We start from the raw sequence: 57,671 nt of genomic DNA on the forward strand, positions 1-57,671 counted from the left end.
AGAGCAGATCTGTTTTGCTCATCTCCGCCTGCCGCTGTGTCTGTCTTGCCTTATCCAATTCACTGAGCGATAATCTGCCTTTTGTATATAGCAGGTTGGCGTCCTCGGCACGCTGGACAGCGCCTTGTTCCTCATCCATTGCGTCCTGCAATTGATAATATAACGCGGTCAGCTTTGCCTTCTGATCGGCCCATCTATTCTCCAGCCTAGACCATATGGCATCTCTTTGACTAACAGCATTAGACCAAAGCACCGTATAGTAGTGCTTCAACTCCGTTCCAGGGTCTGTTAGGCTGGTCAGGTTATCCTTGGCAAGCTTTATCTTCGCATCCGCTTCTTGAATTTCATAATTGCGAGATAAGTCTACAGTCTGCTCGTAATCAGTTAGTTGGGGAGTTGCAATTGTAATATTCTCAATCTCAATTGAGGTATTCAGGTCCAGCTTTAACTCTCGTGCCAACTGCGCCAACTGTGTTTTATAGCCTCTAACCTGAGAATCCAGCTTGCTTTGCTGAATACGCTGTTGCCGTTGCACCTGATCCCATTCACTCTTGGATGTCCTTCCAGCACGAAACAAGATCTGGGCATCCGAAGCTAGTGTGCTGGAATGAGCATACAAATTTTGTTGATAGGCGATTTGGGATGATAGAGCCGCTAATTGAATATATTGCTGTCTAACGGCATAGATTACAAGTTGTTGTGTCTTCTTGAGAGCAAGTTCTGCCAGTTCGTTATCATAGACCAAACTTCTAAGTTGAGCCTCGTAGGTTTGCAATTGCTTGTCTTTCACCTGCTGATTGTAGCTGCTTTGCATTTGGGACTGGAGCCCGATCCACTGGTTAATCGAACTATTAATGGCAATTTGCAACCCAATTGCTTGAAGAATCTGTTGCTGTTCCTCTTCACCTAATTGATTGAATTCCGGGATTTGCTGTAAAAAATCAGTTGTGTTTACTGGAAGATGACCCGGATTCACAGAAACGCTGCTAGACTCCAGTTCCTTTTTCTCCGAAGCTATATAAGCAGTATTAGCACTGCTCTCCGTAACCTTACCCTTAGCCTGCTGGATATCATCAATGTTTGTAAGAGCTATTTGAACCGCTTCCTCCATCGAAAGCTTCCTTACAGAAGACGACGAAATTGTATCATCTGCATAAGCAAATGGCACCCAGAGTACCAACCATAATCCTAGATATATAAAGATTAATTGAGTTTTTTTCAAGAATTCCATCCATGAACCCTCTCTATTCCTTGAGGTTGATCTTCTCCAGTACAAAGTCGAGAATGCGTTTGGAGTCGGTAATAATATAAGCCTCGGCGCTCATTCCCAGGCGGATTTCACCCTGTTCTCCTCGGCGATCGACTAAACTCTTGCCCGATAACGCTGCCTCCACTAGATAATAGCTGCGGCCGTCCTGCTGAACAACAGAATCACTGGCGATCGAGGTAACGGTTCCGTTCAAAGACCCATAACTCTGCTTGGGAAATGCAGCAAAATTAAAGTGGACCTTGTCACCGAGCTTAATCTGTCCTGCAGCGGAATTAGGAACGGCCAAGCTCATTTTATACATGGACTCGTTAGCCGGAATGATTGCAAGCAAGGCTTCGCCCGTCTGGATTACATCCCCTACGTTGACTTCTTTAAGAATGTTTAGCGTGCCGTCAATAGGGGCAAAAAGAATGCGGTTACTTTTCTCCAGCTTAAGTTGCTGAATGTTGTTTTGCAACAACTTCGAGTTGGCCTGCTCCTCTTCGATTGAGCTGCCGATCTGAACAATCCGGTCAGCCTTCAATTTATTCAGGGCTGTCTGCTCCACAGATCGTCCAAGTTCTTTACTGTTCTCCAAATCCTCAAGTTCTTGGATCAGCTTGTCCTGCTGCAATCGGGTTCCTTCCGCCTCTGAGTACCGGGCAGACGCTTGCCGGATCAGCGTTTCCAGATCGGTATGCAACTCTTTCAGCTGATTGCTCGCATCGGATACATTAGCGGCAATACCAGAAAGAGTCTCTTCTCTGAACTGCTCAACCTGAGCGGCCGACGTACCGGCCTCTCTCCACGCATTTTCAAGCTCTACCTGCGATACAAGCCTGTCGCCGAGTTCCTGCAAGCTATGATAGTCCGCTTCCTTTTCCTCAGCTACTTTCTTTAACTGTCCATACTTGGTCTCGTAAGCCGCATATTGTTGACTGTGTTTGCTATCGGCGGAAGCAGGCATGCTTCGATTCTCAGCTACAGAATACTGAAGAAGCTTCTCCTGCTCAAGCTCGGTTTGAAGCAATCCGAGCTTGCGTTTTAAATCGACTTGCTGCTCTGTAAGCTTGGATTGATTGACCTCCAGATCGTTCTTTAGCAACGCCTGTGAACCCATATTGTCATGAATGGCCGAGGCGATCTCTTGTGATGATGCAGACTGGCTCTGCTGAAGCCGCTGATTTTCCAGTAAAAATTGCTCTACCTCATCATAATATACCACTTCGTCCGGCAGTGTCTTCGAAAACTCGTTATGAAGCGAGGCTACACTATTCCGGTACCGCTTTAGCAGCGATAGCCTGCGATTGCTTTTCTCCAGCAGCCCGGTTTGAGAAGCCAATTGCAGATCCAGATCCTTGGTATCCATCGCTATCAGCTCTGTACCTTTTTGTACGGTCATTCCTTCTCTGACTTTAACAGCGGTCACTTTCCCCATTGATGCGGTCTGCACAGTGCTGACCTTCTCGTTAGGCCGAACTATTGCAGCCGCCTTAGAAGTTATGTCAATTTCTCCATAATAGGACCAGATGGCTGCCGCACCCAGCAACACTAGCAAAAAGAGCAAAAATCCTGATATAAAGGGATGTGTCTTAGCTTCAAGCAGTTCGCGGCTGTCCGTCATTTCGCTTAATTCAGTTAACTTAACCTGCACCATTTATCGTTCACCCGGTCTTCCCGCATACGCAAATTGCTCCTCATCCTCAGGCAGTTGATCCTTCCAAAGACTGTAGTATTTCCCTCTTTGGTTCTGTAACTGCTGATGACTTCCGGATTCGATGACATGTCCCTTCTCCATGACGTAAATCCGGTCGCATCGCATAATTGTGCTCAGCCTGTGGGCGATAATAACCATACTCATATCTTCCAGACAGTTAATTGTGTCCGAGACGGCTCGTTCTGTGGTAGAATCCAGATTGCTCGTAGCCTCATCCAGAATTAAAATATCCGGCTTCCGCAGCAGCGCTCGGGCAATGGCCAGCCGCTGTCTCTGGCCTCCCGACAGATTAGCACCGTTCTCTTCCAGCATGGTTTGATACCGAAGCGGGAATTGATTAACAAAATCATGTGCCTGAGCCATTTGACATGCTGCTGCAATCTCCTCCAAGGTATAATCTACTACAGCTCCCAGACATAAGTTCTCACGGATAGTTCCGCTGAAGAAAAAGGTATCCTGAGAGATGTAAGAGATCCGGTCCCGCAGACTGTCTAAATGAATATCTTTAATATTATAGTTTCCAATAAGAATATCGCCATTCTCATGCGAATAGAACTGCATCAGCAGCTTGATGAGGGTGGTCTTGCCTGATCCGCTCTCGCCGACCAAGGCAATCTTCTCCCCTTGATTGATCGTCAAATGAATATTATCTAGAATCAGAGCACGGGTTCCATAACGAAAAGAGACTCCTCTAAATTCAATATCCCCTTTTAAAACCGCAGGCCGCATCTTTTGCTCCTCATTCGCCTGTTTTTCCGCCTCAAGGTCTAGAATCTCGCTCAATCGGTCGGCTGCTACCATCGCCGTTTGAAGAGTCGGTTGCAAATTGATTAAATTCTGAATGGGTTCCAGAAAGTAAGCCAGCAATGAATTGTAAGCGATCAATTGTCCAATGGAGAGATTACCCTTAATGACTTGAATGGCGCCCACCCAAAGAATTATAACGCCTCCAATTAACTGAACAGTCGCCTTGAGCGAACCCTGAATATTATTAAAAAGTCCCAGCCGGAAAACGGATTTCAACAAGCTGACAAATTTACGTTCTGTTTCAAATCCTGATTGCCCTTCGGCGCGGTATGCTTTTACTGTCTCAATGCCTTCAATTGATTCTACAATATAAGAGGTCAACTGCGAGTTGTTCTCCATCTGCTCACGGTTCAGCCGATCAAAAGGCTTATGAAACCCCCATACCAGCAGGAGATAAAACGGGATCATTAATAAAGTGACACCGAATAATAATCCGCTTTGGGTATAGAGAATGGCTCCGCCGGCAATTACCATGATTGTATCAATCATTACGGTGAGCGTTGCGCTGGAGATAGCATCCCGAACCTTGGATGCATCCATCAGCCTTGAAATAATCTCACCGGTTTTACGTGCACCGAAAAAACTCATCGGCAGCTTCAGGACATGATGATAGTAACCGAGGATCAAGGAAATATCGAGCTTTTGGCTCAGCGTTAGAAGAATATGGTTCCGGAAGGCACTCAAAATCACTTTAAATATGTAAAGTGCAATTACTCCAATAGAAACAATATGTAGGGTCTTGGTGAGGCTATATGGGAGAATTTCGTCGATAAGTAGCTGAAAGTAAAATGCTGATAGAATCCCCAGGATGGTAAAGAGCATAGAAGACAAAAATATACCGCCCAACATGCGCCGCTGCGGTATCAATAGACCGAAGAAGCGGGAAAACAATCCCTTTGTTTGATCTCCTCTTTTAAATTGGGGAGTCGGTACCATCAATATGAGAACGCCGGTCCACATTTGAAAAAACTCATCAGGCTTGAGTCTGACAATTCCTTTACTCGGGTCAGCTAGTATAATCTCTGTTCGGGTAACCTTGTGAATCACTACATAGTGTAGGAGTGTACTGTCAACTACCACATGAGCAATTGCTGGCAGAGGAAATTCACCAAAAAAAGATTCCTGACTTCCCTTAACGGCCTTAACAGTAAAACCAAGCTGCTCAGCAGCTTTAACTAAACCGTAGGCACTTGTTCCCTGATTATCGGTGCCCGCTGCTTCCCGCACTCTGGAAATCGGAATTTTTAAACCGTACTGCTTGCAAATAGTAGCCAGACAGGCTGCGCCGCAGTCCTTGATATCATGTTGTTTAATGCAGATCAGTTTTTTAAACAGATAAACCCCCGCCTAGAGCAATAATATGATTTTTATGTAACTGGACTGTGTGGTAGTGGAGCTTTCCCGCTATTTGGATGCGAAGCCTGAGTTTGTTGGCACTCCCTAGTTTAACTTTTATTTCACACTATTATTTTTAATGTTTTTCATTTCTATTGTATAAGCAACAACTTGAATTATAAACGCAACTGAAATTACAATAAGCAATATCCCAACTACAGGCAATTTATTATTTAAGTAGTTGATTCCTGATGTAATAATACATAGTATAGAAAAGAGCAGAGAAACTCTTAAAGTTTTAATTTTTTTCGCCATTATATTCATCACCTCCTAAAACTTAGGATTTTAATCACTCACAGACTAATTAATGTTAAAAAAAATTTGTGCAAGAAGGCATCTTTACCTTCTTGCACACAAACATATTAAAAAGTTTATTTCCAGTTTGACGAAATACTGGCAATACCTCCACCAACAGCTCCTATTCCAATTGATATCGCTGCTGCTCCTGCAAATTTGCTTGCCATTGTAGGTTCAGGGACGGCTAAAGCTGCTATTCCTCCAACTATTCCAGCTACACCACTAACTACCTCAGCTACGCCACCAATTATTCCCCAAACACCGCCTGCATTTATTTCGGACAATGCAGATTCATTTAGTTCAAAAAAACCATGGGAAATAGAGAGTTCCATTTTTTACTCCTCCTTATTCAAATTATTTTTTTGTACCATAATCTAACATATATGCACCTGATGATACCATAGCAGCTGATGCACTAATACCTGCTGCTACTCCTATCACAGGCGTACCCACAACGCTACCGCCAATCCCCGCAAGTACGCCCACAAGAGGAGCAGCTCCAATAGCGATGGCTCCCGCTGCCCCTACAAGGGCTTGCCAAACACCTCCGCCATCTACAAACATCAATTCATCATTTGTTAACTCAATAAAATTATTATTCTTAAGAATCAGTGCGCTTGTCATTATTAATCCTCCTTTACTATTTTTACTTCATTTATGTATTTCAACTGTAATCCTGATACATAGACTAGTACTATGAAGCAAAAAATTACAGCTAAAATCGTCATTTATACGATTGATGGATTTACTCCTACATAAACATCCACAATCATATCATCCATGGATTGCCCCGGGTTTAAGTCAACAACATTTACATTATAAGCTGCTGTTATCGGTTGCAGTCCCTTCTCACTAATATACTGATTTAATTCGTTATATGTATTCTGTAACGTATTGGGATTGCCTTCATGTCTAGCATAAACTGCATTTATGAGGTGAAAGACATCTTTAAATTTATATTTACCATACAAATTTGCAGGCTTATCTATTGGAACCAAAATCTCTGTATCTAATAGTGGCTGTTCATTTGATTGCTCAATTGCAAAGGTAGCAGTTACAATGGGACCATTTTTTTTAAAACTGTTTTGCTCAAGGAATTCACCAATACTCATCATTTCCTGTTGTATTTCTTGTTGAGTCATTTTCTTTCTCAAAGACAACACATTCTCAATTTTAAATTCTTTTCCTATTTCTAATATTTTCATATGCAAATTTATTCTCCCTTCAATGAAGAATCGAGTTTTGGCAAGTCATCCAACCTATCGTTTGCCAATAAATCATCAAATTTAAGCAATATATAAAATTTCTGTATAATTGTCGTTGAACGAACACCGCTGTGGAGACATCATAATTAGATCAAAGCCTATCAGCCTTCTACCTTCTTCACTCGAAACCACATATAACTCTTTTTTCAACTTATAGAAACATTTTACTAACCTCTAGGTTTTTTGTTAACTACCCCAAAGGGTAGGTTTCTAGAGTCATGTAATTGCCCGGGTGAACTATACTGCTAAACGACGTCAAGCCAGGTTAACTCTTATCAATTCCAGAAAACATTACTTTCTTCACAAACTCAACCTGATGGTTAACCCCTACCTTCTCATAAATATGTTTCACATGAAAACGGACCGTTTCCTGAGAGATAGTAAGCATTTGGGCAATCGCTGAACGGCTGTGGCCTTCCAGCCAGCAATAAGCAACTTCCTTTTCCTTATTTGTCAAATGAAAGTCCTCGAAATTCCGATTGATTCGTTTCTTTTGCGCAATGGGATTCATCCAATCCAAACGCTCCTCTATATTGCGTACGATCTTCTCCACCAACAGTACTGCAAAGATCACATCTTCTACTGAATCAAAGGACATATTTAAATAACCGAGAACTTTCCCCTCTGATTGAATAGGGGTACAGATGGAGGACCACGAGAAAAACAACTCGAGGCTATGCTCTTCCCCTTTTACTACTGTAGTACTTCCAGATTCCATCGCTATAGAAATAGCATTGATTCCTAAATCCTTCATAGCAAAATGTGTTCCAGGTGCTATATAATGCTCCTTCAACTGATTCAATTGTTTAGAAGAAGCAAATAATTGCAGGCACATCCCTTCATCATCTGCCAATAGAAACAAATGAGGCGGGGCAACAGAGGTACTTATGCTTTCTAGTTCCGTTTGCGTCACATGTACCAAATTGCCGTGCTTCGCTAGTTTGCGGCTCAGTTCCCGCCCTGCTGTTTTGGTTCTGGGGGACACTGGGCTACGCTTTGACTCTTGAAAGACACGATCCCACTGTGTCTGTTCCCGCTTTGAATACTCTTGAATTGATATCCAAGATCTAGGGACAATTGGACTTTCACGAAACAAATTCATGTTGAACACTTCCCTAATTATGAAATGTTTTCTTCACCCATTCTTTCAGATTTTCCATTCCAGATTTTCTATAATTTTCATCCTCTCCCTATTTGCTCAGCCACCTCAGGCGTTCTAAACTCTTCCAGAATGACCCCAAATTACTCTACCGTGAAAAACCTTTATTGGGATATGATGGAAGTTACTAAAAAGCGTTTTTTTCACATTTATCTGCTATATTACAGATTTTATATAAATTACTACAACTATAGGAAATGAAATTGGCTAACGGCGAAAATCCAACTTTTTGCAATCCGACGAAGATTGTGTTATACGCTGACTCTAATACAGTCAAGCAACCGAGTCCAAATCCCCTGCGATTTATGGAACTATCCACGACTGCACAAAAAAACATCCCGTCAGCTTCCGGGCATTTTTGCCTACAGATTTTAGGAGGGGATAGTCTGGTAAGCCAGGTAAGATCATCTCATTTTTTAATTGGTTTACCGTAATGTATCCAAGCACAAAGTTCAACTCGACCACAAAATATACATTTCCATGTAAAACAACGCCACCCCCGACACAAGGGGTGGCTTCTTATGTGCTCGGCACTTTGGGGTTGCTCATTATGCTTAGCCAACTCAAAGCGAGAGAACGCCGCAATGATGTAAGACATACCAGGCAAATGAGAGCCGTGCGTGAACATAATAGATTGGAAAAATCGAAGTTTAATTCGCATAAAAAACGTCCTAATCATGGAAAATTACTAAAGTGGAATAGCAAGGTTGGATGCCCCTCGATTACCTTAAAATAATACGACTGCATGATTATATTGAATAGACCCGAGTTTAGCCCTAAAGAATTGGGCATGCAAAAGACTGGAAGAAAGCAATAAAAGGTCAGAAGTTTAAACATTATCCTGAGTCACTAAAGGCGAGATTGTGGGGTTCCCATATCAGCAGATGTAATGACAATCCACTTGTATTAGATACATTTAAAAAGGCCTTTGAAACGCATAAAGACGTGACTGGACTGATCGTTCACAGCGATCAGGGATACCAGTACACGTCCCATGCATACCACGACATGCTGCCACAGATTGGAGCCCAAATCAGCATGTCACGCCGAGGCATTTATTATGACAACGCCTCAATCGAGAGCCTCTTCTCTCATCTGAAAGTCAAAGCACTCTTTTGTGGCTCCCCTTTCGTGGGAGTTTCCATGAAGAGTTCAATACATAGGATTCGTTGTATAGATGTGTCCAATTTATACTAATGGATGTGGTACATAAAGTTCTTCTAAACTGGTAATTTCTTCAGGTGTCAATTTAACTGACAACGCCGAAACGGCATCTTCGAGATGGCTGGTCTTGGTCGAACCGATAATTGGGGCGGTGATCTCTTCTTTTTGCAGCAACCATGCAAGAGCAACTTGTGCGCGTGGAATTCCTTGGTTAGCAGCGACTTCCGCAACTCTCTCTGCTACTTTACGATCAGCTTCTTCCGTTTTAATAAACAACGTTTTAGCTATCTGGTCATTCTCGGATCGTGAGGTCTGATCATTCCAATCCCTAGTTAACCGGCCTGCAGCCAAAGGCAGGTAAGGAGTGACGCCAACTCCCTCGTCTCTGCAAAGGGGGAGCATTTCTCTTTCTTCTTCCCGGTAGAGCAGGTTTAATCTATTCTCCATAGAGACGAACCGTGTCCAACCGTTGCGCTCTGCAACATGCTGAGCTTTCGCAAACTGCCATGCCAGCATGGAAGATGCTCCGAGGTATCTGACCTTGCCCGCCTTAACTAAATCGTGAAGAGCCTCCATCGTCTCTTCAATCGGCGTATTTGGATCCCACCGATGGATCTGGTACACATCGACGTAATCTGTTCCGAGTCGTCTTAGACTGTTATCAATTTCGGTCATGATGGCCCTGCGGGAAAGTCCCATAGCATTCGGACCTTTGCGCATCGGAACAAATACCTTTGTAGCTATGACGACTTCGTCACGATGAGCGAAGTCCTTTAAGGCACGCCCGAGGATTTCTTCGCTTGTTCCGTCGGAATACATGTTGGCGGTACTGAAAAAGTTGATGCCCAATTCGAGTGCCCTTTTAATAATCAGTCTGCTTGGCTCCTCATCCAGAGACCATGGAGTATTGCCGCGTTCAGGTACGCCGAAACTCATGGTTCCAAGGCTTAACTTCGAAACCTCTAACCCGCTGCGTCCAAGCTTCACATATTCCATTTAATAACACACTCCTTATATATTTGTAGGGGAAGGCGTTACGCCTTTAGGTTTCGTGGATCTCTCGGTGATACGTCGCTCGTGATTACATTACCAAGGTAGCTGACGTCTCTCGTTTAAAAATTTGCCTGTCGGACCGTCCTTATCGAGGAGCGCAAGGCGCACGGTCGAGTTGATGCATCAACCTAAACACAATACCACTCCCTTAAGTTGACATATCAACCTATAAATACATAGTAACACCTTGTGGTTGATGCGTCAACCGTGATATTATATTCGTATGGATATAAACGAACTTAACGAAGATGAAATGCGGATATGGAATATGTGGAAAGGCTCCTTTAAACGAATCTTCGGTCGGGTTGTAAAAGAAATGTCTGAACACACAGGACTCTCAGAAGGTGATTTTGGAGTATTAGACCGGCTAGTCCAATTTGGCAATGGTAAGCTTCGCCAACAGGAATTAGCTGACTCGATGGACTGGGATAAGAGCCGACTATCACATCATCTAACGCGGATGGAAAAACGAGGTCTAGTTCTAAGAAAACCTCTAGACACAGATCGCGGTGTTCAAGTCATCATTACTTCCACCGGAAGGTCAGCCTTAGACGAAGCCCTTCCCATAGTCTCAAAGGCAATACGCAAGCATTTTCTAGATCTATTAACCGATCAAGACATTGAGTCGATTACTACACTTGCGGAAAGAACAACAACATCCTGATTACTGTTTTTGATGTAAGGAACCGGCCCCTTCCGCCAAAATAGCAGAGGGGGCATTTTCTTTCTTATCGGGCAGAGGGAAGATTCTCCGCAGGCATCCTTGTTATATGTTCCCCTTCCCGATCCGCCACGTGCTTGAACCCCGTTCTGACTATAATCCAAGTTTTTATCACTAAGACCACCAACCCAAAATGAAAGAAACTTGCCCCTACTTATGATACGGTTCACCGTAACATCTATAGAACGAAATTGAAGGCCTCACTGTTCCTTCATCCCTTAACTCTTTCGCTGTTCACTCCGCACTCTCCCCGCCCTGCGCCAATCTCTCCAAAAATCTTCTTTTACGATACAGCATCCGCGCGGCCTCGGCTGCCTCTTCCAGGGACACAAGGTAGAGCTGGGTTCAGAGATATCGTTAATTAATCTACACTACTATTCGATTTCTTCGTGATAGTTAACCTATCATGTTAGGACTACCTAAGCATCTTAACTAGAAGTTCGATGTTTTGGACCTAGTCTATCGTCCTTAAATTCGAAGGTTAATTCGATCCTAAGATTTCTACAACTAACCAATGTAGATTCAACGATAAGGGGATTTCTGCTGAAAAGCAGTCGCCTCTCCAAAAGACTTTTCCTTACTTCTGACACGTTCACTGCGATGGTTGAAGCGGCAAGTTTTAGAGCCGCCCGGTACTGGGCGGCTCTTTCTTGTTCTTTTATGTTAAGCTGAACGATTAGCAAGGAAGACAGCGTCATCCCTTTGGCTACCTACACAATCTCTTTATTAAAATGTCCTCTTGTGTCTGTTTCCTGATTAAAGACAGCATTATTCATAGAGCCATTTAATTTGCCTGACGCCATATTAATGACTTTCACAACCTGCTCTTTGGATTCAACTGTGAAGTTTAATCTGAGCGCCTCGATTCCTTTGATGTTTTGTAGCTCATCTAAAAGATTAAGCGTCTTCCCATTAAGGAGAGTCGTTGTACAATCATTATGGGAAATGATAGGGAACGTTCCGTGCTCATCTTTTAACTCATAGCTCTTCGTTTTGCAAATTCTGCATTGATTCATTTTTTTCATCGGACAATATTTTGTAAACATCAAAGGAACCTTGCCATATACAATCATTTCCAGTGCAGGATAGCCGTCATTTTCTTCATAATAGGCATTCCTTAAATCTTCAATTTGGCTCTTATTCAATTCATAAGATAAAGTGACTCGTTTTGCACCTAATTTATATAATTCATAGCAACTAGTAGCATTAACAACATTTAGAGAATAGTCCGTAACAAACGGATTCGTTTCTCTGTAGTGATAAATTCCGCCATATCCTCCGATTAGTAGCTGCCCTTCTTTTTCCTTATAACGATTCTGATTTCTTCTAACAACATTTTCATAATAGATTTCCTTAATTCCACAGCTCACGCAAGCATCATACTGCTCCTTAGTCGTTACAGAGGCCGTAAAGTATGGTTTTTCAGGGGCAAAACTTATTTTTTCTTTTGCTTCCAAAGCCTTGGTTCTTTTCTTCTGGCTGTTAAGCTTTAAGTCATATAAGCCCAGTACAATATCTCTTCTTGCTGCATTTAACAGTTTAGCTGGAATAAAAGCATTGCATTCCTCAAAATCCACATGATTAAGTTCGAATATCGTATCATTTAATCTTGAAAATTGCTTGATTACCTGGTCTTTTGTTGTTGGATTATTAATGGCTTCGCCTAGTATTTCCTCGCTTTCATATGAATAATGACAGCCTAAGCCCTCCGCATCTATGACAAGCTTTGAATCTGGACGTGCATATACTCTAATATCGAGGTTAAACCGCTTAAATTCTTTTTCCAGTGATGATTCTAATTCTTTGTTATAGAAATAATCCTTCGTTTTATATACTAAATCTCCCGTAGACATCTTTTCTTTGATTTTGATATAGCAGACATCATCTGCTTTGTTGATTAATTCGCCCTCTTTATCGTACAGTTTTGCAACCGTTAAATTAACATCTTCATTGTTGTGACTGATTCGAATGGTATCGTTCTGATTTAAAGGACGTGTAAGTGTTATTTCATACCTATCTTTAACAATCTTGCTAATTGTTCCAATTTCATAACCAAAGTGATTAGGTCTTAAAATGTTTGTAATATTTCTCCTATCTTCGTGAAACAAATATCCTTTAGTAAATGTTCGATTGAATGTTTTTTTCAGATTTTCTTTATCTACTTCGGTTATTTTATGATCTAAGGCCATGCGATATTTGGATACAACATTAGCAACATACGTAGGCACTTTCATTCGGCCTTCTATTTTTAAAGAATCGATTTCTTTTAAATCCTCGATATAGTCGATTGTGTTTAAGTCCTTGGTAGATAGAATATGGTTTTTCCCTAAAGATGTACCTGTTGTCTTATCCATGAGTTCATACTCCTTACGGCATGACCCCACACATCTTCCGCGATTTGCGCTTCGATTACCCATTAATCCTGACATTAGACAGTTTCCCGAGTAAGATACACATAAAGCACCGTGAACGAAAATTTCTAAAGGTATCTCAGCTTTTCTTTTGATCTCTTTTACTTTTTCAATCTCAACCTCACGGGACAGAACAACTCTTTTGGCACCAAGTTCTTTTAATAATAAAGTTCCGTCTAAATCGTCTATTCCCATTTGAGTTGAACAATGTGCTTCCATATCAAGAAAGTTTTTAACGATATAATCGAACGCAGTCAGATCCTGGACGATAATGCCATCCACACCGATTTTATTTAATTCGTGGATCTGCTCTTTCATCTCTTCAACTTCGTTTTCAAAAACGATGGTATTCATTGTAACATAGAGTTTAACGTCCCTCAGGTGCGCATACGTAACCGCCTCTTGTAACGATTCTAAATCAAAATTAGATGAGTATGCACGCGCACCAAATTTTTGCATTCCTAAGTATATGGCATCACAACCATTAGAAATTGCAGCTTTTAAAGCTTCCATATTTCCTGCTGGAGCTAGTAATTCAGTCATTTCTTCCTCCTTATGATCCATAAATAACGGCAATGCTAGTTTGTCCAAAGGTGTTCTTAAAAGTACATCGTCAGGTCTGCATGTTGTTGAAGAACGGTTAAAGGTCGTTTTCACGCTTTTGTTATTGCTTTTCTTAACAGCAGGTTTCCGCTTGCCGTACTGCGTTCTCTCTTCTTCTTAGTCCCCTGCTTCATCCCAGTTAAGATGGGTAATACGATAATAACTACTATAAATCCGATAAATGACGACATGGCCGCTCCCGTTTAAATTAATAAGATTATTAGAAAATTAAATTTCAGACTATTACCATTAATCATAAAATAAGAACTATACTTAAGCTGCAGCAAAACGCACAAGCCAATGGCTTGTGCGCTTGTTTTAAATGACCTCATTTGCTCTGAGGGACGTATCTCATAATAATTCTTTAAGTACATTTTTCGCCACGCGTATCTTCTCATCATTAGCGTCACGAAGCATACCTACAATATCCTGAATATCGCTCTCAGCTCCGCGCTGTCTATAACGGCAAGTTTTAAGGCCATCCTATAGTGGATGGCCTTATCTTGATTTATTCAACTACTATAGTAGTTCAGCAAAAGTATAAGCCAAAAGAGTGCTTCAGACCTACATGAAAAATTATAACTTTCTTGCCCATATAATAGCGCGATTTGTAGCTTCACCAATCGGCTCCGGAATTGGTTCAGCCGTATAATTTTGATAGGTATGCTCTATGGTAAACCCTGCATCTGATAGCCAATCGTAAACTTGCATTTGCGTAGGAATGTGCTTATACCAGCACTTGGTTATATTGATTTGCTCACCACTATTTGTGGTAAGCTCCCAATGACCAGTTCCGGTACAAATTTGGGTTATGGGGTCATACACGCTCCCATAACTAACGGTTCGACCATTCGTGCCCAATTCGTCTGTCCCTTTGAAATAGCTGCTCTCTTTCAACCTATTGAACCGGGCCGTTGGATTATTATGCAGGTCAAAATCCATATAAAGATGTCCACCCGTGCGAAGCGCCGCAGCAGCATTTTTAATAAGAGTCTTTTGTGCCTCTTTGTAATCAATTTCGCTTTCAATATTAATCAAAATATTACCTGCCATGACTACGAGATCAAAAGCAACGCCCCATACGGAAATTGCTGCATCAGCTTGGTAACAGCGTATATTTGCTAAGCCCGACATCCGGCGATAACAGTTCAGGAGCATATGTTCATCGACATCAAAGCCTGTAACGAAATGATTCGCCTTTGCAAGAGGGACACAGATCCTACCACCGCCGCAGGCGACTTCAAGTATATTTTGTGGTTGGTTGCCTGTTTGCTCTGTAAGTACTCTTAATAGAAAATCGACGTCATGTGTTTGGTTTTCGAACTTTTCATACATACTGGCATACCAATGTTTTGCGATAAAATCACTTTTCACAGATTTACCTCCAATTTTAAGGAGGGTTAAAGTATAGTCACCCTCCAAGAAATTATGCGGGCGGACAATTCTGTTGTATTAATCATCTGGCATCATCCTTTCAACATTTAACAGATAGCGGGAAAACAACAAAAAGTAATAAAACCTGTGTTTCTCCATGACTATAACTGAAAAAAAATTCACTATCAATGTAAAAATTCTTTATATCTATCCTCCCCGCCCAACAAGCTCTAACAGGCTCCTGGCGTTTCACCCCAAAAATTTCGCCCTACTTGTGATACGGTTCCCCCCGATTGATCTTCACCGCGCGATACACCTGCTCCACCAGCACCAGGCGCATGAGCTGATGAGGCAGCGTCATACGCCCGAAGCTCATGCGTTGCTGCGCGCGGCGCATGACCTCGTCGGAGAGCCCATGGCTCCCTCCGATGACGAACACGACATGGCTTGTCCCGTAGGTGCCGAGCCGGTCAATTTCTGCGGCAAGCTCTTCCGAGCTCCACAGCTTGCCGTCGATCGCGAGCGCAATGACATGCGCCTCGCTCTTAATCTGTGCGAGGATGCGTTCGCCCTCGCGTCCCTTCACCTGCACCACCTCTGCTTCGCTTAGAGAATCGGGTGCTTTTTCATCTGCCACCTCAATGACCTGAAACTTCAGGTATGGTGTCAGCCGTTTTGCATACTCCGCGATGCCATCGATCAAGTACTTTTCCTTCAATTTTCCTACGCCAATAATTTGAATAAGCATAAGTGCCTCCTGTCATAATCCTCTATAGAAATAGCAAAAGGACGCGCACTGGGCGTCCCTTGTAGTTTTAGTAAGTCCTTCTGTTCTATCACATATTTGTTGGAAAAGAAACGACAATTAAAACGGCCTACTCTTGCGCATTCTCTAAATGGCCTATTTTTTATGCAATCCCTGGATCTCCTAATCCCCAGTATTCCTAGATTGCCTGAATCTAGAATTTCATGTATTCCCCGTCCTCAGCAGGTTCAATCCCCCCTACTTACTCTCCCCCTGCTCCTCCATCACAAAATCCGGTTGCTCCCCAGCTTCATAAGCACTCAATATAGAGTCCAGCAAGCCTGGGAAACGTGCATTAAGATCCTCAGTCCGCAGGGACAACATGCGCTGTGTTCCTTGAACTCGTGTAAAAACAACCCCTGACTCGCGCAAAGTACGGGCATGGTGAGACATGGTGGATTTTGCGATAGGGACGTTGAAGCCGTTGCAAGCCTGTTCTCCATTTAAGTGAATATCCGATACGATATGTAAGCGAATCGGATCGCTGAGTGCATACAATACGGAGGCAAGCTGAATGTCCTTGCGGTCCGGATGAAATAGTATTTTCACGGATGATTATCCCCTTTTGTCGTACGATGAATGCGAAAAAAATATTGGTGTTCCTAATTGCATTTTATATCAACGCATGCTATATTTCAATTGTTCGTAAGTAATCGAACTATTAAACAATAATAAAAGGAGCGCTTCGCACATGACTTCTGTAAATAACCTCTCCGCGAATGCGGATCATGAAGCCTCCGTTCCGGAAGCGCCTCTTCCACGAGAAGGCCTACTGACCCTGCTGTTCAGTGTCGCTGTGGTTCTCGTCATCATGAATACGGCTATGTTCAATCTGGCGCTGCCTGATGTGACCGAAGCATTTGGGATTACGGCTGCGTCCGCTTCTTGGATTGTCACTGGGTATTCCATTATGTTCTCGATTGCCTCAATCACGTACAGCCGGCTTTCTGATTTTCTGCCGATTCGCCGTCTGTTGGTTATAGGCTTGTTGACGCTGGGCCTCGCGGCTGTTGCCGGCTTTTTCAGCACCAACTTTATCTTCCTGCTTATCGTTCGCATTCTCCAGGCCTCGGGCGCGGGCGCGGTAATGTCCTTATCTCTTGTCCTGTTTACCCGCTATATCCCGCAAGCCCGCCGCGGCAAAGCAATGGCGACAATTATGTCAGCCGTCTCGCTGGGTCTAGGGCTTGGGCCGGTCGCGGGCGGAGCCATCGTCGAATATCTCGGTTGGATTTGGTTATTCTCTGTAACGGCAGCTATTCTGCTTCTAGTGCCGCTGTTCCTTATTCTGCTGCCCAAAGAAGTACCCACCCGTGGCTCCTTTGATGTGCTTGGCGGGCTGTTCTTGGGCGTCGGCACGACCGGGCTGCTGCTGTTCCTGACCAGCGGGCTGTGGATTGCCTTGATCGCCGGAATTGTCGCCATTGCTTTATTTGTTGGCCGTATCCGCAGCACACCTGATCCATTCGTGATGCCGGAGCTTTTCCGTAACCGCTCATATCTCGTGTTGGCTCTGATCGGAGTTGCCTCCTACCTGTGCAGCTTTGCCACGTTATTCCTGCTGCCGCAGATTCTGACTCACCGTTTCGGCTTCAGCGCAAGCCATGCCGGGCTTGTGATCTTTCCGGGTTCGCTGCTCGCCATCTTTGTCTCCCGCTCCGTGGGACGAATCATTGACCGTTATGGCAATGCGGGGATTTTACGTTTTGCACCATTGCTCGTATTGACCGCTACCATCCTATTCGCTTTCTTTGCTGGGCGGTCATGGATTGCCGTCATGTTCATCTATATGATTATGAGTCTGGCCTTCACGACACTGTCCAGTAGTGTATCCAATGAAATCTCTCGGATTCTGCCTTCTTCGCAAATCGGCTCTGGGATGGGCCTGTTCCAGCTGCTGCAATTCTTTAGCGGCGCCTTCAGCGTAGCTATGGCCGCAAGCGCTCTGGAATGGCAGCGCGGACTGCCGCTTTCTGCAGCCTACTCCAATATCTACTGGGGACTCTCTATTGCAGCATTGATCGCCATCATCTCAGCTATTCTCTACCGCCGAGGCAACCGAAGTAGCTTGCTGACCGACATAGTAGATGCAGCAGATGCATAAGACCTAATCGGCTAACACATATATTATTTCATGCAAAAAAACACCCTGCGGCCCATTTTCGGGACTGCAAGGTGTTTTTAATAAATTTTAACAGTCCTTTAGACCACTAAATATTCCGCATTCTTCTCACATTCCGCACATTTGGCCGGCGGGTCCCAGTCCGAGAACTCGGTCTCCTTCAAGTCCACAATATCAGGTGCATCCTCATACTCGTCCACAAATTTGTCGATGGCTAACTCTACATGTTCTTTACATACTACATACATTCAACCAAGCATCCCTTTCTGTGCCGCTGCGGCCTAATACTCCTTCTATTGTTCTACCATACTTCCCACGAAAATGGAACTCCTATCTATCCATTCCAGCAATCTGTTCATCCATTGTCTATATTCTTACCCTACCAAAAAAAAAGATTCCTCCCACCCCAAACGGGCAAAAGGAATCTCTTCACTAATATCTCTCTAATTTCTATAAATGTTATCTGCAAACTCTCCATCCTACCCTAGAAACTCCACTGGACGATCCAGCTCATACAATCTGCGGTAACGTGGTTCTTTTTCCATCAGCTCTGCATGGGTTCCACGCATTTCTACCGAGCCATTTTCCATAAAAATCACTTCATCCATCTGCTCCGCACCAACCAAATGATGCGTTACCCAGATCAGAGATTTACCGTCCATAGCTTCAAACATCGTCTGCAAAAGATCACGCTCCGTGCTTGGGTCCAACCCTACGGTCGGTTCGTCAAGAATGACGACAGGTGTATTTTGCAGCAAAATACGAGCTAACGCTATCCGCTGGCGCTCTCCACCGGAGAAACGTTGCCCTGCTTCACGGACAAAGGTATTGTATCCATCTGGTAACGAGGAGATCAGCGTATCCATTTTGGCTAATGCTCCAGCTTCTTTAATCGCTTGTTCGGAAGCCTTCGGATCACCCATGCGAATATTGTTCGCTACCGTAGTATCAAATAAGTGTGGGCTTTGATTTAGCACCGCTATAATAGACGGAATGTTATCGCCATAGGCAGCAGCCGCGATTCCATTAATCATAGCCGAACCTGCAGAAGGTTGGATAACCCCTTGAATAGCCTTTAACAACGTCGATTTCCCTGCCCCGCTACGGCCGATGATGGCAATTTTTTTGCCTTGTGGGATGTCGAGGCTGAGATCACGAACCGACCAATTATCCTCTGATCCATAGCGGTAACCCACATTTTCGAGCTTGATATGAGCACTTTTTATGGCCTGAGGTAGAACATCGACTACAGATGCCTGTTCGGAAACTATATTCTGCTCTTCTCCGACCACTCCAGACAACCGCTCCAGCGAGTTACGGTACTGCGGGATTTTCTCCACCGCTTCGGATACTGGCAAAAAAGCATCTGCTACAGGAAAAACAACCAAGACAAACGCCGCAATCAACGTACCTGCAATAGCACCATCCGCATACTCCCCGGCGGCCCAATATAACATCGAAAGTACACCAACCCCAACGACTGCTTGCCCGATGAACGCACGTAGACGCGCCCAGCTGCGCAGCGCTGCATCAGTTTTGGCCACTTTTTTCTCATCTGCTTCATAGGTCTCCACGAACTGGCTTTGCCGTCCACTAATGACCCAATCGCCCATACCGAGAACGGCGTCCGTCAGCTTTTGATAGAGGCGATTACGCTCTACCTTCACTTCACGTTGACGTTTCTGGGTGAACAACAAAGATATAAGCGGCAATACCACGACCAACACCAAAATATACAAAGCCATTAATAACGCAAAACCGATATCAAAGGTGCCCAACGCAATCACTGCAACCCCGTAGATCAATAAAGCAATAACACTTGGAAATACGGTTCTCAGATATACATTTTGCAAATATTCGATGTCATCAGCTAACATCCCGAGAATATCCCCAGTACGGAAACGCGACGACAGGAACAAGGCCTGTGGCTCCAAAATATTGTACAGGCGCACACGCATTTTAGAAAGAATCCGTAAAATGGTGTCATGCCCAATCAGCCGTTCCACGTAGTGAATGACTGCCCGGCTTGTTCCGAACGTACGTACACCAACAATCGGCACGTAGATCATCAGGATATTTTCGACTGGTGTAGACGCTTTTGAGATCAGAAATCCTGAAGTATACATCAATGAAGAGGCAGTAAAAATCGTCAACGCCCCAAGCACAATAATTAGCACAAAACGCCAAAAATACGACGATACATAGGGAGCAAACCATCCTTCACGTTTCAATGGATTCCCTCCAATTGCGACCCAATCAACTCATAATACGCACCCTTGCGGGCAAGTAACTCCTGATGGGTACCGATTTCTGCCACTTGGCCTTGCTTCATTACTACAATAATGTCCATATCGAGCATCCAGTGCAGGCGATGGGTAGCCAGAAAGACCAGCTTTCCTTCAAAAAGGGGCACCATCGTCTCCTTCAGCTCATATTCCGTTTCAATATCCAGATGCGCCGTTGGCTCGTCTAGAAGCATAATCGGACGGCTGCTAAGCAGTGCCCGGGCTAATGCCACCCGTTGCTCCTGGCCACCGCTGAACGAACGGCCGCCGCCACCAATCATCTCATCTAAGCCATGCGGAAGAGTATCCACCAAACCCGATAAACCAGTAGCTTTCACTGCCGCGGCAACAGCCTCCATAGAAGCCTCAGGGTAATAAAAACGTATATTATCAGCTAACGTACCGCTAAAAATATACGGACGCTGCGGGATATACGAGGTCTGTTTTCGCCAAGCCTCATCCGTTAATGCACTAACCGTAGTACCGTTAACCGTGATACTTCCTGAAGTAGGGTGTAAGAAGCCCCCTAATATATCCACTAAAGTAGATTTACCGGCCCCGCTCTCTCCGATAATCCCAATTTTGCTAGCTCCTTTAAATTGCAGGTTCAGCGCATTCAGCGAAGAAAGCCCTGCTTCCTCATACTTCACGCTAACGTCATTTAATGTGAGCACGCTATTCTCATGCCAAGTGAATATTTGTTCCAATGTTTTTGCTGCAGAACTGACAGATAGATCACCGTTAGGGACGATTACTTCAGCCTTCACCTCATCTTGATCTATAATGCTCTTCATTGCTTCAGCGGCTTCTTTCCCATCCAAAGTAGCATGGAAATCTGAACCTACCAATCTGACAGGCAGGAAATATTCCGGAGCCAAGATTAGAATCGTTAAGCCCGTAACCAATGTCATTTGTTCATTTACAAGCCGCAAACCAAGACTTACCGCTACAGAAGCTACTGACAGCATAGTGAAGAAATCCAGGGCGAACGATGACAAAAAGGCCACTCGCAGCGTACGCATGGTCGCCGAGCGATAACGATCGCTGACAGTAGCAATGCTGTCGCTATGACTACGACTGCGTCCTAGAAATTTTAATGTTTCTAGCCCACGTAATGAGTCTACGAAATGATTAGATAATGTACGATACGATTTCAATTGCCGATCCATTTGCTTACGGGCCGTCATCCCAATCAAAATCATAAAAACAATAATAATCGGCATAGTTACCGTAAGAATAATCCCGCTCGTAGTGTCCATCGTAAAGACGTAAATAAGCACCAAGATCGGTGTAACAGACATCCCTACCATTCTAGGAATGATCGCTTCCAGATACGTGCGGAATTTAGTTACGCCTTCCAGCACTAGTGTAACAAGATCCCCGGTTCCACGCCCGCCCACCATTCTAGGGCCAAGCTGGAAGAGCTTGTCCATCATTTCCCTCCGCATAGTGCTGCCCGTTGCTTCCGCGAAGCGGTAAGAGACACGGCTCATCAGCATAGCACAAGCATGGCGCACAAGAAATGCAAGAAGGAACAATAGCGCAGTGCCCCATTGTTCCTTCAGAGGTTCTCCCGCAAATAGCGCAGAGATGACTTCTGCCAGCGATTTAGCCAGCAGAAGTATGGACAAGCTTTGCACCAGGGTAAGGAAGCCTACAATCAGAAAGACTGGCTTAACTCCTTTATACCCAAGCAAGTTTTTATCCATTAGTATTCAAGATGCTCCTTCTCGTGAACCCGTTTATGAAAGACAAAGTAACTCCAAATTTGATATCCCAATACGAACGGAAGGATAGTCAGTGCCACAATCGTCATTACCTTCAAAGAGTAATGGCCCGAAGCCGCATTGGTGATCGTCAAATTAAAAGCTTGATCAATTGAACTAATCATAACACGCGGGAACAATCCTACAAAGATAGAAGTTACCGAAAGCGCCATTACCGCTCCTGTCATTCCAAAAGCGTAGCCATCCTTCTTCTTCGTCATGAAGTAACCGGACAGTACAAAGGCGATAACTCCCAGGGCTACAATAATCATAAGAATCGTTCCACGTTGCTCGAAAATATCCGTCATATTATAAGTCATAATCACAAAAGCAGTAAATAAAGCTGCGAGTGGGATTAGCAATTTTTGAGCCAACTTGCGAGCGCGAACCTGTAGATCACCCACTGTACGCAGCGTTGTGAACATAAGACCATGCACCAGGCACAGAAGGACAACAGTAAGCCCTGCTACTACAGTGTACACATTCACGATATCTGTGAACCCTGCATACATTTGCATATCCCCATCAATAGGCAACCCTTTGATAAAGCTTGCAAATACTACTGCCAAGAGGAATGGTGGAAGGAAGCTGCCGATAAAGATACAAGCATCCCAAGTTCTTTTCCAAGCCAATGAATCACGTTTACCTCTGAATTCAAAAGCGACACCACGCGCTATCAAAGCTAATAAGGCAAATACAAAAGGAATATAGAATCCACTAAACAGCGTTGCATACCACTCCGGGAAAGCCGCAAACATTGCACCCGCAGCTGTGATAAGCCATACCTCATTCCCATCCCAGAAGGGTCCGATCGAGTTAATCAGAACACGGCGCTCTGTATCATTTTTAGCGAGAATTTGTGTTTCCATCCCTACGCCGAAATCGAAACCCTCCAGGAAGAAGAACCCTATAAACAGAACTGCAATCAGCACAAACCACAATTCATTAAGAGATATCATGGGAACCCTCCTCGTTATATGGATCATTCGAATCGCCGTGATCGTTATCCATCGCATAAGGACCTTTTTTAATCACTTTAATAAACAATCCGACCAACACTAATCCTAGAATTAAATAAATCGTTGTAAAAGAAATCACGGAGAACAGAACTTGACCACTTGTAATATTAGGCGACACACTGTCTTCCGTTGTCATCAGTCCGAATACCGTCCATGGCTGACGCCCGAATTCGGTCATAACCCAACCGGCTGTATTCGCAATCGGAGGAAGCAACAAGCCCCATAACATAAACCGCATAAACCAAGTGTTCGGACGGTCCATTTTTTTGCGCCACATTAAGTACATAGCGTACATTCCCAATACAATCATTAACGTTCCTGCTAGAACCATGATCCGGAAACTCCAGAATGTCGTACGTACAGGTGGAATATAGTCACCGGGGCCATAGGTTTGCTCATACTCCGCTTGCAGCTCAAGCATACCTTTAACTTCACCGGAAAATTTACTGTATGAAAGGAAACTCAGCATATAAGGAATTTGAAATTCTCCACTACTAATTTGATTCTTTGGATCAATGTTTGCCCATACGGTCCAAGGTGCCGGGTCACCACTCTTACCCCACAGTCCTTCGGAAGCTGCCATTTTCATTGGTTGAGTTTCAACCAAATATTGCGCTTGGGCGTGACCAGCAACAGCTACACCAATAGAAGAAATAATCCCTACGATGGCTGCAATCTGAAAAGACTTCTTAAAGAAAGAAACCTCTTGTTTCTTCAATATTTTATAAGCACTAATACCAGTTACAAGAAAAGCACCTGTTGCATAAGCAGCCAGTACGGTGTGTGGGAATTCAACCAGCAATTGTCCGTTCGTAATAAGCGCGAAGAAATCATTCATTTCTGCACGTCCATTATTTATCTCAAAACCCACAGGATGCTGCATAAAAGAGTTAGCCGCTAGAATCCAGAATGCAGATAACATCGTACCGAATGCTACCAGCCAGATGGACAGTAAATGTACTCGCTTGGACACCTTATCCCAGCCGAATATCCATATCCCAATAAAAGTAGACTCGAGGAAAAAGGCTGCCAATGCCTCAACTGCAAGTGGAGCCCCGAATACATCACCAACAAAACGTGAATAATCGGACCAGTTCATCCCGAACTGAAATTCCTGCAAGATTCCTGTAACTACCCCTACTGCAAAATTGATGAGGAATAGCTTTCCCCAGAACTGCGCCATTTTTTTGTACTCTTCATTACCTTTTCTAACGTACATTGTCTCCATGATTGCAATCAAGAGCGCTAGTCCGATTGATACCGGTACAAAGAAATAGTGGAATATTGTCGTCGACGCAAATTGTACACGCGACAGCATTACTGTATCCATATTTGTCCCTTCCTTCTCCCCTTTTCGTTAATTATATTCTGTCAAAAATTTAAACTTCTTTTTGTGATAAATGTCACATAAAGATAGTCATTTAACGGTGAAATTCAAATGATTTGTGACAAAGATCACAATTTAGCATAAAGAAAGCAAAAAAAATAAGACGGTTTACCCGTCTTGAGTGGTTCGTCGTTCTATTAAATGCTTGACTCATTTAGGTATTGGTTAGATGGAAATACCCTTCTTCAGCGATTTGAGATCGCCATTCGAATTAAGCAATTGGGGCAGCATCTTCGTGCTGCGAACCATTGGAGAGTCACATAGACGGCAAGAAGGCGCATGTTCAAATGCGAAATTATCCCTCATCCATCCGTTGCATCCCTCATTGGTACATGCCCAAATTGCGGTATTTTCTTCCGGTATTTCTTCCAAAGGTTTCTTCCGGTAGTTCATTGCCGTTCCTCCCATCCTGTAAGTCAATAGTGAGTAACTAGATATAAAAAGACCGTCCCAACTTTCACAAGCTGGGACGGTTTCTTCTATTATTACAGTTTTACAACGTTTTCGGCTTGTGGTCCACGGTTGCCTTGAACAACGTTGAATTCAACGCGTTGGCCTTCGTCCAAAGTTTTGAAGCCGTCGCCAGTGATTGCGCTGAAGTGAACGAATACGTCGCTTCCGCCTTCAACTTCGATAAATCCGAATCCTTTTTCTGCGTTGAACCATTTAACTGTACCTGTTTGCATGTGTGTTACCTCCACAAATTTAAATTAATATGTTCTTTTTATCTTCAAACAAAGAAAAAATTCACACATTGAAAAAGGTTGTATTACCAAATATGACAGCCCTTTTCAATGCGAGAATTAGGGACTAAATGTATGATTGATATCATATTACCACACCTGATTAGCAAAGGCAAGCAAGCATCCGAATATATCCGTTTTTGCCCTAATAAGTATTACCTTCCAATGTAAGGGCTGCCACTTAGTGTTTATTCCCTAAATAGATCCTTTTTTTGGCATAATTATCATGGTTTTAGAAAAATAGCTTTTCCAAAAACGTTACTTTTATCCGCTTTTTCAAGAAGGTACCCCCTCGGAATCGAAGGGGTAGTCCGCTCTACTTGTCGTAACTGCTATATCATTATATACCGACTTCCAGCATATTATTCCTGTGGTTTTTCAAGAAGTTTAACTGTTGCCTGTTTGGCCTCGCCGTTTCGATAGTAAGTAATTTTCAGATCATCACCGATCTTCGTATGATTATATAAGTACTTGCGAAGAGAAAGGGTAGATATGATTGATTGATCATTAAATTTGGTAATGACATCATTGAATTGCAGTCCAGCTTCCTTCGCAGGGCCAACGGCTTCTAGAACAACTACTCCATCCTTAACACTGTTCGGCAGGTTCAATTCATTGCGTTGATCTTCTGCTAGTGGAACGTACGGATTGTTCAAATCAACTGAATATACACCCAAGTACGAACGGGCAATATGTCCTTTTTCAGCCAGCTCATTAGCGATATCTATCACATGATTCGCAGGAATTGCAAAACCCAGACCCTCTACACCCGTATCTGAAATCTTCATTGTGTTAATTCCAATGACCTTGCCATCCAGATCCACTAATGCGCCGCCACTGTTTCCTTCATTAATCGCCGCATCGGTCTGTATCACTTCTTGTTCCCAGTCATATACTCCATCCTGATTAAGGGATACGGGAACCATCCGTTCAGTATAGCTAACAATCCCCGAGGTCAATGTATCACCAAGTCCTAGCGGATTACCGATAGCAATGACCGTTTCACCTAGACGAAGCTTAGAGGAATCACCGAGCTGCGCGATGGTATCGATTCCTTTGGCATCAATAGAGAGTACCGCAATGTCGCTTACTTTATCCGTTCCAACGAGTGTTGCCTTACGAGTCTCTCCGTTCACTGTAACCACTTCGAGATTACCGGAGTCTTCGATGACATGATTATTAGTAATGATAAATGCTTTATTCCCTGTCTTTTTATAGATCACTCCTGAGCCTAGTGCAGACTCATCCAGAATGTTTAATTCTTCATTATCTTCTTTATGATTGATAATACTTACTACTGCAGGGCGAACCGTGGCAGCAGCTTGAATAATCCGGTCAAATGGATCACTACTGCTTGGGGCAACATTTCCAGTTGCTACAACCGGCTTCTGAGCAGTCTCATGACTCATCTGGCCTGTAAACATACTGAATAACAAAACTGCCACCACAGCGCTGACTAAGGAGCAAACGGCGGATATTTGCCAGGTAGATAAACCCTTACGCGATCTGCGTACAGAATGTCTACGATTAGCAAACGATCCCTTTGATGCTTCATCCCCTCTGGACCGCGAAACTTTAGTTGAATAGAAATCATCATCAAACAATCCCACCGAAAATCTCCCCCTTCTATTGCCAAGCGTTCACTGTTGGTAAGACCTGAACCTATAGCAACCACGTCCGAACCAAACCTCTGTAACCATTAGACTCCAAATATCACTAAAAAGTTTCACTTTATCCATTAACCCCACAAGAGTTTCGATCAATCGTTAGATTATGATAATCTTTTAATATATCTTCTCTATTAGGAATATTTTGCAACTTAAAAGACTACAATAAAATAGAAGTGTCCCTAAAATTTTAGCATTGCTCATCACGCTTTTAATTGTATCACAGGCAACCTGTAATTCGTGATTTTCCTCAGCTAAAACACCTGCGAATTTTTTACAGTTTTCAGTTCTAATTACACTATATATTCACACTATTAAAGGAGGATTAATTATGAGTTCTTTTTCAACAAGTATGGATTTAGTCGAGTTTATCGGTAAGCTTGGTGACTTAAAGGATGAACACTACCACATGACCCTTGCCTTTAGCGCAATGATCGAATTGATGATTGAAAAAGGTCTAATCTCCCGCCAAGAATTAGATCGCAAGACCGCTGAACTTGATCAGCTTATGACTGGCTCAGCTTATCCCATGGCGTAGGTTGATCATAATACGTATCACACAGTCTGAACTCACTATCTTTGAAAAAACAGCCCCGATCCTCCATTGCGCCGCGTACCGACATTTTTGCCAAATCCATCATATTGTGATCCCGGCTTAAATGCGCCAAATAGGTCCGTTTGGTCCGCCCTGTAAGAATTTCGCTAAGCGCAGCTCCAGCTGCCTCATTGGAAAGGTGACCCATGTCGCCTAGGATGCGCCGTTTCGTATTCCACGGATAACGTCCCATTCTCAGCAATTCGATATCATGATTCGCCTCCAGCACCAATACATCTGCATCTGAAATTGCATCTCTTACCTTATCACTAACATAGCCCAGGTCTGTAGCTACACATAACTTCTCTTTTCCATCATAAAAATTGTAACCCACTGGCTCCGCTGCATCATGAGAAATCGCAAAGGATTCTACTCGCATACTGCCGAAATCCTTGTGCTGGCCAGACTCCATGATCATACGGTTATACTCCGGTATTTTACCAATTCCCTTCTCGATAGCTCCCCAGGTATTGGTGTTCGCATAAATCGGAAGATCGTATTTACGGGCCATGGCCCCGAGTCCCTTGATATGATCGGAATGTTCGTGTGTAACTAGAATCCCGTCTATATCATTACCCGTTAGTTCACGCATGGCCAACAGCTCATCGATCCGCTTGGCACTAAAACCTGCGTCAATCATAAGTGTTGTCTCCCCGTTTCGTACCACCGTTACATTGCCGGTAGAACCACTGGACAGTACTGTAAATGAAATCCCCATTTTCCTTACTCCTTCTACTCTGTTGTCTTAGGACTGATGATGTCCGCACTAATAGCATCCACATAATAGGCATTGCCGTTCTCCAGCATAAACCGCCACATCGGCGAAGCTACCTGACTTTCCGAGTTGAACAGCTCACCGTAATATCCCAGCTCAATCTCCTTCACTACGGAATCTGCCGGGAAATACTTCTCTATCAAACTACTAAGTGCTTGCGATGCTGGAAGCACCTTCTGTTCTTTATCGCTGCTGCTTGTCCCTATTTCAATCTTCGGCCAGCGGTAAGCTACGATTTTTTGATCACTGTTAATCAACTCTAGCCTAACACGGAACAACGACCACTGATTTTGAACCAGCGGATGAAGAACGAACTTCCCAACCTCACTTTCCTGTGAATCAAAGCGATAATTGGAAATGTCAGGAATCTTATCTTCAAGCGCCTTGCTAAGCTCTGAGAAGGAAGAATAGATCAGCTTGCTGTCTATAGGTACATCTAATTTAATTGGTGGTTCAGTCTGTTCTTCAGCAGAATAACGATAAGTAATGTTAGGAAGCTGCGGGGTAGAAGCCGGAATGGGACACAATACACGAATCCCTTTCTGCTCCATTACGGCTTGGGTCTCAGCAGACAGGGAAGTAAAATCAAGATTAGCACTAACCTGATCGCGTAAATCGACCCACAGCTGGTAACATAGCAGCAGATTCAGACCTAAAAAGGCGCAAATCAGTACATTTTTAGCTCTTCCCCAATCCATACCCGAACCTCCTAAATGTTATATGAACCACTTGCCCATTAATTCAAAGTAAGCACGCTGCCATCACTAAGTGTAACTTTCCAGACAGGTATCAGCTCCAGATGATCTTCCTTCACCTCAGGCACATAAGCAGGCGTTAAATCCTTCACTGCCGAAGTTTTACTGACCAGAGACAACCTATACTCCAGATCCGCACCTCCAGATAGCTCCACTACCTTTTTTACGGCCTTACTTTCATCTATATAGATTAGAGAACGTTCATAAGAGGATACTGTTCCCTGCTGCAGTTCCAGATTTATTACACCATACTGTAATGATGAATGGCTCATTATCGGATAGGAGCCGTACGGGTAGGAGCCATAATATTGTTGAAAAGAGACCTTTCTCTCCTGTCTGCCTTCCTCTGTAGCCTCCAAACGGTAAGTCCCATTCCATCCGCCATGCTGGTTCACAAATTCTACAGCTTCCAAAGCATCCTTGGCAGGGGTACTTTCTCCAGCTGGAAGAGCCGCAGGGTCGCTATAGCTCATCCAGTTCTTACCCTGGTCCACCTGAAGGCTTCGTTTGCTGTCCGTATAAATCTCCGAGCCGTTTTTCTCCCGGATATATCTAGTACTTCCAACATCGAAGAAAAGATTACTCTGCATTTGCTCTATGGTGTACATCCCGGAAGGCATGTCTACCTGAACCAGAGAAATCTTACTGTCTGGCACATAATAATCCCCGCTTACGGTCTTGTAAGGCGTCCAATTCTTACCGAAATCAACATGCTGCTGCACATCCTGAACCGTTAAATCCGCTTTTGCCGCTTCGTATATGATGTCGCCTCTCGTACTGAAGAAAATAGCATGGGCCTTGGAATCGTTCTTAATGTTATAGATCCAAATGCGATCGATGCTTTCTCCTTCAAAAAGGGAATCTGGCGATAACTGCATCACCCGCTGCAATAACGTTACCGGAATGCCCGCTCCGAACGAAAGCTCAATCCCAGGATTCTCATTGCGGATCTTATCCCAATCATAATCCTGTACCGAGTGCCGCTGAAAGCTTTCAAAGCCACGACCTTTTAAGCGATTCATGATCAAGCTATAGAACGTAGAGTCCGGATAAAAAAGCGTATGCTTGCCTTCCCCCATATGGATGATCATTTTGTCAGGGTATAACAGGTTCTCTACCTTCTCTTCCGGACCCATATTATCTGTCTTCACATACAGGTTCTCAGAAAGCACCGCAGAATCAGCACCAGGCAATCGGTAGATCAAATAATAGCTTTCAACCAGGCTTCCGAGCACGAGCAAGGCTAGAATGCATGATTTGATTCGTTCCTTCACGCCTCACTCCCCCTTTGCTCGTTCAAAGGCAGGGTAAAGGTTACCTTTGAACCTTCATTTAGCTCGGATTGCAGGGAAATGGAGCCTCCATGTGCCTTCACAATTTCCCGGGCAATGGAAAGGCCAAGTCCAGTGCCTCCCATGTTCCGCGAACGTGCCTTATCCACGCGATAAAATCGTTCGAAGATCCGCTCGATATCTTTTTTCGGAATCCCTATCCCCGAATCACGTACAGAAATGGAGAGCATTCCATCCTCATTCTTCAACGCTTCCAATTCAATTGTACCGCCTTCTGGCGTATATTTTAGCGCATTGGAGACCAAATTCCCCAAGACCTGGTCGATTTGATCACGATCAAGCCACGCCGTAGTAACATCTTTGCGGACCCTTGTACTGATATCGATACGCTTTTGCCGAATCTGAAAAGAAAAACGATCCGCCACATCCTCCAGCATCTCGGTAATATCCGTCTGCTGAATTCGAAGAAGAGCTTCCTTGGAATCCAGACGGGAAAGATGCAGTAAATCCGTAACCAGACGAATCATCCGTTCCGTTTCGTTGCGAATCACCCCAACAAACCGAACCGCCAGCTGCGGATCTTCAAGTGCTCCATCATCCAGTGCTTCAACATAGCTTTTAATAGTGGTAAGTGGTGTTCTTAGCTCATGCGAAACGTTCGCCACGAACTCCCGGCGTGATTCCTCCAGATTCTCCTGTTCGGTGACATCCTGCAACACAGCAATTGTGCCGGCAATGCCACCCTCACGACGATGAATCGGAGTAAACGTCACTCTTACGATATTAGAATCTTCTCCACCCATATGGGTCAGATGAAGCATTGCAGATTGGGCATTACCTTTAGCCAGAGATCCGCTTTGTTCGTAATCTAAGCCCAACAGTTTATCTAGAGGAGCACCTTCCGGCAACGGACCTTCATTTCCGAGCATCAATGCTGCCCGCCGATTCATCAGAATCACTACTCCGTTCTCATCTGTAGCCACAACACCATCACTCATGTTCGTCAGAATAGAGGTAAGCTTCTCCTTCTCCTCTTCATTCTGCGAGAGTGCTTCCCGCAATCTACCGGTCATATAATTGAACGCCTGACTGAGTTGTCCAATTTCATCATTGCCCAATACGGGCATTTTACGATTGAATCGGCCTTCAGCGACCGCCGTAGCATGCCTCGTCATTTCCTTAATAGGCTGCGTGATAGTGTGCGCCAGAATGACGCATAAAACAACCGTTAACGCTAGAGCTAACAGCAAACCCGAGATAAATACACTATTGATCCGGCCCATCGTGGCGTATAGATCCTTCATGTCAGCAGCAATATAGATTGCGCCCACTACCTTGTCCCCCGAGAGCACAGGCTTAGCCACAACCTTTTTCCGCACATTATCATCCGCAATAATATATTCCTCGTTATCACTGATGCCCTGCAAGGCCCGATTCACAACTGTCTGGGTGTTACGCTGCCCGACATAGTCATTCTGCGAGGGAACAGAAGTGGTGATGATTTTGCCGCTGGCATCCAGTACCTGAATCTCGGCCCCGTTAATGTACAGATTATTGACCATCCCGCGCAGACTTTCCACAGCCGTTTCCTCATCAGCCGTTCCAGCCTCACTACCAAATTTATCAGCAGTCAGGATAGACAACATCTCAGCACGTGCTTTAAGGTCCTTGGTGAAATTATCTGTTAACGAGTTCTTCATCGAGCTCACAAAATAAACCCCGATCAACTGCATAGCTATCAGAATCAGCAACACGTAAATAATAATAAGTTTTGCCTGAATTGTCCGGATAAAGGACCGCCACTTCATCACAGTCCTCCATTTTTAGGGCTATGCATCAAATAGCCAAGTCCACGCCGAGTATAAATATATTCGGGCTTGCTGGGGTTCTCCTCAATTTTCTCTCTTAGACGACGGATCGTCACGTCAACGGTCCGCACATCACCGAAATACTCAAATCCCCACACTGCCTGCAGCAAATGCTCCCGAGTCATCACCTTACCGGCATGTTTGATCATATAGTAGAGTAGCTCATATTCACGATGGGTCAAGTCAAGCGGCTCCCCGCCCTTATAGACCATATACATATCTGTATCTATAAACAGATCAAAATGATAAATGCCCTGCTTATTCTCTGCTGGTTCACTCGCCATCCCCTGTGGTGACGGTTTATGCTGTCTCCGCATCTGGGCTTTAACTCGGGCCAGCAATTCACGTGTACTAAAAGGTTTGGTCACATAGTCATCAGCACCAAGCTCCAGGCCAAGTACCTTATCAATCTCTCCGTCCTTGGCTGTAAGCATAATGATAGGAATGTCCAAGTGCGCAGAACGCACCTCGCGGCAGACGTCCATGCCATCTTTGCCGGGCAGCATAAGATCAAGCAGCATAAGATCGGGCCTTTTGGACAATGCCAGCTCCACTGCGCTGTTGCCATCAAAAGCACAAATAACCTCGTAGCCTTCTTTTTCTAAATTAAATTTCAATATATCAGCAATAGGCTGTTCATCATCTACTACCAGAATCGTTCCCATCTGCATGTCCCAGCTTCACCTTCCTATCCTTACTTAATGATCATTCCTTTATTTTAACATACCTGTCTAACCGTCACATCCTACGAAATAAGCAATCCCCCTGCCCAGCAAAAAGAAACGGCTTTGCCGTCACTCGTAGATTAAAAAAAATAAAAACCGCCCGATTAAAATCGAGCAGTTAAAGGATTAAGTATGAATTATTGCAAATACTTCATTGGATTTACAGCAGTGCCATTCTTCCGAATCTCAAAATGCAGATGTGTACCCGTCGAACGTCCGGTGCTGCCCATTACGCCAATCTTGCCACCCTGCTCCAAGCGTTGGCCTGTAGAAACCGAGATGCTTTTTAAATGACCATAATAGGTCTGGTATCCGTTGCGATGATCCACAATAACTACATTCCCGTATCCATTCTGCACCCCTGCAAAGATTACGGTCCCGGCATCAGAAGCTTTTATATTCCGATTGCTAGATACCATATCAATACCCTTATGGGCACGGCTCCAACGCTCACCGAAGCTACTTGTCAGTGTCGCCCCGCTTACCGGCCAACTGAACATGCCTGTTCCTTCACCAACAACCTTCGTTCCCCGATAAACAACTTCTGGCAGCGAGGCTTTTATAACGGTCTGGCCTAACCATTCTTCTTGAACAACCGTGCCATTTTCCTTTGTTACCCGATACTCCATTTCTTTAAGTCCAGTTTGTCCTGGACGAACCACTTTGCTTTTGCCTGCCGCTAGCTGATCGCTCGAACGCACAACCACTTCCGGCTCAGTCACTATCTGCTCAGTCACTTTTTCCACAGTTACTACTGTAACATCTGGTTGGGGTACCTTCAGCTTCAGTGTATCTCCAATCTTCAACGTCAGCTCTTTCACGTTAGGGTTGTTACTATAAATCTCTTTTTGGGTGATTTCAAACCGTTTGGCAATCCCCGAAATCGTATCACCCTCTTGAACGGTATAAAGAAGAGGCGCCTCTTTACCTTCAGTAAGTGTCTGGACCGCTGCCTCCACATCCAACACTTTATTAGGATCTGCTTTGATAGGAACGATAGAAATATCTTCACTAATCTCTACCGACTCTACTTGCTCTGGAGCCTTCGCTTTTGCAGCAGATGAGCTGGAAGCAGCCGTTCTTGTTAGCTTACTAGCCGTCGTTGCTACTTCTGCTTGTGGGACATAATGATTTTTTACTCCTTCGAGCACAGCATTAGCAGTTTCCTGATCCTTAACTATGCCAACGGCCTTGCCATCTACCATCAATTGCACGCCTACCGCATAAGCTTTCAGCATTCCATCTAGTTTAGTAAGTGTCGCCTCACTATCAACTTCTGGCTTGTATGCCTTCTGCTCTTCTATTGTTATGCCCTCTGTTTGCAGCACCATGGTTGAATTCGGATATTTCTCCTGATATTCTCGTTGTTTCTTCTCGTATAGCTGGTTAAGCTGCGTCTGATCGGTAAGTCTTCCGACTTCTTCACCCTTCACCAACACTTGATAATAGGTAACCGTGTTAGCGGCTACATACTTTTTCTCTGCTCCAACCAACACCGTAGCTAGAAGCACAAGGCCGACAGATCCCAAAATCCAAGCACGCCGAAATCTGCGAGTACCTTTCTCTTGTTGAAAGTGTTTGGAGTCGTGATCGAAATTGTGGCTCTGTTGAACATTCGCCTCGGATTCTGCTGGATGTCCATCCTGCAGCTTGCTCATCCGACGCATGAACTTAAATCCCTTCATGAAACTCTCCCTTTCAGTCCGCTTTTACTTCCGACAAAAGCGGCCAAGCTAATTGTACGACCTCGATTATATAGATTACGTCCATGTAAATTTCTGCGTATACTAGTGCTTAATTCCTGCTTCTAATGAACCTATAAAAAGGTTGTTAAGGAGGTTACAAAAATTTAACCTCTTGAGGTCCTTGTTTACTGTACCATAGCTTAGAGAAAAATTTCAACTTTAGACATGACAAAAAACCCGCCAAATACGCGGGTTTTTTGCGCAAATATGAAATTTTAACCTTTTTCTTGTGTCTATAAAGTGACAATTATAAAAGCTATTGCGTAGATTCTGTAGTTGGTGTAAGCATTTTCATTATGCTCTCATATTCGTCTGCATCAACATATTTTGCAATTACCTGTTGCAGCTCTTTAACCTCATCTTCTGTTAATCCATCCTCCATCGCTGTTGAAATTTTTGCCATCTCATCCTGGGGTAGTTTGGACATCAAAATATTGAATATATTTACCTTCTCTTCCGATGGAAGATTATCTTTGAAGTCACTGAGTGCCTCAGGTGTCATTACTAATTGTTGGTCACCAACACTTCCACTTCCGTTATCAGTTGAACTTTCGGTTGTAACTTGCCCCATAACTGGTAAGGCATCAGTTGGAGTATTATCATCTACGGGCTCGCCCTTGCCTTTAGCTGGCGAATCCGTGCTTTTGTCGGTCTCCTTGCTAACTGTACTCCCTGTGGTTACTTCTTTATTGGCTGTATCCGAGTTAGATTTGTTATCCATGCCAATGATGCTCCGAATCATTCCTCCAAATCCCGGACCGGGAGTATTCACTTTAATATCGAAGCTAGCCAATACCGACTTAATATAAGCATTTACAACCACGCCCGTTGTTAGAATTGAAAGAGTGCTGGCAAGTACCACAATCAGACATACGCTAAGTGCACGCTTCACGATCTTCATCTTCATTTCTCCTCTCACCTATGTTCAAGCCTATCTGGTAGATCATGTACATGTTCTTCTATACATCCAGTATTGACTAGAACCGGCCTTGGGAAACATCTAGGCATAAATCTAGGCCTCAAAAGAGAGAGTGATAGTCCTCAGAACAAAAAAAAGAGCCTCTAACGAGACTCCTTAGTATAACTAGGTTTTAGATATAAATTGGCAATACTTGATTCGTCTGCTCACGGTTACGACCCACTGAGAAGATAGCAATCGGAATACCTGTAAGCTCAGATACACGTTCAACATATCTGCGTGTATTTGCTGGAAGATCATCCAACGTTTTTGCAGAAGTAATATCTTCACTCCAGCCTGGAAGCTCCTCATATACCGCTTCACATTCTGCCAGCATTTTGAGGCTAGCAGGGTAATGAGTAATTACCTCACCACGGTATTTGTAGCCTGTGCAGATCTTCACAGTCTCAAGTCCGCTAAGTACATCCAGCGAGTTAAGAGATAGCCCTGTGATTCCACTCACACGACGAGCGTGACTCACAACTACACTGTCGAACCAGCCTACACGGCGTGCACGTCCGGTAACTGTGCCATATTCATGACCTGTTTCACGGATATAATCACCTGTTGCATCATTCAGCTCTGTAGGGAACGGGCCATCTCCAACACGAGTGGTATAGGCTTTTGCAACCCCAATAACCTGTTTGATTTTGGACGGTCCCACACCAGAACCTATGCACACTCCACCGGCAGATGGGTTGGATGAAGTAACAAACGGATACGTACCTTGATCGATATCAAGCATTACTCCTTGCGCACCTTCAAACAACACTTTGCGATCCGCATCAATGGCATCATTAAGAATAACAGAGGTGTCTGTTACATAATTACGCAGCACTTCTGCATATTCCAGGTATTGAGTCAGAATCTCTTCTACGTTAAGAGCTTCGGCACCATAGACCTGTGTAATCACTTGGTTCTTCTCTTGCATCAAGGGGCGGAGTCTCAGTTCGAATTCCTCAGCGTCCATCAAGTCAGCAATACGGATACCGTTGCGTGCTGCCTTATCCATATAACAAGGACCGATACCTTTACGTGTAGTACCAATCTTGTTCGGACCCTTACGGTCTTCTTCGAGAGCATCCAGCACCATATGGTATGGCATAATGACATGAGCACGATCACTGATCACTAAGTTCTTAGTATCAAAACCGTTCTCATGAATATAATTAATTTCTTGGATCAAGGCAGCCGGATTAATAACCATTCCGTTACCAATTACACAAGTTTTCTCTTTATAAAATACACCCGAAGGGATCAAGCTGAGCTTAAACTTCTCACCGTCAATCAGAATCGTGTGACCGGCATTATTGCCCCCTTGATAACGGGCGACCACATCTGCACTTTCCGCTAGAAAGTCAGTGATTTTCCCTTTACCTTCGTCTCCCCATTGTGTTCCCACGACGACTACCGTTGACATGTTCATTCCTCCGTAGGTGCTACTTAGCACCATTATTTTTCATAATATGGACCCTATACGTCATTCTTATGTACGTGGCCCTCCGGACGCCAAGCAGATTTAACCCGCTAAAGGACAATTCTCAGTGTAACAGCGGTTTTTTTCAAAGTCAAATAAAACGAACGATTACACAAAGAAATGTGCAATCGTTCGGGAATTATACATGTCAGGTTTAACCAGCAAATGGTTCCGCATGTGCTCGCTCGTAGTTAACGAACTTGTTGAAATTTTTAAGAAAGACCAGTTCTACCGTGCCTACGGGACCATTACGCTGTTTAGCTATAATGATCTCAATAATATTCTTCTTCTCCGTATCCGCATTGTAATAATCATCACGATACAGAAACGCAACAATATCGGCATCCTGCTCGATAGAACCCGATTCACGCAAGTCACTCATCATTGGACGTTTATCCTGGCGCTGCTCTACACCCCGGCTTAACTGCGACAGGGCAATAACCGGCACATCCAACTCACGGGCAATCTGCTTCAGTGTACGAGATATATCCGATACTTCCTGCTGACGGTTCTCTCCGCCTTTACCGCGGCCCTGAATGAGCTGCAAGTAGTCGATGACGATCATGCCAAGTCCTTTTTCCTTCTTCAGTCTCCGGCACTTTGCACGAATATCGGTTACCGTGATACCTGGTGTATCGTCGATATAAATCTCCGCTTCAGATAGAGACTGAATACCCATCGTCAGCTTGGACCAATCATCATCACTCTTGAAGTCACCGGTACGCATAATATTGGCATCTAAGTTGGCTTCAGCACAAATCATCCGCTGTACCAGCTGTGGCGCTGACATTTCCAGACTGAATATCGCAACAGTTTCTTTAGCACGTACTGCCACGTTCTGTGCAATATTCAGGGCGAATGCAGTCTTACCAACAGATGGACGAGCCGCAACAATGATCAGATCGTTACGTTGGAATCCGTTAGTCATATGATCTAAATCCACAAATCCGGTTGGGATACCTGAGGTACCCCCCTTATTTTGATGAAGCAACTCAACCTTGTCGAACACTTCCATCAAGACATCGCGGATCGCAATAAATCCACTGCCGCTCCGCCGGTTGGAGATTTCAAGAATGCGCCGCTCTGCATCACTCAGCATATCGGCTACATCTTCACCGCCAGTATAACCTTCGCTCACAATTTGCGTGGCTGTGCGAATCAAACGGCGCAGCATGGCTTTCTCTTCGATAATCTGGGCGTAGTATTCTACGTTAGCAGCAGTAGGCACGGCATGCGCCAGCTTAGCTAAGTAGCTAACACCACCAATATCTTCAAGCTCTCCTTTGTCCTGCAGTCTGGACGTAAGTGTAACAAGATCAATCGGCTGGCTCTCTTCTCCGAGCTGCACCATCGCCTCAAAAATCATTTGATGCGCTTTATCGTAGAAGTCTTCGGTATTCACCCGTTCCATTGCAGTAATGAGCGCTTCATCCTGCAACAGAACCGCACCAATTACCGCCTGCTCGGCTTCAAGATTCTGCGGGGGAACCCGATCGAAAAAGAGATCTCCACCCATGTTACTCCTCCGTTACCTCAACCTTAAGTGTGGCCTTTACTTCAGTATGCAATTTTACGCTTACTTGAAATACTCCTATATGGCGAATTGGCTCACCTAATTCAATCTTGCGCTTATCAATAGTAATTCCTTTGGTGGAAGCCAGTGTCTCAGCAATCTGTTTGCTTGTAATAGCACCGAATAAACGTCCGCCTTCACCTGATTTTGCTTTCATTGTCAGTGTTAGCTCGTCAAGCTTCTTACCCAATTGCTGTGCTTCTTCTTTTTCGTTATCTTTACGGCGTTGTTCAGCAGCCGCTTGATTCTCCAGCGTCTTCACGTTACCTTCCGTTGCCGGACGAACCAATCCACGTGGCAATAAGAAGTTAGAAGCATAACCTTCGGATACCTCTTTAACCTGACCTTTTTTACCTTGACCCTTAACATCTTTTATGAATATGACCTTCATTCGAATAACCCCTCTTTCGATTCGATTTCAGCCAGCACCTGCAGTAATCTGGCTTCTGCTTCTTTACATGTTCCTTCAAGCTGTACCGCGGCATTGGACAGATGCCCTCCGCCGCCTAATTTCTCCATCACGACCTGTACATTCATACGTCCTAGTGATCGGGCACTAATGCCAATCAGGCCGTCAGGCCGCTCGCTGATGACGAATGAAGCGACTACGTTGGTCATCCCAAGCAGCGTGTCCGCAGTCTGAGCAATAAGAAGCTGCGGAATTTTCATGCCTGGTGCCGTAACTACGAGCGCGATTTGGTCATACACCATCCGCGCATGTTTGATAATTTCGGCTTTGGAAATATACTCCTGTAAATCCTCCTTGAGCATGCGCTGAATAAGTACAGTATCGGCACCATTCCGGCGCAGGAAGCCTGCGGCCTCAAAGGTACGCGACCCCGTATGAAGCGCAAAATGCTTCGTATCCACCGTGATCCCCGCTAACAACATTGTAGCATCCAGCGGACTGATCTTTACCTTCTCATGAATATACTGAAGCAGCTCTGTCACCAGCTCACAAGTCGATGAAGCGTATGGCTCCAAATACACCAATACAGCATCGTTAATGAACTCTTCACCTCTGCGGTGATGATCCACCACTACGATTCTGCTGGCATATTGCACTAGCCGCGGCTCCATCGTCATAGACGCCTTGTGTGTATCCACAACAATAAGCAGGGTATGCTCTGTCATGATCTGTAGGGATTGCTCCGTTGTGATGAATGACTTATACAATTCATCATCCTTACGAATCTGCTCCATCATGTTAGTTATCGATGGATTAGGAGTCTCCATCACAATGCTAGCCTCTACATTATACATCTGCGCAGCCCTTAACAGGCCGATTGCAGCACCTACAGCGTCGATATCCGGTGTCCGATGACCGAGGATCAGCACACGATCGCTCTCCTGCATCAGATCCCGCAAAGCATGCGCAATGACCCGCGCCCGCACTCGGGTACGCTTCTCAGCAGCATTACTCTTGCCGCCGTAGAAGGATAACCGTTGGCCTGCTTTTACAGCCGCCTGATCACCACCTCGGCCAAGCGCCATATCTAGACTGGATTGGGCCAATGCCCCTAATTCACTTGCAGAGTCTGCGCCAAAGGCCAGACCAATACTCAGTGTCATGGGTACCTTAAGATCAGCAGTCATTTCTCTGACTTCATCTAGAATCACGAAGCGGCTCTCTTCCAACGCTTGCAGGCTACGATGATTAAGCAGCATTAGATAACGTTCCGAGGACAACCGCCGCAGATAAACCTCAAACTGCTTACTCCATTCAGTGATTTCACTCGTCACCTTAGCAATCAGCGAGGTTCGCTGTTGATCATCCATTCCTTGAGCAGATTCATCCAGGTTATCCATCATCACTATGCCGATCGCCAGCTTCTCATCCTCATACCGCTCACGTAACACCACAAGCTCAGTGATATCATACAAGTAAAGAATACGCTCACTCGGAATAATGACAGCTTGATAAAATCGTTCATCCACGGTGATCTCAAGGCGGGTGTCATGGAGCACACCCTCTTTGGCGACCTCCCGTTTACCCGCTGCAGCACCTGTGAAAAAAGACTGCATATCAGGCAATAATTCTTGCAGTGATTCCCCAACTAAAGACTTGCGTGCGAAAATATCGCCGGCATAGCGGTTATTCCATTCCACCGTTCGATCCTCGCTAAACAGAATGATTCCAAGCGGCAGCATGCTGACTGCTTCGCCCTCTACCCGCTTAATGCGGAAAGATAGCCCATTAATATATTCCACCAGATTACGGCGGAACGAGATCTCCGCTTTCAACATATAGAAGCATAAAGTACCTGACAGAAACAGGCCGGCCACCCCAAGCGCCCAGTTATAAACACTGACAATTATAATAAGGACCAACAGCAGCATGAACGCCCATACGGTATGATAGCCGTGCCAGCGTCTTTGCAGAAATTTAGGCATGAACTCTCACCCTATCGTTTCGATTTGGTCACATACTCCCGCAGTGGGAACGCAAGATCAATAATACCAATAATGCGCAGCGGCGGCAGTAAAATAACCGGTATCGCTAACAAAACGGCAGACATCTTGTTCCATTTGCGTTCATGCGCCAGGAAGAAGAAAAATCCGATGGCCTGAATCATAAAGCCAATTCGCAGCAATGGCAGAAGATTGGCAGAAATCATGAGGATGAAATTGTTCTCCGACCCTGAGAAGAAGAGCTGTAGAACAACACCAATCAGATAGTACCAAATAAACGATCTCGAAAGTCTCCATTCACGTGCAGGCTTCATCTTAGGTACTGCATAATTCATACTGTTCAGAATCGGGCGGGCAATAGAATGCGTAATCACAGCAATCATGAAGGAGCTTACGATTAGAGTCATAGGGATCATTTGAACCGTCATATGACTTATCTTGTTTACATCCTCAGTTGAAAATCCAATATCAGTGAGCAGAGGATTAGTAGTTCCGAGCTCAGACAGAGGTGAATTAACCATTTGCAATACATCGTTCACATAGGTAGACAGGTCAAAATTAAATAATGCCGTACCCAGCAGCAAAAGCAGCAGGAACTGTGCAAGAATCGTAACCGTACCTGCGATCACAGTAGACATGGCCGGGGCATGTCTTTTATACCAACGCCCCATAACCAGAGCCGGTATTAAGAAATACGCAGCTATCAACAGATAAATTGGTGTAATCAAGCCTACAATCAGCAACACCGGCAATACATGCAGTACAAATTGTCTCGTGTTCAGTGTAGTAAACAACACTACTGCCGGAACAATCATAAACAGGGTAGTGATGATGAGGAGTGGAGTCGTTAAACTAAGCAGCAAAAGTAAGTATGCTACGCTCCAAGCCACAGATGACCAGCGAAATTTCAACAGTATTCACCTCTTACGCATATGTTCTTCTAAAGCAGATATATCTTGGTACCAATCTTCCAGTTGATGCCCTTCCTGCTTGTGCTTTCTAAGCTTCTCCAGTAGCAAGTCATCTAAAGAACGATAAGGAATCCCTAGTCTGCGGCCCAAAATATAAGAGCTCATAATCAAGCTAGCCAGACTGTCACCGACACGGGTAGTACTGCCTTCCCATAACGCTTTAAATAACCTTGAAACTTGATCAATCACTTCGGTTTTCAGCCATTCAATTACCTTGGCGCGCTTGGCTACATCCAGATCCTTCGGCACATTGGACACGTCTCTCTACCTCCGGCAAAAAGCTTTATTCTCCATTATAGCATAAAAAATTCGGTGTCACACTGGACGCCCCGCGCCCCTTAAGTATGCTTCAATCCATGCTGACTATGCCTCTTTTTGGAGAGGAGCTTTCTTTAAAAAAGACCCGCATTCCGTTATCGCCGGAAATACAGGCCTTGTTCCGATAGCTTCTATAACCGCGAATACACTGGGACTATAATGATTCCTGTGATTGTCTTGTTACAAATTTCTCGCAATATTCTATGACTTGACTCCGGCGAACAATTCCAATAAACCGGTTCATATCATCGACCACAGGTACAAAGTTCTGCACCTTAGCCAAATTAATTAGATCTTCCATATCCGCATCAATTGAGACCGGCTTGTTATTCATACGTAATGGAACGTCCTTCAGCAAAAATTTTGAAGCGTTCTCAAACGAAACCTTACCCTCCGACTCTTTCATGTACCAGAGCAGATCACCTTCCGTTACCGTGCCGGCATACTCTCCATTACGGTTAAGAATCGGGACTGCTGTATAGCGGTGAAACTCCATCCTCTCAAGCGTTTGGCGCAGCGTAGAATCGAGCGTTACGCAGGCCACCTCCTGTTTCGGAAGTAAAAAAAATGCAATATTCATCTCTTGATCCTCCTCAAAGAGTTCCGAAGGAATTACGGTTCTTTAACTTCCTTTTACTGCCATGCCAATGTGATTATACGTAGCAGCTAAATAATAGTTCCAACTCATTATAACATGAAGACAGTAAGCAGCAGCCATGAGAATGTTTATGGCTGCTGCAATTTATTTATATGAGTTTAGCTTTCCAATTAGAATTACTGCGTAACTGCTGTTGCTTTGGGCTCGAGTGCATTACTTGCTTTTCCCGGCTCAATCAGTTGGTCTACAGGTGTTCCTGCATTCATCCAATTATCAATCAACGCCTTAGCTTCGCGCAAATCCTCTTCATCAACGATATCATAATAAAGTCCGTCAATACGTTTTCCTTCGCCCATTACCGTAAAGCTTGAGATATCCATATCTTTGCCGCCCATAAATTTCTTGGCCAGACTAATGATCATTGAAGGCTCAATATCGGTCTTAAAATTATCGCCCATAATATCCAGCAGCTTAGGAATATTGCCGATTTGGCTGATCGATAACATTTTATTAGCTACGACATCAATAAAAACCTGTTGGCGTTTGGTCCGGTTAAAGTCACTATCTTCACGGTAGCGTGTATAGTTGAGTGCTTCTTGACCGTTATAATTCGACTTTCCACCCTCGATCGTAAACTTTTCATGGTCCTTACCCTTGTTTACAATATCCTTCTTGATTGGCAGCGGAACGCCTCCAATAGCATCAACGGCATCCTTGAGCCCTTGAAAGTTAATGGTGGCATAATACTGAATATCATGCTCCAGCAGTGCTTCCAGAGTATCCTTAGCCATTTGCTGCCCACCAAAAGCATAAGCATGGGTAATCTTATCTTTTTTATTATCGTTATGCCCAATAATCTCGGTATACGTATCACGTGGAATAGAAATAAGCAGAATTTTGTAATCCTCAGGGCGAACAACAGCATACATCATAGTGTCTGAACGTGCGGTTTCATTGTCGCGTTGATCAGTCCCGAGCAGCATCAGCGAGAATGGATCGCTTTTGTATACAACCGGCTCTGGCTTAACCTTATTCTCATCCTTAAGTGGCTGGTAAGATTCTTCTTTCAGCTTACTTTCTACCCGATCGGACAAAAAGAGGTCAAAGGCTAATATGGCCAAAGAATTCCGAAAGAGAAAGCCTCCCGCTATAACAACGACGAGAACAATTAGCGCAATGTATCTTTTCTTTATTTTTTTCATCTTTGATTCCTTCTTTATTGTAGAATAATTACACATACCATATATTTACAATGCCTCCTGATCGTTCACAGGCAGTCATGGTTTTATTTCTCTCGGCGGCGAATTTACTGTCCCTTATTCCATTATCTTATTGTCCCCCCTTTCAGGAAATTCGGGTCATTCTAAATTATAGAAAAAAGTTTTTTTGCGTTTCAAAAATAATATGGGATAAAACAATATTTCTATTGTAATCACTAAATGGATAAAAAGAAACAACAAATACCGACATGAATAGGGAAAAAGCACCATACCAAGTAATAATTACTGGTATGATGCTCCAAATTTAACTTCGAATTCCAAGGGCATGTATAATATGTTTTACCCGTTCTCCATAATGTAAACCGCGGAAAAACCCATAATCGAACAATTTAGCAGCACCCTCAAATCGGCTGCCATAGGTCTCTGCCCCCATAACGACCGCAATAAGCCGGTGCCCCTCTCGCTGGGCTGATCCCGCAATACAATATCCCGTCTGGCTATCATATCCAGTCTTCAACCCATCTGCTCCATCGTATGCGTAAGCGCCGCCCATACCTGGAAGCATAAGGTTGCTATTACTAACATATAACCCTTTATCCTTTAATTGCATCTGTGTACGACCGGAAATATTCAGTACATCAGGATGATTATGGATTAGCGCAGCTGCCAATTTGGCTGTATCCCTCGCTGTCATCATCGTCTGGCCACCGATATGCGTAGGCTGACGAATGATACCAAGATCCTTGCTCGACAATCCAGAGGCGTTGGTAAATACAGTATTAGGAGATAAACCTAAACTACGTGCTCTATCATTCATCATAAGTACAAAAGAATCCTCTGATCCTGCCATATATTCTGCCAATGCAACTGCAGCATCATTAGCAGAATAGATGGTGATGCCTTCGAATAGCTCCCTTACTGTATAGAAATCTCCTCGTTTTAATGAGAGACTCATACCTCCCATTTGACTGGCGTAAGCACTAATAGGGACTCTATCCTCCCACCTAAGGGTTCCAGAGGTTATGTGATCCAGCACAATCATTTCAGTCATTAATTTAGACACACTGGCCGGTGGCATAGGCACATCGCCGTTGATATTAACCCATATGTCTCCACTATCCATATCTAGCAGCACTGCTGAACCCGCGTCAATATCCGGTTTAAAGCCCAGCTCGATAGGCCTCCACACCGTAATTAAGACAACGACTATCAAAGCTGCACCAGCCCATATCAATATCCGTCTCTTCATCGTTGTCATCCTCCATAATATATATGACGAATGAAACAGCAATTTGATTTCACTTTTTGCGTAATTTTTTTTATTTTTTTTAATTTAGTCCTTTATCCACCATTTATTAGGCTCAATTATGGAGCCCAAAGAGTCAACACGCACACCTTGTAGACGTTTATTGACAGCAGTAATGCTTTCTCTTTCTGCAAAAAAGATCATTGGAACCTCTTCATTCACTAGCTTCTGCCATTCATAATAGATTTGTTGTCGATAATCTCTATCATATGCCTTCATACTTGTGCCATCGCGAATCAATTCTTCATTCCGCTCCGAGGACCAACGTGGGTAGTTCCACAAATCATTCTCCCTCCAGAGACCTGAAGGATCAGGATCATTAGCTAATCCCCATACCCCGTTAAACAACTCAATGGACGGATCATCAGCCTCTACTGCTTCATAGAAGGTATTGAGCTCTTTTAACGCCCCACCATTAAGCTGCACATCGAGTCCCACATTTCGCCAATCCTCCAGAATAGCAGCAGTTCGTAACTCCGCTGAATGACTGCCTAGCATAGAATCATAATGAATAACTAACTTTTCTCCTTTTTGATCCTCACGCAGCCCATCTCCATCAACATCTACAAAACCAGCCTCATCAAGCAGCTGCTTCGCTTTTTCCGGATCATAGGGATACGTGTTAATCTGACTGTCAGGGATCTTCGCCCAGCTTGCACTGGAAACCGGAGTTTCTATAGGCTTGCCTAACCCATGAGAAAATGATTGAATGATCCCCTCCCGATCAAGTGCATAATACATCGCCTGACGTAATCTTTTATCCGCAAATTTAGGGTTATCCATTACGATTTTTTCAGCTTCACTATCCCAATACCCAAATTTAAACCCTATATACTCATAAGCAAGCTCATTTGATTGTAAAATATTAATATTATCGAGTTCGCTCAGCTTTTCATAAGTATCTCGTGGGGCATTCTCTATATCAATTACGCCTTGTTCAAACAGGCTGATGATTTCCTTGTCATCAAATACCTTATACAACACACCATCCAATAAAGCCTTACCTTTATAGTATTGATCAAAGCGCTTCATCTCGACCCGCTGGCCAGGTTCAATAAGGCTCACCTCAAAGGGGCCAATCCCAATCGGATTTTTTCGCATCTGATCACTCTCAGGCATATCCTTAACAGCGACTCCAGTATAATATTTTTTATTCATCGGATACGGCCATAGATTATCAATCGTATTTACGCGGGCAGCTGTCATTGTTATTTTCAAAGTATAAGGATCTATAACCTTAAGACCTGTTATATTCTTCGCCTCACCTTTATGATAGGCTTCTGCACCTTGAATCATTTCCACACTATAATAACGCGATCCGGTGTAGTCTGGACTAGCAATAGTCTCCATCGCAAATTTCCAGTCCTCTACGGTCAGTTCATCTCCATTATGCCAACGGATTCCCGGTTTAATTTTAAAGGTAAATATTCTATGATCCTCGGACTCCTGCCAAGTGGCGATATTAGGAACCGTTGATAAATCATCATCTATCGTAAACATGGCCTCAGTAATAAACTCCAGCACATGAAAGTCATCTTCACCTTCATAAAAAGCAGGCTCAAAGAAGCCCATAAACGGCGATGAGTATCCATAAGTAACTACTCCGCCAGTCTGTGGCTTTTCGACCACCTCATTGTGATGTAAAGATAATGAATTACTGCTGGTACCTGCTCTGCTGCATGCTGACAATACAGTAGTCATCACGAGCATTGTTAACAAGAACCCGCATATCTTCTTATTCTTCATGTGTTCCTTCCCTTCTCTAGTTGAACGTATATCTACATATAAGCTATGGAATAAATATTTACTGTAACAAAGTTTTAGAATGGTTACAATAACTTCTAAGCTTTAGGCCTATACTCCTGCTTGAATTTACGCATTTTTCATAGTATTTATAAAAAAAGAGGGACCTACCTCATAGGCAGATCCTTCTATTACATTATTCTTCATCCTTATGCGTAATTCTCAGGCCTTCGACATGCTTACGCTGCATCAATTTCCGCTTTTTACGGGTATCCTTGCTCTCAAAAATTATATCAAAGTCATATTCCTCAGGATATAGCTCATCTTTGGATAGATATGGCTTTAAACGTTTATGATTAACCCGCATTTTTTGCTTCTGGATCATCACTCCGACCATTCCTAAGTGATCTTTTTTCTCATAAACAATGCCTATTCGCCCCAGTGAAGTTACAAGAACGGCATCACCAATTTCATATTGGGTCTGCTTCTCCTTATCGCTCAGTGATTCCGCAGACTTTTCTTCTTTTTCAAAATCCTCTATAACAGGTGCAGTCTTCCCTTTCTCTCCCTCTTTGCTAAAAAGACTTGCCCATGCCGACCCATCACCTTTCTGCAGCCTTTGCTGCTGCGCCTCAACGATCTCCCACGATCGCTTGATAACGTTATCCTGGATACCCAGCTTTTTGGCAATTTGCAGAGCGTAACTCTCCCCCGCTTCTCCGATAGTCAGACGATACAACGGCCGCAGCGTTTCTTTGTCGAATTCCATTCGTGCATTTTGAAAACCGGCTGTCGCAGCGGCAAAGGCTTTTAGCTCATTAAAATGGGTTGTGACGATAATATTGGCCCCTTTACGGCTCAGCTCTTCCAGAATGGCGATTGAGAGGGCGATTCCTTCACCAGGGTCTGTACCTGCCGCCAGCTCGTCAATGAGCAGCAGCACCCCTTTAGAGGCATCTCTCAGCATTCCCTCAATACTCTTCATTTGTGCCGAAAATGTACTGAGTGATTGGGCCAAACTTTGTCCGTCTCCGATTACACTGATCACATCCGTAAAGACCGTAAACTCACTCCCCTCCTCGACCGGAATCAACAACCCGGATTGAGCCATGAGGGTCAGCAGCCCGAGGGTCTTGAGCACCACCGTTTTCCCGCCTGTATTTGGACCTGTAATGATTAGGGACTTATATCCCTTCCCTATCTCCAGGCTAATTGGAATCATGCCCTGCAGCATGGGATGTCTGCCTCCGTTCATCCTTAGAAAACCCCTATCATTTAGAGTAACCTCAGATGCTCCCAGCGTTCGTGCATATTTTGCTTTGGCAAAAATAAAATCATAGGTACCTGTAACCTCGATATTTAGGCGAAGTGCAGTTTGTTCCTGTTCTACCATGCTGGTCAGCATACTGAGGATCACAGCTTCTTCACGCGCCTCTTCTCCTAATAACAGATCAAGCTCAATCTGCATGGAGGCAATCTCATCTGGTTCGATGAACACCGTCTGTCCACTTGTGGATTGATCGAGTACCGATCCCTTTATTTGCTTATGATACTCCCGCTTTACGGGGATAACATATCGTCCACCACGCTGGCTATAAATATTCTCTTGCAAAATCGATTGATGGCGCGTCATGATCCCGTCAATTTTTTTATGAAGACGTTCTTTAGCTACGCCAATCCGTTTACGAACCCGCTCTAACCCCTTACTAGCTCCATCATCAATCGCCCCAAAGCGGATACAACGATCAATTGCTTCCCGCACATGATTTAATTCCAGCAGCGAGGAAGCATAAGCAGCAATCCGGGGAGCACTTTGCTCTTTAGAAGCCATATATTTGCGCAATTGACTACAGCTCTTTAGAAATGTAGCCACTGCAGTGAAGTCTTGCTCACTGTACAAATATCCAGTCCCCATTAGTGACATGATCCACTCAATCCCCTCCAATGAAGGAATCGGTACACTGGACCCCCGCTCGAGCAGCTCTTTAGCTTCAGACGTTTCCTCCATCGCTCTTTGAATCGAAGGTAAATAGGTCATAGGCATAAGCTCTTCTACAGTTTTCTTTCCTACATAAGATACCGCATGACGGCTAAGCTCGGTTTTAATAATTTCGTATTCCAACGTGTTTAGACTTTGTAAATTCACAGCAAATCCTCCTTATTGATCTAACTTTTTTTGGAACTAAATCTCCCTAACGCAAAAAGGACAAAGAATGCCACTATGGCAGTCCTTGCCCTTCTTTTTATGCTATTGTTCTCTGGCGTTTTAAGGTCCCCATAAAAGCCAGGGTGGCCGAAAAACAAAAAAACCGTGCTCTAAGAGCACGGTTAATTACAAAGAGAACAATAGCCGTAAAGAGGCCATATGACGCTTCGTGTGTTCTTAACTAAATCATCCACCGTTAGGAACAACAGACCTCTGCGCGAAACGAACTCAAATAGAGCACGTAAACGCCAAAAGACGAGCCTGCTAAAGCCTTCCTAATCCAGTGTTATGAAATTGCTAGTTAAGAACGGTCACCAACATCAATATTTCCCCTTTTGTTATAGGATAGCTGTAATTTAACACATTCCAGATGGACGTCAACGTAATCCACACGCTGGTTTTTCACAACAAAAAAGCAGCCGGTTTCCCGACTGCTTCTATAAAACGTCCTATTCCGTTGTGTAAGGAAGCAACGCGATTTGACGCGAGCGTTTTACAGCAATGGTAAGAGCGCGTTGGTATTTTGCACTTGTACCTGTTACACGACGTGGCAAAATCTTTCCACGTTCGCTGATGAACTTCTTAAGAAGTTCAGTATCTTTATAATCAATGTGAGTAATCTTGTTCACAGTGAAAAAGCAAACTTTTTTACGCTTGTTGCGTCCACCACGACGTGCTGGTCTTTTGTCGTTGTCAGCGCCTTCTCTTGGTTTAAAAGCCATATTCTTTTCAGTCCTTCCTAATTAAAATGGCAAATCATCATCCGATATATCAATCGGTTTACCATCGCCCGAAAAAGGATCTTGAGTATTGTTGTTACGCGAGAAATTATTGTTGTTATTTCCGCGTCCAGCGTTACCACCGCCACCATATGCTGGCTCTTCAGGCATACTACTTGCACCACTTGAAGTATTTCCACCTTCACGGCTCTGTGAAGATTCCAGGAAACGAACATTATCAGCAATAACTTCAGTTACGTATACACGTTTACCTTCGTTATTCTCATAGTTCCGCACTTGGATGCGTCCTTCCACTGCTGTCAGACGACCTTTGCGCAAATAATTGGCACAGGTTTCTGCTAGCTGTCTCCAGGTAACAACCGGGATGAAGTCTGCCTCACGTTCACCGTTCTGGCCCGTAAAGTTACGATCTACGGCAAGCGTAAATTGAGTTACGGCAACACCAGCGGGAGTATAACGAAGTTCCGGGTCACGGGTCAACCGTCCGATCAAAATGATACGGTTCAACAATTCTGGTCCCCTCCTTTAGAGCGATTCATTACAAAGCTTGTCAAGATCTTAAGCAACGTCGTTCGTAATGAGATAACGAATAACTTCGTCAGAAATCTTCATAAGACGTTCTAATTCAGTAACTACTGCAGGTTCTGCATTGAAGTTAACCAAAACATAAACGCCATCACGGAATTTCTTGATCTCATACGCAAGACGGCGTTTACCTTGCACTTCGTGCTTTGTAATTTCCCCGCCATTGGAGATGATGCCTTGGAATTTATCGACTGCTGCTTGAACAGCTTCTTGTTCAATGTCAGGACGAATAATGTACATCACTTCATATTTGCGCATAATTTTCACCTCCTTATGGTCTGAGGCCCCTAATCACGTCAGGAGCAAGGAACGAGCACAAACATAGACTCGCACCTGATTAATATACCAAAACGAGCAGCAGAGTGCAAGCAATATTAATACCGGACAACCCTCCACCCTCTTTTTACATGAAAAAAACCCTACCTGCGCACAATAATCAGTGAATTCATCTGCACTTAAGGAAGGAGCGATAATGATGGGCGAAAAGACAGAATATGAAAAAGGCGACAAGGCCCCCAATCCAGGCATGTATACAGAGGTAGGTGAAGCGCGAAGCTTCCATACCGAAATTCAGAATCCACAGCATATTAAAATGGAAAAAGGGGACACCTTCCCCGAGACCAGTAACAAAAATCGGAAGTGGAAAAAGGTTGAAAAAGCACGTGTACATTAAATAAAAATAAATGTGTATAAAAAAAACGACATTACACATACTATACTCAGGCAGTACAAAAGAGAGGTGTGGTTCCGTTGGCCGTCGTAGACGAACACAATCACAGGATATCTGATTCAGCATCTATTGTTAGCTGGGAATAGTAGTGGGTTATTGTCTAAAAAGCAGTAACCTCAGCAACGCCTAAATCACTTTAGTCGCTATATACAGAGAAATTCCAACATCATTGATGTACTGCCTCTTGAAGAAGGACCCGAAAGGGCCCTTCTTTTTGCATGTTATGATCTTTTGCAAACAGCTCAGTGGACACAAAAAAACCTCCGTTACTGGAACGAAGGATTCATTAAAATGTTATATTATGCTGAAGTGGCGGAGAGGGTGGGATTCGAACCCACGCACGCTGTGACACGCCTAACTGATTTCGAGTCACGTATTTGCCCGCTAATGGCGGAAAAGCCCGCAACATCAACGTATAGTTTACGCTCACATACCGGACTGATTCCGATACTACTACGTTTATTCGATTATCTACCTATTATAATAGCATACGGAATCCGCGTAGACAAACGTAAATATGACCCCCGGATAAAAATTTTATTGTCGGACTCTATATACGGCAGATGAGCCGGTTTAGACGTGGGGCCTTGGGGAAATTCGTACGGTGACGCGCTAAAGTATGCATCTTTATACACTATCGTACCTAGCTGATTACTAATTACGTAGGTATGCGCAGACAAAAAGAAAAGCCCGCAAACCCTTATACATCAAGGATTCGCGGGCTCATGCGTACGCCGACCGTAGCCGATACGCTTTATACATACGTTTATTAGGCGTATATACATCGTTTTATGCAGCGGTTTATGCAGCGGTCGACCCCCGAGTTAGCGCGAGGGCAGGCGTCCGGAGCGGCGTGCAGGTAAATCGCGTTATTAGTCCGAATTAGTCGGCGTATGTCTCTACGCTACCACGTCCTCATCACCGTTAACCAGTGCATCCAACTCGCTAATATCCTTACGGATCTCATCATCAGTCTTACGCTTCTCTTCGACCTGACTACGCGCATCCTCTATGATGGTCCGATCGGAGAGTAATCCGTATCTGCGCATGTACAAGTCGAGCGCCTTAACGCTTGGAATCCCGTTGGCTCCACCGCGAATCGAACGCATGAGAGCGACGTAAACTTCCGATCTCATTCCGTCGAGCTGACGTTCGGTTAAGTGATTAACGTAAGCTGTGAACATCTCATTACGTTTCCACTCGAACAGCGTTGAGCGCGCGATGCCGAGTTCATCCGCCAACTCCTGCATAGTACGCTTCTTGCCACCCTCTTCCGTTAACTCTCCCCATTCGTTAATCACCAGTAGTTGTGCTGCCCGTTGTTGTTGCGGAGTTAATTGCGCCTCTAACACTTTACCTTTTCTCGCGTTACTCATATTAATCGTCCTCCTCTTTCGTAGGTATTAGCGTCATGGCTTCGTCAATAGCGGCCTGTAACGCGTCTGGATCGGATAGTAAGCGCTCCTTCTCAGCGCGCGGCCATACGCCAGTTTCCGTATAATAACCATGGCTATCGTTACAAATCCCGCTTTCCCTCGTCATATAACCAATTGCGTAATGTATCCGGCGCATAGCATCGTTAGTATCAAAGTCCGCTACCTCTCCGTTATCTATTGCGCTATTCATCCGCTCAATAATGCTGAACGCTCCTTGTACGCCCCACGAATGGAAAGCGCTAAAGGTTCCGCGTGAACAACTAAGAAGCCGCCCATACTCCGCATACTTTTCGAGCCTGCTCGTATCAATCCGCGCTGTTTGTCCTTGCGCCAGGATGGACGCGAGTTTAACCGCGATCGCCCTAAACGGTTGCAGGCGGTCGATTAGCGCTAATGATAGCGGAATATCAACGACTCTCGGACGCGGCAACGGATCGACCGATAAACCTTGTTCGATGCGTATCGCGCGTACCCTCTCCGTTAACTGAGCGATATCAATCCGTAATTCTTCGTTAGTTAATGCCATTACGTATCCCCTTTCGTTGTTTAGATTTCCGGATGGCGTCCGTCGAATATCGTCTTGCCGCGTTTATAGTTGGCGAGGCGCGGTATGTGCGATGGCGGGGTAAATCTCATTGTTGTGAATAATTTCGTCAATGGTCATCCTCCTTTGCTATAATTAGTTTGTAGGGGGGCGATTTATAAATGGGTAATAAACAAAACGGAAAGTATACTGAAGATCTAACTTATGAGGATAAAGAAAAAGTCATAGTTGCGATTATCGCAAATCTCTCATATTGCGAGTACGCACTCATCTCGATTACAAACTCCGAAGTGATACACGAGTATCAAATAGGACTCAGTTTCTCATTGGCGATGTCTAGTCTTTACGAGGCGTTAAATATTTTCAGTTCTATAAAAGGATGCATTGCTGAGACTGTTCAAGAAAACCCACACTTAATTGACTCTTGGAGATCACTAACCTCTAAGAGTACAAATAAATTTAAGAAAGAAATCTTGCAGACTGTTCGTAACAAGTCCTCTTTTCATGTTGACCCTGATACTGTTGGGTCGTTGCTGTCAACAAACACCTACCTTAAATCCCTTAACTTATGGGATAAATACGAAGGTAATGACCCTGAGTGGTCATCTCCACTTGCGAGGGATTTGATTAATTTCCATCTAATTTCCGTAGTTGATAAAGCAAATGATAAAAGCTGGGCCTTTACTTTCGAACAGACTTACAAGAATTTAACTAACTTCGTAAAAGAACTGTCAGATATTTGGTTAGTTAAAAACAATCAGATAAGTATCAGTAGTTAAGCCCATATAGGCTTATTCCGTACTTTCTCCGCCCACTCTACGCAATGCTAACCGCCATCTCCAACTAGCGTACGATTAGCGCTGCTCTCATTAGTCGGGAGTGGTGCTTTCATCCGCACTCCCTTCCACCTGCGCCAACGCTATGCCGATATCGTTATCGAGCGCGCGGAGTATATCGAGCTCACGTCCCGGATTGACCGCCAGTATATCCGTAATCATCTCGGTAAGGTCAGCGGCTGCGTTTGCAACATCCACCGTAAATTCGATTAAGCATCGTTTTTCCATAAAATAACGTCCCCTTTCGTAATTAAAAAGACCACCCGAAGGTGGCCGTAATGTTGAGCGTATGGTAGTTCACCGTGAACCTAACCCCGTACGTATGTTATTCGCCGAGCTGCGCCTTGATATCCGCGAGATCTGCTGATGCTTCGGCACGTCTCGCTTTTAGGTCTTCGATGAACTTCTTCGCAGATTCTTGTTGGTCTGGAGTTTCCATCAAATAGAAATTAGCATCTTCTTTAGCAATTGCGTCATCGAACAGCTTAACTCTGCTTTCTAGCGCTGTGACTCTTTCCTTAAGTTTGGCTGTGTCTACACTTGCCTCTAGCGTGGCTACTGGTTCAGCAACCGTCGTACCTGTCTCCGCTACTGCCTCTTTACTTCCCATCGTTATCGTTTTCCCCTTTACGGTCAGACTCGCGCCCGTCGCCTCACTAACCGCACGAACAGGCGCATAAGCTGACCCGTTTATTATTACAGCGTCTGCTATCTTCGTTCCGTCTTCTTTCTGTATCGTAAACAAGCCGGTTACTTTCGCACCGATAAGCGATGAGCTGGCCGCGTACCCGATTGAACTTCCAAGTAAAAGTGCAGCGGCTATAACTCCGATAATCTTCTTTTTCATGCGTGAGCCTCCTAAATATAGTAATTACCGTAAGTATATCTAAGAGGCTGCAGACATGAAAGATAAATTAAGAGACTCCGAATGTACCGCCGCCGCTATTCAGGTTATCCGGATTGCCGTGGTTGTGATTTGGAATCGTAACGCTGTGTGAGTGATTTGCATTCGCTTTGCTGGCAAGGGCTGCGTAAACAGCATCGAGGTCAGACGCAGTGAGAACACGATCACCGGGCGCATTCGATCCAATATAAACACCGCCGGCTCCCGGTTGCATCAAAATTCGATCGCCCTTTAGGAACAAATCAAGGCTTGTATCAATACGAATGTCGTTACCGGCTCGTATTTTCAACTCTTTTGTGCCGCCAGCGAAAGAGATAAATGCCTCATAGATGCTTGGGTCTACGAACTCAATACGCCGGTCAGTAGTGCTACCTGCCAACCCCATAAACAAGTTATTTCCGATTCTCGCGTCTCGCGTCACATCAATATCCGTATTAGACCGTATACTACCCCCGATAATAGACGCGCCCGTAATCGTTCCGCCTTCAATCTCGTTACCGATAATCTTACTGGCGCGGATAACCGACGAAATAACATCGCTCTGACTGACTTCGCCCGTAAGCTTAATCGACCGCGCTACTACATCGCCTTGATGGTTCACGCGAAAGGGTGCGGAGTTGAAATCGTCGTGACCGGCGCTTATCCCGTTCGTGTTGATCTTAGTGACGTCGTTTCCACTACCGATTACCATTGATACGAAATTACCTAGTTGGCCGGACACCACCTCGGCATTAACCAGTTCCGCACGGAGGCGCTTCAACTCCTCACTCACAATCCGCTCAGTCAAGCGCTTAAGCCCGCGCTTTTCCTTAATCCGCGTATGCATGAACGGTTTCACGGTACCTCTGTCGATCTCATAAACCGTCAGCTCTCCGCCTATTCCCTCGTATGAAATCTCGTCAAACGCGTGCTGGAACGTCTGTATAACGTTCATGGAGTCGCTAAACTTCGTCATTGCGGCCGTAGCGGATTCATTTACCTTAATGCCGCCGGACCATATCGCGAAGTTAGTGGGATTGTCGAGGATACGCGCAGTAAGCTCAAATCCATTGTGCGGTTCAAGTCCGTATACGACGGTTCTGTCTTGCTCATACTTACAAACGAGAATAGTCAGGAATAGCTCGACGCCTACCTCGAACGTCTCCCCGCGCTCCAACAAATAAGCGTCGTGCTGCTGAATAGCGATCTCCTGCAGTCGCTCCATTGACCGATCAGAAATGCTGTGGAACTCGCGCATAACCCTATCAGCCAACTCAGCCCGTCCCGAGCAAAAAATAACCGAATCGTCCACTACCCATAACTTTTGTCCGTTTTCGTGCCACCTGTAAGTAACCCCGCCGATATTCGTTGAAACCGCGCTATCTGAGCCAATCCATAAGCGGTCGTAAGTTTGCAATACAACAACACTGCTCAATATTATTCCCCCTTTGAAATAAAACAGAGCCGACGAAATTAAGCGTCAGCCCTTCCGTGATTATTTGGTTATTCCGCTGCTGCTGCCGCGTCAGCTTCCGCCTTTTCCTTAGCAGCTTTAGCCTCGGCTTGCTTTCTGAAAACTTCGGTCCAAATCGCCTCTTCTTCCGGTGTCAGCTTGGTTGAGTTGGTGTAATTGCTTTGTGTTGCCGGTTTAGGTGCGGCCGGCCGCTCGTCCTCATGACTTGCGAAGTATGAATCGGTATCATTCACGTAATCACCGTATTCACGGCCGAGCGTATCACGTGCCGCGTCACTTACAAGGTCAATGAAGAATTTCGACGTTTCCATTTCGTTAATGGATTCGAGTGTATCCCGCGCTGATCGTACGTCTGCGGATTCAAACTTGGACGCCAGCCCCTCGAATGTCTGCGCCAGTTCATGGCGGGTTTTTGCGTTCTCAGAAGGCGGTGTCTGCGCGATGATCGGTCCGGCCAAGTCCGCAAATTGTTCGTGCAGAATACTCGCACAATACGGATCGCTAACCTGCGTAATGAACTCTGTGAGTTTAGCGGCGGCGGTCTTCGCGTTCATTGAGAGTAACAGCTCCGTCTTAACCTTGCGGAGTGATGCCTCGAAACGTTCAAGCGTGGTGGCGTCCGGTTTCTTGATCTTCGCGTAAATCTCGGCCTCGGCGTGAGTTTTGGCGTCCTTTAGGTGCGCGAGATACTGCAGCCGACGAACGTGCGCCTGTTTCATCAAGTCTGTCCCGTGTTTCTTTTTGGCCGCTGTCGTACGGTTGTAGCGACCGTCTGCCGAGAGGTCACTGTCGCCAGCAATAGCGTTAATTTCCGTGCGTACTTTATCTTGAAACTCCCGGTAAAATCGCGTGTTATCGTGTTTCAATTCGTGTGCCTTTTGGATACTGTCTTTTGCT

Annotated in this window: 55 protein-coding genes (2 of these 55 cut by a window edge); 6 read left to right on the top strand and 49 right to left on the bottom strand. The window is 44.5% G+C overall.

From position 1 onward, the window contains the following. From NYE58_RS35575 to NYE58_RS35610, 8 genes are all read right to left on the bottom strand, one after another. On the bottom strand, nt 1–1,231 hold the 5' portion of the coding sequence (locus NYE58_RS35575) for a hypothetical protein (protein ID WP_076276322.1). It extends 59 nt beyond the left edge of the window; only the first 1,231 of its 1,290 coding nucleotides appear in the window; the start codon lies at nt 1,229–1,231; its stop codon lies off the left edge, out of view. 13 nt (nt 1,232–1,244) lie between these two features. Continuing rightward, nucleotides 1,245–2,906, bottom strand: coding sequence for an HlyD family efflux transporter periplasmic adaptor subunit (locus NYE58_RS35580; RefSeq protein WP_076219980.1), 1,662 nt, complete (start codon nt 2,904–2,906; stop codon nt 1,245–1,247). Beyond that, on the bottom strand, nt 2,907–5,108 hold the full coding sequence (locus tag NYE58_RS35585; RefSeq protein ID WP_076276323.1) for a peptidase domain-containing ABC transporter: 2,202 nt from the start codon (nt 5,106–5,108) through the stop codon (nt 2,907–2,909). It lies immediately after the preceding gene. A gap of 117 nt (nt 5,109–5,225) precedes the next feature. Continuing rightward, the gene (locus tag NYE58_RS35590; protein ID WP_076219978.1) at nt 5,226–5,423 is read right to left on the bottom strand and encodes a hypothetical protein; all 198 of its coding nucleotides are present in this window, start codon (nt 5,421–5,423) and stop codon (nt 5,226–5,228) included. 116 nt (nt 5,424–5,539) lie between these two features. Further along, the gene (locus NYE58_RS35595) at nt 5,540–5,797 is read right to left on the bottom strand and encodes a hypothetical protein (RefSeq protein ID WP_076219977.1); all 258 of its coding nucleotides are present in this window, start codon (nt 5,795–5,797) and stop codon (nt 5,540–5,542) included. A 22-nt stretch (nt 5,798–5,819) separates the two neighbouring features. Further along, entirely contained in the window at nt 5,820–6,089 is a 270-nt protein-coding gene (locus NYE58_RS35600; RefSeq protein WP_076219976.1) for a hypothetical protein, read from the bottom strand. A gap of 104 nt (nt 6,090–6,193) precedes the next feature. Next, on the bottom strand, nt 6,194–6,670 hold the full coding sequence (locus tag NYE58_RS35605; protein WP_218640427.1) for a hypothetical protein: 477 nt from the start codon (nt 6,668–6,670) through the stop codon (nt 6,194–6,196). 325 nt (nt 6,671–6,995) lie between these two features. After that, nucleotides 6,996–7,832, bottom strand: coding sequence for a helix-turn-helix domain-containing protein (locus tag NYE58_RS35610; RefSeq protein WP_076219975.1), 837 nt, complete (start codon nt 7,830–7,832; stop codon nt 6,996–6,998). A 918-nt stretch (nt 7,833–8,750) separates the two neighbouring features. Between NYE58_RS35610 and NYE58_RS35615 the strand changes: the two genes are divergently transcribed. Further along, nucleotides 8,751–9,086 (top strand): DDE-type integrase/transposase/recombinase, encoded by a 336-nt coding sequence (locus tag NYE58_RS35615; protein ID WP_370511627.1) that lies wholly within the window; start codon nt 8,751–8,753, stop codon nt 9,084–9,086. Here NYE58_RS35615 and NYE58_RS35620 read toward each other — a convergent pair. Further along, a complete protein-coding gene (locus NYE58_RS35620) occupies nt 9,078–10,049 on the bottom strand; it encodes an aldo/keto reductase (protein ID WP_076220813.1) in 972 nt (323 codons plus the stop codon). The genes NYE58_RS35615 and NYE58_RS35620 overlap by 9 nt on opposite strands. Nucleotides 10,050–10,329: 280 nt before the next feature. Between NYE58_RS35620 and NYE58_RS35625 the strand changes: the two genes are divergently transcribed. Continuing rightward, nucleotides 10,330–10,770, top strand: a complete 441-nt coding sequence (locus NYE58_RS35625) for a MarR family winged helix-turn-helix transcriptional regulator (RefSeq protein WP_076220814.1) — start codon at nt 10,330–10,332, stop codon at nt 10,768–10,770. 767 nt (nt 10,771–11,537) lie between these two features. Here NYE58_RS35625 and NYE58_RS35630 read toward each other — a convergent pair. From NYE58_RS35630 to NYE58_RS35650, 5 genes are all read right to left on the bottom strand, one after another. Beyond that, a complete protein-coding gene (locus NYE58_RS35630; RefSeq protein WP_076218799.1) occupies nt 11,538–13,781 on the bottom strand; it encodes a U32 family peptidase in 2,244 nt (747 codons plus the stop codon). 110 nt (nt 13,782–13,891) lie between these two features. Further along, a complete protein-coding gene (locus tag NYE58_RS35635; RefSeq protein ID WP_179086990.1) occupies nt 13,892–14,032 on the bottom strand; it encodes a hypothetical protein in 141 nt (46 codons plus the stop codon). Nucleotides 14,033–14,417: 385 nt separating this feature from the next. After that, a complete protein-coding gene (locus NYE58_RS35640; RefSeq protein WP_076218800.1) occupies nt 14,418–15,215 on the bottom strand; it encodes a class I SAM-dependent methyltransferase in 798 nt (265 codons plus the stop codon). Between the two features lie 268 nt (nt 15,216–15,483). Further along, nucleotides 15,484–15,963, bottom strand: a complete 480-nt coding sequence (rlmH, locus tag NYE58_RS35645) for a 23S rRNA (pseudouridine(1915)-N(3))-methyltransferase RlmH (RefSeq protein WP_036677839.1) — start codon at nt 15,961–15,963, stop codon at nt 15,484–15,486. Nucleotides 15,964–16,218: 255 nt separating this feature from the next. Beyond that, nucleotides 16,219–16,569 (bottom strand): ArsR/SmtB family transcription factor, encoded by a 351-nt coding sequence (locus NYE58_RS35650; protein ID WP_076276325.1) that lies wholly within the window; start codon nt 16,567–16,569, stop codon nt 16,219–16,221. 142 nt (nt 16,570–16,711) lie between these two features. Between NYE58_RS35650 and NYE58_RS35655 the strand changes: the two genes are divergently transcribed. Then, nucleotides 16,712–18,124 (top strand): MFS transporter, encoded by a 1,413-nt coding sequence (locus tag NYE58_RS35655; RefSeq protein WP_081387431.1) that lies wholly within the window; start codon nt 16,712–16,714, stop codon nt 18,122–18,124. A 98-nt stretch (nt 18,125–18,222) separates the two neighbouring features. Here NYE58_RS35655 and NYE58_RS35660 read toward each other — a convergent pair whose 3' ends face one another. The 8 genes from NYE58_RS35660 to NYE58_RS35695 form a co-directional block, all read right to left on the bottom strand. Continuing rightward, a complete protein-coding gene (locus tag NYE58_RS35660; protein WP_063829780.1) occupies nt 18,223–18,390 on the bottom strand; it encodes a CxxH/CxxC protein in 168 nt (55 codons plus the stop codon). Nucleotides 18,391–18,621: 231 nt separating this feature from the next. Then, a complete protein-coding gene (gene cydC / locus NYE58_RS35665) occupies nt 18,622–20,373 on the bottom strand; it encodes a thiol reductant ABC exporter subunit CydC (protein ID WP_341004185.1) in 1,752 nt (583 codons plus the stop codon). Beyond that, nucleotides 20,370–22,136 (bottom strand): thiol reductant ABC exporter subunit CydD, encoded by a 1,767-nt coding sequence (cydD, locus tag NYE58_RS35670; RefSeq protein ID WP_341004187.1) that lies wholly within the window; start codon nt 22,134–22,136, stop codon nt 20,370–20,372. The genes cydC and cydD overlap by 4 nt, the downstream gene beginning before the upstream one ends. Continuing rightward, nucleotides 22,136–23,152 carry a cytochrome d ubiquinol oxidase subunit II gene (gene cydB, locus NYE58_RS35675; RefSeq protein ID WP_076191480.1) on the bottom strand — a complete coding sequence of 339 codons (1,017 nt, stop codon included), beginning with the start codon at nt 23,150–23,152 and terminating at the stop codon, nt 22,136–22,138. Before cydB ends, cydD begins: the two co-directional genes overlap by 1 nt. Next, on the bottom strand, nt 23,139–24,542 hold the full coding sequence (locus tag NYE58_RS35680) for a cytochrome ubiquinol oxidase subunit I (RefSeq protein ID WP_076124303.1): 1,404 nt from the start codon (nt 24,540–24,542) through the stop codon (nt 23,139–23,141). The genes cydB and NYE58_RS35680 overlap by 14 nt, the downstream gene beginning before the upstream one ends. Nucleotides 24,543–24,764: 222 nt before the next feature. Then, on the bottom strand, nt 24,765–24,992 hold the full coding sequence (locus tag NYE58_RS35685; RefSeq protein WP_036677829.1) for a cold-shock protein: 228 nt from the start codon (nt 24,990–24,992) through the stop codon (nt 24,765–24,767). Between the two features lie 92 nt (nt 24,993–25,084). Beyond that, nucleotides 25,085–25,285: a cold-shock protein gene (locus tag NYE58_RS35690; protein ID WP_019914582.1), complete on the bottom strand. Its 201-nt coding sequence runs from the start codon at nt 25,283–25,285 to the stop codon at nt 25,085–25,087. Nucleotides 25,286–25,704: 419 nt separating this feature from the next. Beyond that, complete coding sequence (locus tag NYE58_RS35695; RefSeq protein ID WP_076124305.1) at nt 25,705–26,952, bottom strand: S1C family serine protease; 1,248 nt, start codon at nt 26,950–26,952, stop codon at nt 25,705–25,707. Nucleotides 26,953–27,340: 388 nt separating this feature from the next. Here NYE58_RS35695 and NYE58_RS35700 point away from each other — a divergent pair, with 388 nt between their 5' ends. Then, nucleotides 27,341–27,547 (top strand): hypothetical protein, encoded by a 207-nt coding sequence (locus NYE58_RS35700; RefSeq protein WP_036677826.1) that lies wholly within the window; start codon nt 27,341–27,343, stop codon nt 27,545–27,547. Here the strand turns inward: NYE58_RS35700 and NYE58_RS35705 are convergent. The 21 genes from NYE58_RS35705 to rpsF all read right to left on the bottom strand — a co-directional run bounded on the left by NYE58_RS35705 (nt 27,516) and on the right by rpsF (nt 51,129). Next, a complete protein-coding gene (locus tag NYE58_RS35705; RefSeq protein WP_036677825.1) occupies nt 27,516–28,322 on the bottom strand; it encodes an MBL fold metallo-hydrolase in 807 nt (268 codons plus the stop codon). The genes NYE58_RS35700 and NYE58_RS35705 overlap by 32 nt on opposite strands. Nucleotides 28,323–28,336: 14 nt before the next feature. Beyond that, the gene (gene yycI / locus NYE58_RS35710; protein ID WP_036677823.1) at nt 28,337–29,077 is read right to left on the bottom strand and encodes a two-component system regulatory protein YycI; all 741 of its coding nucleotides are present in this window, start codon (nt 29,075–29,077) and stop codon (nt 28,337–28,339) included. A 38-nt stretch (nt 29,078–29,115) separates the two neighbouring features. After that, entirely contained in the window at nt 29,116–30,408 is a 1,293-nt protein-coding gene (locus NYE58_RS35715; RefSeq protein WP_076124306.1) for a YycH family regulatory protein, read from the bottom strand. Next, a complete protein-coding gene (walK, locus tag NYE58_RS35720; RefSeq protein ID WP_036677817.1) occupies nt 30,405–32,234 on the bottom strand; it encodes a cell wall metabolism sensor histidine kinase WalK in 1,830 nt (609 codons plus the stop codon). The genes NYE58_RS35715 and walK overlap by 4 nt, the downstream gene beginning before the upstream one ends. After that, nucleotides 32,234–32,965: a response regulator YycF gene (gene yycF / locus NYE58_RS35725; RefSeq protein WP_076124308.1), complete on the bottom strand. Its 732-nt coding sequence runs from the start codon at nt 32,963–32,965 to the stop codon at nt 32,234–32,236. The genes walK and yycF overlap by 1 nt, the downstream gene beginning before the upstream one ends. 191 nt (nt 32,966–33,156) lie before the next feature. After that, nucleotides 33,157–34,704, bottom strand: coding sequence for a M23 family metallopeptidase (locus NYE58_RS35730; RefSeq protein ID WP_076219260.1), 1,548 nt, complete (start codon nt 34,702–34,704; stop codon nt 33,157–33,159). Nucleotides 34,705–35,020: 316 nt separating this feature from the next. Further along, nucleotides 35,021–35,665 carry a hypothetical protein gene (locus tag NYE58_RS35735; protein WP_339245567.1) on the bottom strand — a complete coding sequence of 215 codons (645 nt, stop codon included), beginning with the start codon at nt 35,663–35,665 and terminating at the stop codon, nt 35,021–35,023. Nucleotides 35,666–35,855: 190 nt separating this feature from the next. Next, entirely contained in the window at nt 35,856–37,142 is a 1,287-nt protein-coding gene (locus NYE58_RS35740; RefSeq protein ID WP_076105178.1) for an adenylosuccinate synthase, read from the bottom strand. A 211-nt stretch (nt 37,143–37,353) separates the two neighbouring features. Continuing rightward, nucleotides 37,354–38,715: a replicative DNA helicase gene (gene dnaB, locus NYE58_RS35745; RefSeq protein WP_036677807.1), complete on the bottom strand. Its 1,362-nt coding sequence runs from the start codon at nt 38,713–38,715 to the stop codon at nt 37,354–37,356. Between the two features lies 1 nt (nt 38,716). Then, nucleotides 38,717–39,163, bottom strand: a complete 447-nt coding sequence (gene rplI / locus NYE58_RS35750; protein ID WP_036677804.1) for a 50S ribosomal protein L9 — start codon at nt 39,161–39,163, stop codon at nt 38,717–38,719. After that, on the bottom strand, nt 39,160–41,166 hold the full coding sequence (locus NYE58_RS35755; protein ID WP_076124313.1) for a DHH family phosphoesterase: 2,007 nt from the start codon (nt 41,164–41,166) through the stop codon (nt 39,160–39,162). The genes rplI and NYE58_RS35755 overlap by 4 nt, the downstream gene beginning before the upstream one ends. A gap of 11 nt (nt 41,167–41,177) precedes the next feature. Further along, nucleotides 41,178–42,095, bottom strand: a complete 918-nt coding sequence (locus tag NYE58_RS35760; RefSeq protein WP_076124314.1) for a DUF2232 domain-containing protein — start codon at nt 42,093–42,095, stop codon at nt 41,178–41,180. A 6-nt stretch (nt 42,096–42,101) separates the two neighbouring features. Then, the gene (locus tag NYE58_RS35765; RefSeq protein ID WP_170914153.1) at nt 42,102–42,404 is read right to left on the bottom strand and encodes a MazG-like family protein; all 303 of its coding nucleotides are present in this window, start codon (nt 42,402–42,404) and stop codon (nt 42,102–42,104) included. Between the two features lie 223 nt (nt 42,405–42,627). Further along, entirely contained in the window at nt 42,628–43,053 is a 426-nt protein-coding gene (locus NYE58_RS35770; protein ID WP_036677795.1) for a CBS domain-containing protein, read from the bottom strand. Nucleotides 43,054–43,247: 194 nt separating this feature from the next. Next, nucleotides 43,248–44,273 carry an LCP family protein gene (locus tag NYE58_RS35775; RefSeq protein WP_341004189.1) on the bottom strand — a complete coding sequence of 342 codons (1,026 nt, stop codon included), beginning with the start codon at nt 44,271–44,273 and terminating at the stop codon, nt 43,248–43,250. A 322-nt stretch (nt 44,274–44,595) separates the two neighbouring features. Further along, nucleotides 44,596–45,540, bottom strand: coding sequence for a D-alanyl-D-alanine carboxypeptidase family protein (locus tag NYE58_RS35780; protein WP_036677789.1), 945 nt, complete (start codon nt 45,538–45,540; stop codon nt 44,596–44,598). Nucleotides 45,541–45,624: 84 nt separating this feature from the next. Then, nucleotides 45,625–47,343: an oligopeptide ABC transporter substrate-binding protein gene (gene opp4A / locus NYE58_RS35785; protein WP_076191470.1), complete on the bottom strand. Its 1,719-nt coding sequence runs from the start codon at nt 47,341–47,343 to the stop codon at nt 45,625–45,627. 193 nt (nt 47,344–47,536) lie between these two features. Beyond that, entirely contained in the window at nt 47,537–49,486 is a 1,950-nt protein-coding gene (locus NYE58_RS35790) for an endonuclease MutS2 (protein ID WP_341004190.1), read from the bottom strand. Between the two features lie 509 nt (nt 49,487–49,995). Then, nucleotides 49,996–50,268: a 30S ribosomal protein S18 gene (gene rpsR / locus NYE58_RS35795; protein ID WP_036651767.1), complete on the bottom strand. Its 273-nt coding sequence runs from the start codon at nt 50,266–50,268 to the stop codon at nt 49,996–49,998. A gap of 21 nt (nt 50,269–50,289) precedes the next feature. Continuing rightward, nucleotides 50,290–50,796 carry a single-stranded DNA-binding protein gene (ssb, locus tag NYE58_RS35800; RefSeq protein ID WP_036677780.1) on the bottom strand — a complete coding sequence of 169 codons (507 nt, stop codon included), beginning with the start codon at nt 50,794–50,796 and terminating at the stop codon, nt 50,290–50,292. 48 nt (nt 50,797–50,844) lie between these two features. Next, nucleotides 50,845–51,129: a 30S ribosomal protein S6 gene (gene rpsF, locus NYE58_RS35805; protein ID WP_036677776.1), complete on the bottom strand. Its 285-nt coding sequence runs from the start codon at nt 51,127–51,129 to the stop codon at nt 50,845–50,847. Nucleotides 51,130–51,346: 217 nt separating this feature from the next. Here rpsF and NYE58_RS35810 point away from each other — a divergent pair, with 217 nt between their 5' ends. After that, nucleotides 51,347–51,544 (top strand): YjzC family protein, encoded by a 198-nt coding sequence (locus tag NYE58_RS35810; protein WP_036677774.1) that lies wholly within the window; start codon nt 51,347–51,349, stop codon nt 51,542–51,544. 956 nt (nt 51,545–52,500) lie between these two features. On the opposite strand, the gene NYE58_RS35815 is transcribed toward NYE58_RS35810, so the two are convergent. Then, nucleotides 52,501–52,977 (bottom strand): phBC6A51 family helix-turn-helix protein, encoded by a 477-nt coding sequence (locus tag NYE58_RS35815; RefSeq protein WP_341004191.1) that lies wholly within the window; start codon nt 52,975–52,977, stop codon nt 52,501–52,503. Nucleotide 52,978: 1 nt separating this feature from the next. Further along, nucleotides 52,979–53,563 (bottom strand): hypothetical protein, encoded by a 585-nt coding sequence (locus tag NYE58_RS35820; protein WP_341004192.1) that lies wholly within the window; start codon nt 53,561–53,563, stop codon nt 52,979–52,981. A gap of 179 nt (nt 53,564–53,742) precedes the next feature. On the opposite strand from NYE58_RS35820, the gene NYE58_RS35825 reads away from it, so the two are divergent. Next, a complete protein-coding gene (locus tag NYE58_RS35825) occupies nt 53,743–54,360 on the top strand; it encodes a hypothetical protein (protein ID WP_341004194.1) in 618 nt (205 codons plus the stop codon). Between the two features lie 90 nt (nt 54,361–54,450). On the opposite strand, the gene NYE58_RS35830 is transcribed toward NYE58_RS35825, so the two are convergent. From NYE58_RS35830 to NYE58_RS35845, 4 genes are all read right to left on the bottom strand, one after another. Next, nucleotides 54,451–54,645: a hypothetical protein gene (locus NYE58_RS35830; RefSeq protein WP_341004197.1), complete on the bottom strand. Its 195-nt coding sequence runs from the start codon at nt 54,643–54,645 to the stop codon at nt 54,451–54,453. Between the two features lie 97 nt (nt 54,646–54,742). Then, nucleotides 54,743–55,264 carry a hypothetical protein gene (locus tag NYE58_RS35835; RefSeq protein ID WP_341004199.1) on the bottom strand — a complete coding sequence of 174 codons (522 nt, stop codon included), beginning with the start codon at nt 55,262–55,264 and terminating at the stop codon, nt 54,743–54,745. A gap of 67 nt (nt 55,265–55,331) precedes the next feature. Continuing rightward, nucleotides 55,332–56,735: a hypothetical protein gene (locus tag NYE58_RS35840; protein WP_341004200.1), complete on the bottom strand. Its 1,404-nt coding sequence runs from the start codon at nt 56,733–56,735 to the stop codon at nt 55,332–55,334. 68 nt (nt 56,736–56,803) lie between these two features. Beyond that, nucleotides 56,804–57,671: the 3' portion of a hypothetical protein gene (locus tag NYE58_RS35845; protein WP_341004202.1), read on the bottom strand. 14 nt of this gene lie beyond the right edge of the window; 868 of the gene's 882 nt are visible here — the last part of the coding sequence; its start codon lies off the right edge, out of view — the gene reads right to left on this strand; the stop codon is at nt 56,804–56,806.

The sequence above is a fragment of the Paenibacillus sp. FSL L8-0708 genome, from assembly GCF_038009325.1.
Classification (GTDB): Bacteria; Bacillota; Bacilli; order Paenibacillales; family Paenibacillaceae; genus Paenibacillus_AQ; species Paenibacillus_AQ odorifer.

Bases quoted from the DNA above. Each gene is read 5' to 3' on its own strand.
- NYE58_RS35580 (WP_076219980.1), bottom strand. From the start codon at position 2,906: ATGGTGCAGGTTAAGTTAACTGAATTAAGCGAAATGACGGACAGCCGC.
- NYE58_RS35590 (WP_076219978.1), bottom strand. From the start codon at position 5,423: ATGGCGAAAAAAATTAAAACTTTAAGAGTTTCTCTGCTCTTTTCTATA.
- NYE58_RS35595 (WP_076219977.1), bottom strand. From the start codon at position 5,797: ATGGAACTCTCTATTTCCCATGGTTTTTTTGAACTAAATGAATCTGCA.
- NYE58_RS35600 (WP_076219976.1), bottom strand. From the start codon at position 6,089: ATGACAAGCGCACTGATTCTTAAGAATAATAATTTTATTGAGTTAACA.
- NYE58_RS35605 (WP_218640427.1), bottom strand. From the start codon at position 6,670: ATGAAAATATTAGAAATAGGAAAAGAATTTAAAATTGAGAATGTGTTG.
- NYE58_RS35610 (WP_076219975.1), bottom strand. From the start codon at position 7,832: ATGAATTTGTTTCGTGAAAGTCCAATTGTCCCTAGATCTTGGATATCA.
- NYE58_RS35620 (WP_076220813.1), bottom strand. From the start codon at position 10,049: ATGGAATATGTGAAGCTTGGACGCAGCGGGTTAGAGGTTTCGAAGTTA.
- NYE58_RS35625 (WP_076220814.1), top strand. From the start codon at position 10,330: ATGGATATAAACGAACTTAACGAAGATGAAATGCGGATATGGAATATG.
- NYE58_RS35630 (WP_076218799.1), bottom strand. From the start codon at position 13,781: ATGACTGAATTACTAGCTCCAGCAGGAAATATGGAAGCTTTAAAAGCT.
- NYE58_RS35635 (WP_179086990.1), bottom strand. From the start codon at position 14,032: ATGTCGTCATTTATCGGATTTATAGTAGTTATTATCGTATTACCCATC.
- rlmH (WP_036677839.1), bottom strand. From the start codon at position 15,963: ATGCTTATTCAAATTATTGGCGTAGGAAAATTGAAGGAAAAGTACTTG.
- NYE58_RS35655 (WP_081387431.1), top strand. From the start codon at position 16,712: ATGACTTCTGTAAATAACCTCTCCGCGAATGCGGATCATGAAGCCTCC.
- NYE58_RS35660 (WP_063829780.1), bottom strand. From the start codon at position 18,390: ATGTATGTAGTATGTAAAGAACATGTAGAGTTAGCCATCGACAAATTT.
- cydD (WP_341004187.1), bottom strand. From the start codon at position 22,136: ATGGATAAAAACTTGCTTGGGTATAAAGGAGTTAAGCCAGTCTTTCTG.
- cydB (WP_076191480.1), bottom strand. From the start codon at position 23,152: ATGATATCTCTTAATGAATTGTGGTTTGTGCTGATTGCAGTTCTGTTT.
- NYE58_RS35680 (WP_076124303.1), bottom strand. From the start codon at position 24,542: ATGGATACAGTAATGCTGTCGCGTGTACAATTTGCGTCGACGACAATA.
- NYE58_RS35685 (WP_036677829.1), bottom strand. From the start codon at position 24,992: ATGAACTACCGGAAGAAACCTTTGGAAGAAATACCGGAAGAAAATACC.
- NYE58_RS35690 (WP_019914582.1), bottom strand. From the start codon at position 25,285: ATGCAAACAGGTACAGTTAAATGGTTCAACGCAGAAAAAGGATTCGGA.
- NYE58_RS35700 (WP_036677826.1), top strand. From the start codon at position 27,341: ATGAGTTCTTTTTCAACAAGTATGGATTTAGTCGAGTTTATCGGTAAG.
- NYE58_RS35705 (WP_036677825.1), bottom strand. From the start codon at position 28,322: ATGGGGATTTCATTTACAGTACTGTCCAGTGGTTCTACCGGCAATGTA.
- yycI (WP_036677823.1), bottom strand. From the start codon at position 29,077: ATGGATTGGGGAAGAGCTAAAAATGTACTGATTTGCGCCTTTTTAGGT.
- walK (WP_036677817.1), bottom strand. From the start codon at position 32,234: ATGAAGTGGCGGTCCTTTATCCGGACAATTCAGGCAAAACTTATTATT.
- yycF (WP_076124308.1), bottom strand. From the start codon at position 32,965: ATGCAGATGGGAACGATTCTGGTAGTAGATGATGAACAGCCTATTGCT.
- NYE58_RS35730 (WP_076219260.1), bottom strand. From the start codon at position 34,704: ATGAAGGGATTTAAGTTCATGCGTCGGATGAGCAAGCTGCAGGATGGA.
- NYE58_RS35735 (WP_339245567.1), bottom strand. From the start codon at position 35,665: ATGAAGATCGTGAAGCGTGCACTTAGCGTATGTCTGATTGTGGTACTT.
- NYE58_RS35740 (WP_076105178.1), bottom strand. From the start codon at position 37,142: ATGTCAACGGTAGTCGTCGTGGGAACACAATGGGGAGACGAAGGTAAA.
- dnaB (WP_036677807.1), bottom strand. From the start codon at position 38,715: ATGGGTGGAGATCTCTTTTTCGATCGGGTTCCCCCGCAGAATCTTGAA.
- rplI (WP_036677804.1), bottom strand. From the start codon at position 39,163: ATGAAGGTCATATTCATAAAAGATGTTAAGGGTCAAGGTAAAAAAGGT.
- NYE58_RS35755 (WP_076124313.1), bottom strand. From the start codon at position 41,166: ATGCCTAAATTTCTGCAAAGACGCTGGCACGGCTATCATACCGTATGG.
- NYE58_RS35770 (WP_036677795.1), bottom strand. From the start codon at position 43,053: ATGAATATTGCATTTTTTTTACTTCCGAAACAGGAGGTGGCCTGCGTA.
- NYE58_RS35775 (WP_341004189.1), bottom strand. From the start codon at position 44,273: ATGAAAAAAATAAAGAAAAGATACATTGCGCTAATTGTTCTCGTCGTT.
- NYE58_RS35780 (WP_036677789.1), bottom strand. From the start codon at position 45,540: ATGAAGAGACGGATATTGATATGGGCTGGTGCAGCTTTGATAGTCGTT.
- opp4A (WP_076191470.1), bottom strand. From the start codon at position 47,343: ATGAAGAATAAGAAGATATGCGGGTTCTTGTTAACAATGCTCGTGATG.
- rpsR (WP_036651767.1), bottom strand. From the start codon at position 50,268: ATGGCTTTTAAACCAAGAGAAGGCGCTGACAACGACAAAAGACCAGCA.
- rpsF (WP_036677776.1), bottom strand. From the start codon at position 51,129: ATGCGCAAATATGAAGTGATGTACATTATTCGTCCTGACATTGAACAA.
- NYE58_RS35810 (WP_036677774.1), top strand. From the start codon at position 51,347: ATGGGCGAAAAGACAGAATATGAAAAAGGCGACAAGGCCCCCAATCCA.
- NYE58_RS35815 (WP_341004191.1), bottom strand. From the start codon at position 52,977: ATGAGTAACGCGAGAAAAGGTAAAGTGTTAGAGGCGCAATTAACTCCG.
- NYE58_RS35820 (WP_341004192.1), bottom strand. From the start codon at position 53,563: ATGGCATTAACTAACGAAGAATTACGGATTGATATCGCTCAGTTAACG.
- NYE58_RS35825 (WP_341004194.1), top strand. From the start codon at position 53,743: ATGGGTAATAAACAAAACGGAAAGTATACTGAAGATCTAACTTATGAG.
- NYE58_RS35830 (WP_341004197.1), bottom strand. From the start codon at position 54,645: ATGGAAAAACGATGCTTAATCGAATTTACGGTGGATGTTGCAAACGCA.
- NYE58_RS35835 (WP_341004199.1), bottom strand. From the start codon at position 55,264: ATGAAAAAGAAGATTATCGGAGTTATAGCCGCTGCACTTTTACTTGGA.